Genomic DNA, 46,134 nt, shown 5'->3' on the forward strand with positions numbered 1-46,134 from the left:
CGTGGTGTGGAGCCTAGACACCTCCACCACACCGGAGGTCTTCGCCATGATCAAGACCCGGCACCGTTAACAACGCTCGTGATCAATACACCTAGGGGGCCAGAAGGAGCACCAGGGGGAAGAGCAGCCCGGTCGCGCCCAGGACGGCTCCCGTCACGGCGGTCCACATCCGGCCGATGCCCTGGCGGGCGTAATGGGCGCCCATCAGGCCGAACGTGACGGCGAGTCCTCCGGCGAGGAACATCACCGGAAGCAGCATGAGCGTCGGCCACAGGCAGGCGGCGGCCACGGCGCCCAGCACGAGCGCGGTCGGACCGAGGGCGCCGGCGGGTGTGTCGGCTCGGTCGGACGCGGTGTTCGCAGGCATGGGAATCCCCCTGGTTTGAACGTGTTCAAATCCTGGGCTTGATCGTAACAGCGCCGGGGTCCGGTCGGAGGTTCAGGCCGGCCTTGCCTCTGAGGCAAGAAAATTGCCCGAATGGCAAGGCTGGGGCTGAATGGAGGCATGAACGCCTCAGACGCCGGGGCGCCGGCGGCTCCGGGCCCGGACGACGGCCTGCCCGCCGTCGCGCCGCAGCTGCGCTCCCTGCGCCGGCGCGCCGGACTCACGCTGGAAGCCGCGGCCCGCGCCGCCGGGCTCTCCCCGGCCCACCTGTCCCGCCTGGAGACCGGGCACCGGCAGCCCTCGCTGCCGATGCTCCTGGCGCTCGCCCGCATCTACGGTACGACCGTCTCCGAACTGCTCGGCGAGACGGTCGCCGACCGGGACGCGATCGTGCGGGGCGCCGACATGGAGCCGACCCGGGCGGGCGGCTGGACGTACGTCCAGGCCGGGGCGCCCGGCCGCGGCATGCAGGCCCTCAGGGTGCGGGTGCCGTACGGCTCGCAGGGCGACATCGTGCGCGTCCACCCCGGCGAGGAGTGGCTCTACGTCCTCAAGGGGCGGCTGCGGCTGCGGCTCGGCGACACCGCGCACCTGCTCGGGCCCGGTGACAGCGCGCACTTCGACTCGCTCACCCCGCACCGCCTCGCCGCCGAGGACCACGACGGCGTGGAGCTGCTGTTCGTCCACACCCTGCTGCAGAGCCCCACGGCCACGCTGTGCCTGGGCCGCTGACCGGAGAGCTGCCATGAGCGACTACGAGACCAAGCTCCCGCGTGCCCTGTGGATCCGGCTGATCATCTACCTCGCCCTCGGGCACGTCCTGGCCGCCTTCCTCTACCTGCTGTTCGCGGTCGGCGGCAAGGGCTGACGCCGCGGGCCGCGTGGCAGGATGTGCGGATGCCCGAGACATCCGACCTGGTCACCGCCTGCTGGCCGCTCGCCTCGCCCCGCACGGCCGACTGGCTGCGCGAACTGGCCGGGGACGGCGTCACCGGGTTCATGCCGCCGCCGCTGCCGGACGCGGCCTGGGTGCTGGGCGCCATGTACGAGCACGAGCGGCTTCCGGCCGACGTGACGTACGACGCGTACCACCGGGCCCGCGCGGCGGAGGGCGGGGCCGAACGGGAGATCGCCGGCGGGGTCGACCTCACCGGCGTGGGGACGGTGACCGGGGGCGGTCTGGGCCGGGCCGGGCATCCCGGTCCCGGCTGGCGGCGGCTGCGCTGGGCGGAGCTGGCCGCGCGGACCGGCGACCCGATGGTGCCCGAGGGGCTGCTGCCCTCCTACCGGTGCTTCCCCTCGGTACGGCAGGGCGGCAGCCGGCCGCTGCGGATCGCGCCGCCCACCGAGGGCAGCCTGGACCGCGAGACCTGGAACCGGCTGACCGGGATCCTCACCGAACACGGCCCCGCGGGCCCGGACACCCGCTGCCTGGCCTACTACAGCCCGCTCACCCTGCGGACCCCCGACTTCGAGAACCCGCACGTCCGATCCGGCCGGCTCGGCGACGCGCGCCTGCTGTACGACAACCCCGAGGCCGGCTTCAGCCCGTCCAACCTCTGGGCCGAGGACCGCTCCTGGGTCCTGTGCACCGACTACGACCTGTGGGCCACCAAGGTGGCCGGCCCCGCCACGCTGATCGAGGCGCTCCTGACCGACCCGGAGATCGAGGCCGTGCGCCTGCCCTGGGCCCATTGACCCGCTCGGACGACCCGTTCCGGCGGGACCGGCTCGGCGAACTCGGCACCGGGGAACACCCCGGCGGCTGCCTCTCTCCCCATGGGCAGGAGCGCAGACCGGGCGCCGGCGGCCTCCGCGGTCAGTCCAGCAGGCGTTCGCGCAGACGCTCGCGGGTCTCGGGGGAGAGGGCCAGGCCCTGGGAGAGGTACGTGTCCGTGTCGCCCCAGGTCTCCTCGATGCTCGCGAAGGCCGCCTCCAGGTACTCGGCGCGGGCGTCGAAGAGCGGGTTAAGCAGCTCCATCACCTCGGGGGTGTACGCGGTGTCGGCGCTGCCGCTGCGCCGCACCTTGTAGCGGCGGTGCTTGGCGGCCGACTCCAGGTAGTCGGCGACGATCGCGTCCCGCTCCACCCCCAGGGCGAGGAGCGTCACCGCTATGGAGATGCCCGCGCGGTCCTTGCCGGCCGCACAGTGCATCAGGGCGGGCACGCTGTCGTCGGCGAGCGCGTGCAGCACCCGGGAGTGCTCTGCGGTGCGCTCGGTGACGATCTTCCGGTAGGAGGCGATCATCCGGGCCGCCCCCTTGCCGTCGTCCAGGATCGCGCGCAGTTGGTCGAGGTCGCCGTCGCGGACCATCTTCCAGAACTCGGCGCCGTCCGCCGGGTCGCTCAGCGGCAGGTTCACGTTCCGCACGCCGGGCAGCTCGACATCGGGCCCCTCCAGCTTCTGGTCGGCCGCGTTGCGGAAGTCGAAGATCGTGTGCAGGCTCAGGGAGGCGAGGAAGGCCGCGTCCTCCTCGGTCGCGTGCGCCAGGTGCCCGCTGCGGAACAGCACGCCGTACCGCACCCGCCGCCCGTCCGTGGTCGGCAGCCCGCCCACGTCACGGAAATTGCGCACTCCGGCCAGCTCCGGTTCGGTCGACGGGACCTGCTGCGTCACGGGGGCTCCTCCCGGTCGGTCGCCGCCGTCGCGGCTCGTCGGCGGGCGCTCAGACGACCATACGGCATCGATTTCCTCGGGCAATGAGTTGTCCACAGGCATGGACACAAGGAGTCACGCCCTTGATGATGTTTGCACTTGCGCGGATCTGTTGGCACCTGTGAGGTCTCGATGGTGGACATCGCCGAAGACGGTCGTACCTGGCTCCTGTCGGGCCCCGGCAGCAGCTACGCGCTGCGTCTCACCGAGGCGGACGAGCTGCTCCACCTGCACTGGGGCCCACGGATCGCTCTCGCCGACGCCGAGGCGCTCGCGGAGCGCCCGCTGCCCGGCTACTGGCCCTTCGAGTCCCCCCTCGACGGCCGCGAGGAGTACCCGGTCGAGGGCGGACCCCGCTTCGTCCGCCCCGCCCTGTCCGTCCGCACCGAGGAGCGGCGCGGCACCGCGTGGCGCTTCGTGTCGTGCGACACCGAGGGCGACGAACTGCGGCTGAGCTTCGACGACGACGGCGTGGGCATCACGCTGCACTACCGGATGCGCGGCGACGTGGTCGAGCGCTGGGTGACCGTCGAGAACAGCGGCCACGGGCGCGTCGAGCTGCTGCGGGCCGACGCGGCCACCTGGACCCTGCCCGACCGCGAGGGCTGGCGGCTCTCCCAGCTGCACGGCCGCTGGGCCGCCGAGTCACGGCTCACCGCAGCGCCCCTCACCTACGGCGAGAAGGTCATCGGCAGCCGCCGCGGCCACACCGGCCACCAGCACCTGCCCTGGGTCGCCCTGGACACCGACGCCACCGAGGAGCGCGGCGAGGTCTACGGCTGTGCCCTCGGCTGGTCCGGCTCCTGGCGCATCACCGTCGCCCAACTCCCGGACGCGCGCGTGCAGATCACCGGCGGCGCCGGCTACGACGACTCGGGCCTGCTGCTCCTCGCGCCCGGGGAGTCATACACCACCCCGGTCTTCGCGGGCCTGTGGAGCGACGGCGGTTTCGGCGGCGCGAGCCGCGCCTGGCACGCCTACCAGCGCGCGTACGTCATCCCGGAGGCCGAGCGGGACCGGCCCGTGCTGTTCAACTCCTGGGAGGCCACGTTCTTCGACATCTCCGAGGAGCAGCAGCTCGCCCTCGCCCGCCGGGCCGCCGGGATCGGGGTCGAGCTGTTCGTGGTGGACGACGGCTGGTTCGGGGCCCGCACCAGCGACCGCGCCGGCCTCGGCGACTGGACGCCCAACCCCGACCGCTTCCCGCACGGCCTGGGGCCCCTCGCCGACCAGGTGCACGGCCTGGGCATGCAGTTCGGCATCTGGGTGGAGCCCGAGATGGTCAACCCGGACAGCGACCTGTACCGCGCCCACCCCGACTGGGTGCAGTACCAACCGGGACGGAAGCGGACGGAACTGCGCAATCAGCTCGTGCTCAACCTCGCGCGCGAGGACGTCCAGGAGTACCTCTGGGAGCAGCTGGACGCCCTGCTCTCCAGCGCCCCGATCGACTATGTGAAGTGGGACTTCAACCGCTGCTTCACCGACGCCGGCTGGCCCGGGGAGCCGTACCCGCAGCGGCTGTGGGTGGACCACGTCCGCGCCCTCTACGCCCTGCTGGACCGGCTGCGCGCGGCTCACCCCCAGGTCGCCTTCGAGTCCTGCTCGGGCGGCGGCGGCCGGATCGACCTCGGGGTGCTCAGCCGCACCGACCAGGTGTGGACCTCCGACAACACCGACCCGCTGGACCGGCTCGCCATCCAGCACGGCTTCACCCAGATCCATCCCGCGCGCGTGATGGCGGCCTGGGTCACCGACAGCCCCAACGCCCAGCTCAACGGCCGGGTCAGCTCACTGCGCTTCCGGTTCGTCAGCGCCATGGCCGGCGTGCTCGGGGTCGGCGGCGACCTGACGGAGTGGAGCGCGGAGGAGCTGGCCGAGGCCCGGCGCTGGGTGGAGCTGTACAAGGAGATCCGCCCGGTCGTGCAGCACGGCGAGCTGTACCGGCTGCGGCCACCGGCGGGCGGTCTGAGCGCCGTCCAGTACCTCCGGGGCGAGGAGACCGTCGTCCTCGCCTGGCTGCAGGCGCAGCGCCATGGCGAGCCGGTGCCGGCGGTGCGGCTGCGCGGGCTCGACCCGACAGCATCGTACGAATGCCGCGAAACGGGTGAAGTTCATCGAGGCGCCGTCCTGCTGCACCACGGAATGCGCACAGGGCTGAAGGGCGACCTGGATGCGACGGTTCTCCGGCTGCGCCGCATCTGAGCTTTCTGTCCGAATTGACGCCTTCCTTCCAACTCGCTGCGGAATGAGGGCCCCTGGAGGAGTGCGGCGTGAGGAGCGTCATATCCGTGACCGTGCGTCGCGCGTCATGTCCACGTAATGCTGGGCTTGAAAAGGGGAATTGAAAGGAGCCGGGCGCGGGAATTCACGCTGAGTGACCACGAATTCCCGCATTCGATCAGCCGCGAGAGGAACAACGGGAAACGGCTGCTTGTTTCGCCGTGTCCTGCTCGCTTACGTTCCGAACCAATCCGGACGGAACGCCGAATCCTGCCGCCGCCCGGACTCCCCACACATGACCCGCGTCGGCAGGAGCGGGGGACCCACCAGGTAAGACTGCCTGTCCCGGTCTCCGCGACAGGCTAGGGGTGCAGCCGTGTCACGCACGGCCGGGCAGCTCCAGCCCGAACCCGACAGCTGACCTCGCAGGCGCCGGAGAGGAATTGCGCCATGCCTGCCAAGGGTAAGCACCGACGTCCCAAGACCCCGCGTTTTTCCCGCTCCCTCGCCGTCGCCGGAACCGGCGGAGCCGCCCTGGCCCTCCCGCTCATCGGGACCACCGGAGCGCACGCCGCGACCCTCGCGCAGCCCGTTTCCGGAACGGCCGTGCAGTCCCTTCCGAACACCGCGCAGCAGACCGCCGCCAAGCAGGACGCGGGCGTGCGCACCTACACCGTGCGCAGCGGCGACTGCCTCTCCGAGATCGCCGAGGAGCAGCGGGTCAGCGGCGGCTGGCAGCGGCTCTACGACGACAACCGGCAGGCCATCGGCGCCGACCCGGCGCTCATCCACCCGGGCCTGAAGCTCAGCCTCGGCGCGAAGGCCGCGCCGGCCCGCACCGGGTCCGCCGCCCCCGAGCCCGCCCGGACCTCGCCGACCTCGCAGACTTCGCAGACCTCCCAGTCTTCCGAGTCCTCCCAGTCCTCCGGGTCCGGCTCCGCGCAGACCGCCTCCGCCGGCTACACGCTGCCGGTGGCCGGCGCCACCATCGGCACCGGCTACCACGTCGCCGGCAGCATGTGGTCCAGCGGCTACCACACCGGTGTCGACTTCGTCGTCCCGACCGGCACCTCCCTCAAGGCCGTCGCCGCGGGCACGGTCGTCTCCGCCGGCTGGGGCGGCGCGTACGGCAACCAGGTCGTCCTCAAGCTCGAGGACGGCCACTACGCCCAGTACGCCCACCTCTCGCAGCTCTCCGTCTCGGCCGGCCAGAGCGTGACCGCGGGCCAGCAGGTCGGCCTGTCCGGCGCCACCGGCAACGTGACCGGACCGCACCTGCACTTCGAGATCCGCACCACGCCCGACTACGGCTCGGACGTGGACCCGGTCGCCTACCTCCGCGCACACGGAGTCGCCGTCGGCTGACGCCCGCCCTGCCTATTCCTGGCTTGGCAAATTATTTAAGGGTGTCTCATCTCACCGTTCGTCAACCCCTGCCTACGGTCGCGTAAGTCACATCGGAAGGTGAATCATGGTCCGACGTGGCAGACGATTCGAAGAATGACAACACATCAGTGATCGGGTCGTACGTGGCGGTGGGGGACAGCTTCACCGAGGGCGTCGGCGACCCCGGGCCCGACGGGGCGTTCGTAGGCTGGGCCGACCGCTTCGCGGTGCTGCTCGCCGACCGGCGCCCCGAGGGCGACTTCCAGTACACCAACCTCGCCGTGCGCGGGAAGCTGCTGGACCAGATCGTGGCCGACCAGCTCCCCAAGGCCGTCGAACTCGCTCCGGACCTGGTCTCCTTCTGCGCGGGCGGCAACGACATCATCCGTCCCGGCACCGACCCGGACGAGGTGGCCGAGCGCTTCGAACGGGCCGTGGCCCGGCTGACCGAGGCCGCCGGCACGGTGATGGTGACGACCGGCTTCGACACCCGGGGCGTCCCGGTGCTCAAGCATCTGCGCGGCAAGATCGCCACCTACAACGGACACGTCCGGGCCATCGCCGACCGGTACGGCTGCCCCGTCCTCGACCTGTGGTCCCTGAAGTCCGTGCAGGACCGCAGGGCCTGGGACAGCGACCGGCTGCACCTGTCGCCCGAGGGACACACGCGCGTGGCGCTGCGTGCCGGGCAGGTCCTCGGCCTGGAGGTACCGGCCGACCCGGAGCAGCCGTGGCCGCCGCTGCCGCCCCGGGGCACCCTGGAGGTCCGCCGCGACGACGTCCACTGGGCCCGCGAGTTCCTCGTCCCCTGGATCGGGCGGCGGCTGCGCGGCGAGTCCTCCGGGGACCATGTGACCGCGAAGGGCACGCTGTCGCCGGACGACATCAAGATGCGCATCGCCTCCGTGGCCTGAGGCCGCCGCCCGCGCCCCGCCCGCGCATCCCGCATGCGCGGTCCGGGGTCGGGCGGCGCTCCGGGGGGCGTCACGCCCCCCGTTCGGTCAACGCCTTCCGGTCCAGGCCGAGTTCGCGCGCCAGGGCGTCGTCCACCCACTCCTGCGCCCGCGACCGGGCCACTGCGCCCGGGTACGACGTCAGCTGCACCGCCAGCCCGTCCAGCAGCGCGGTCAGCCGCAACGCCGTACCGGCCGGGTCCGCGCAGGCGAACTCACCGGCCGCGACGCCCTCGGCGATGACCTCCGCGATCGCCGCCTTCCACTGCTTGTCCAGTTCCCGGGTGACCTCCCGCAGGGTGGGCTCGCGCAGGGCCACGGCCCAGCCCTCGATCCACAGCCGCCAGCCCTTGGCCTGCCCGGTCGGCGCGTACCAGCGCACCGCGGCCCGCAGCCGGCGCAGCGCGGTGGTCCGCCGGCCCACCACCTTGCGCAGATGGGCGAGGTCGTCCTCGGCCGCGTAGGCGAACGCGGCGGCGACCAGCCTCTCCTTGGTGGAGAAGTGGTACAGCACCAGCGCGTTGCTCACCCCGAGCGCCGCGGCCACGTCGGCGATCCGCACCGCCGCCACACCCCGCGCCTCGATCTGCTCGATCGCTGCCCGCAGCAGCTCCTCCCGCCGCTCCGCCACGCTCAACCGCACTCTTGCCACGCGCTCACCCTAGTCGTAGTCGATCGCATGCGAGCGGCATCGGTCGGAAGCGATCGGTCATCGATACCGACCGAAGCGTTCCGCGATCACCGGCAGTCGGTCGCCGACCAGAGCGTGCGCAGCCGCGCACGGGGCCACCACCACGCGCGCGTACCGGAGTTGACCACCCCGCCCGACGGGGCGGTCAGGGGATCTCCCGGGTGGGCGACCACTCGGTCGCGGGCCGGTCCGCGGGGCCGGCGGGGGCCGCGTCACCGGGCTGAACCACTGTTCAGCAGCGTGAGCCGGACGCCCGTCCGGGGTGCCCGGGGCGCCGGGCTGTCGGAGGGGCCGACCATAATGGAGGGCCTCACCCACTCCACCGGGAGGTACCGTGACCGGTCTGCGTTCTCCGAGCACCGGACTCCGCGCGCTGCGGCCTGAAGCCTTCGGCGCGGACCCGGGCGGTGAGCGCCTGGCACGCATCCGCCGCTCCCCGCACTTCAAGGACGGCGTCTTCCAGAACCCCGGTGGCCCCGCCCGCACCCGGCCGTCCGGCTCCACGCTGGACCTCGCCAAGGTCTTCCTGGACAAGGAAACCCGGCCGCTGCGCGCCCCCAGGGGAACCGTCCCGGTCCACCCCACGACCTTCGCCGACCTGGCCAAGCCGCCCGCGACGGGACTGCGGCTGACCTGGACGGGGCACTCCAGCGTGCTCGCCGAGATCGACGGTCACCGCGTCCTGTTCGACCCGGTCTGGGGCGAGCGCTGCTCCCCGTTCCCGTTCGCCGGGCCCAAGCGGCTGCACCCGGTGCCGCTGCCGCTGGCCGCGCTCGGTCCCGTCGACGTCGTCGTCATCTCGCACGACCACTACGACCACCTCGACCTGCCCACCATCAAGGCGCTGGCCGGCACGGACACCCTGTTCGCCGTGCCGCTCGGCGTCGGCGCCCATCTGGAGCACTGGGGCGTCTCCCCGGACCGGCTGCGCGAACTCGACTGGCACGAGTCCACCCGGGTCGGCGGGCTCACCCTCACCGCCACCCCGGCCCGCCATTTCTGCGGCCGCGGGCTGCGCAACACCCAGCACACGCTCTGGGCGTCCTGGGTCGTCGCCGGCGACGAACACCGCATCTTCCACAGCGGCGACACCGGTTACTTCGACGGCTTCACGGACATCGGTGCCGCGCACGGCCCGTTCGACGCGACGATGATCCAGATCGGCGCGTACAGCGAGTTCTGGCCCGACATCCACATGACCCCCGAGGAGGGCCTGCGCGCCCACCTCGACCTGCAGGGCGGAGCGCCGCACGGCGTGCTGCTGCCCATCCACTGGGGCACCTTCAACCTCGCCCCGCACCCGTGGGCCGAGCCGGGGGAGTGGAGCAAGGAGGCCGCCGAGGAGGCCGGTCAGGCGGTGGCCCTGCCCCGGCCGGGCGAGCCCTTCGAGCCCGCCGGCAAGCTGCCGGCCGAGGCCTGGTGGCGTGGCGTGTCCGGGGAGGTCCGCCGCACCTGGCGCTCGGTCGGGGCTTTCGTCGCGGAGCCGCCCGCGCGCGGCACCGGGGACCACGCGCACTGAGCCGGCGGTCCGTTTCCGCAGATAAAACGTACGATTGTTAATGAAATGTACGGTGTACGCGGAGTGCGGTCATGGCAGAGCGCAGCAAACCGGAGAGGCGACGGCGGCTGAGCCGCCCCGCGGTGCTCGCCGCGGCCGTCGCCCTCGTGGACCGAGAGGGCCTCGCGGCCCTGACCATGCGCCGCCTCGCGGCGGACCTGGGTGTGGAGCCGATGGCTCTCTACCGGTACACCGACGGCAAGGAAGGGCTGCTCGACGGCCTGGTGGAGGCCTTCTTCGCCGAGGTCAACGAACAGCTGCGGACCTCGGTCGAGCGGACCCGCACCGACACGCCCTCCGCCGCCGAACCGGCCTGGCGCACCGAACTGCGGCGCGTGGCGCGGGCGTTCGCCTGCGTCGTGCACGCCCACCCCGAGGTGCTCCCCGTGGTCGCCGCCCGCCCGCTCAACGTGCCCGTGGCCCGGCGGCCCGAGCCCTGGCTCCAGCTCACCGAGCACGTGTTCGCCGTGCTGGCCCGCGCCGGGTTCGACGACCGCACCGCGCTGACGATCTACCGCACCTTCGTCTCCTGGACCCTCGGCTGTCTGCTCGTGGACAAGCGCCAGGTCGTCGACAACCCCGAGGAGCCCGACCCCGTGCTGCGACTCGGCCTGCACCGGCTGTCCGCCGCCGACTATCCACGGCTGCGCGCCCTCGTCCCGCACTTCGCCGAGTACGACGACGAACGCGAGCTGACGGACGGTCTCGACAGCCTCCTCAGCCGCATGCCGGAGGCTCCCCTTGACGCCTTCTACGGCCGCGGAGCACCCTGAGAGTACGACGTACACATCGGGCATACAGTCGTAGAAAGCTGTAAATCTCCCACGGCCGTGTTTCTCTCCCTGGCACCTTGCGGAAGAAGCCGTCATGTCCAGCGCCCCTCAGCCCGCCCTGCGTGTGCGTGTCACCGCCCGGGACGTCGAAACCCTGCGCGCGCTCCTGCGGGACACCCGCCCCGACGTCGGCGGGCTCGCCCGCCGTGCCGACGACGGCAGCTGCACCATCGAGGCCTACGTCTCCCCCGAGCAGGCCGGAGCCCTCGAACGCGAGGGTGTGTCGGTCACCCCGGTCGAGGACGTCACGGCCGCGGGCCGGGAGCGCCAGGCCGAGGTCGGCCACGGGGACCGCTTCGCCCCCGCCGACGCAGTGCCCCACGGGCCGGCCGACAAGGTCTAGGGCGTCGGGAGGACACCATGCCGTACCTGAACATCACCGAGGTCGAGTCCGCCGTGACCAGCCTGGCCACCGCCTTCCCGGGCACCTGCGACCTGATCGACCTGCCCGAGCCCTCGGTCGAACGCCGCGCCTGCCACGCCCTGCGGATCGGCGGCGTCCCGGCCGGGACCAACGACTGCGCCGTGCTGATCGGCGGTGTGCACGCCCGGGAGTGGGGCAGCTGCGAGATCCTGGTCGGCCTCGCCGCCGACCTGCTGGAGGCGTACGACGCCGGTACCGGCCTCGCCTACGGCGGCACCCGCTTCACCGCCGACGAGGTGCGCAGGATCCTGCGCGAACTGGACCTCGTCGTCTTCCCGCTGGTCAACCCCGACGGCCGGCACTACAGCCAGACCGTCGAGCCGATGTGGCGCAAGAACCGCAACCCGGCACAGTCCGGCGGCGACCCGCACCGCATCGGCGTCGACATCAACCGCAACTACGACTTCCTGTTCGACTTCGAGACCGCCTTCGACCCGGCCGCCGCACCTCGCGTCTCGTCCGATCCGGGCGATCTGGTGTACCAGGGCCCCCGGCCCTTCTCCGAGCCCGAGACCCGCAACGTCCGCTGGCTGCTGGACACGTACCCGCGCACCCGCTGGTTCGTGGACGTGCACAGCTACTCCGAGGACATGCTGACCGTCTGGGGAGACGACGAGAACCAGTCCGGCGAGCCGTCCCAGAACTTCCTCAACCCCGCCTACGACCACCAGCGCGGCCGCGGCGCGGACGGCTACGCGGAGTACCTCCCGAAGGCCGACGCCGACGACTCGGCGGTGCTCGCCGAACAGTTCTGCGCCGCACTGCACGGTGTGCGCGGCCGCACCTACCGTCCGATGTCCGGCTACCACCTGTACCCCACCTGCGGCACCAGCGACGACTACGCGTACTCGCGGCACATCGCGGACGAGCGGAAGCGCAAGATCCTCGGCTTCACCGTCGAGTGGGGCGACGACGGGGGCGGATTCCACCCGCCGTGGGCCGAGATGGAGCGGATCGTCCTGGACGTCGACGCCGGGCTCCTCCGGCTCTGTCTCACGGCGCTCACCTGACTGCGGCACGGCACGGACTACGACACGGCACGCAAGAGGGAATGGAGCGAGGCGCCCGCCCCGGCGGGCGCCTCGCTCCGCGGAACGGACCGTGCGGCCCGGTGGTCTACGCGGCCCGGTGGAAGAAGAACGGATCGATGGACGTCGGCACCCGCGCCAGGCTGTCCAGGTCGAGCAACTGGTGGTGCACGAAGTCGGCGTGGCGCTGATAGGTCACACCCTCCGGGAAGTTGGCCAGGTCGGGGGTGTTGTTGCCGCAGAACACCCCGTAGAAGTCCCGGCCCACGGTGAGCAGCCGGATGTAGTCGCCCAGGTACGGCAGGAACTGTGCGGCGGGCACGCCGGCCGGCGCCTGATGGAGCACGTGCCGTTCCGGCGCGGACTGCCAGTCGTCGGCCGTCAGTTCCAGCGCGGTCACCCACTGCCGCTGCTTGAACTGCTGGCAGGCGAGCCCGAGCAGGGAGTCGGTGCTGACGGCCAGCGCCGGGTTCTTGGCGTCGGTGACGGTCCGGACGTCCGACGACCAGGTCTGCCCGCGGTCGGTCGAGTGGCGCACGTGCAGGGTGCAGCCCATCTGGCTGCCGACCCGGTCGCACCAGGCCACCCAGACACTGGCCGAGTCCGTGGGGTCCACCGCGATCGACAGATCGCCGCCGAGGCGCTCCTGACCCATGAACGCGTTGAACCGCTCGGACCGCCTCGTCACCACGCGCTGGCCGATGACCGAGTCGTCGGCGTCCTTGAGGTCCTGGAAGGCGTCGGCGCCGACGCCCGCGTCGTCGTCGCGGGTGACGACGACGTCGAACGTGACGTTCACGATGTCGCCCCCGCCGGGGGCCGCGTCCGTCCAGCTCTCGAAGGCCGCGTACACCGTGCCGTCCGGGTGCAGCGCGGTGCGCACCGGCGGCCCGTCCTGGCCGGCGGGGGTGCGCTGTTCGACGGTGTTGCGGCGGAAGCCGGCGGGTGCCGCGGACGTACCGGTGTCGCCGGAGACGTCCACGGCGGCGGACCTCGGGCGCACCCCCAGGTCGTTGCTGGAGACGTACACGCGGTCCTGCGCGCCGCCGTTCACCCGGACGGTGCCGGTCTCGACCCACGGCTGGTCGACCCGGTCCCGGCTGACCAGCAGCTCCATGGGCGCCGCCGAGGCGATGTCCGGCGAGCGCAGGATCTGCATGCGGAGGATGTCCTGCAGGGAGGCCTCGGCGTTGAGGATGCCCGCGTACAGGGCGCCTCCCTCGGACGCGAAGCCGACCGAGATGTCGCCGGTGCCCAGCTCCGCGGTCCCGCCCGGCACGATGCTGCGCATCACCCAGGTGATCCCGCCGTCGGTCGACACGTAGACCGGGGCGAGCGATCCTCCCATCGGGTCGGGGGTGAACGCGGTCGCCACGATCTCCTGCGGGTTCTGCGGGTTGACGGCGAGGCTGGGTTCGGCGTCCTGGGTGCGGTCCCCGCTCAGTGCGACGGGGGTGATGTTGACGACTGTGAGCATGGGCATGCCCGGTCACCTCCGTGCTGCCCGCAGTGTGTCGAGCCTCTGCGCCGGCTGGTAGTCGTCCGGGTGGAGGATCTGGAAGGGCGCCCATGCGGCCAGTGCGCCCTCGGTGGCGTGCAGGAGCCACATGCCCTGCTGCGAGGCCTGTGGCTTCGGGGCGTCGTACCAGCGGAAGTCCCGGCTGTTGGGATACAGCACCATGAGCCGGCCCGGAGGTATGTCTCCTTGCTCCACGTGTCCCACGTCGATTTCCGCCAGCCACCAGTCGGGGGCGTGCTCCGAGACCCGTTCGCCCGGCGCGGCCCCGCTGTCCGCCTGACGCAGACCTACGACGACGCCGACCACGACCGCGTCCGCCTCGTCGGCGTGCGCGACCATGGCCTCGTCCCGCAGGTCGCGTTCGACCGCCGTGAACGGCATGGCGTCGGCGGTCCTGGTCCAACGGGACACATGCGCCTGCACGGCGTCGGCGGGCAGCCGGCCCACCTCCCTGACGGCGAGGCCCTCGCCGTAGACCGCCCCGTCGGTGAAGAACGCCGCCGTGTCGCCGACGGCCGGCCGGTCGAACTCGTCCGACAGCTGCACGGTGACCTCGCTGCCCGCGAGCCGCTTCAGCGCGTCGGGTGCGTGCAGCACCTCGGAGACCCGGATCACGGCGGTGCGGTCGTCGGCCGGGACGCTCGCCACGCGTGAGTCGCAGAGCCGTACGACCGTGCCGAGGAAGGACAGGGGGGTCTTCCGGACGAGTTCGCTGAGGTCTTCAGGCATCGGGTCCTCCCTCTTCGACGGGGTCCTCCCTCTCGCCTCAGCCCGGTGCCGCTAACGCGGGGAGTGCGCGGCAGCCGGGTGGGCGCGGCGCCATTCGAGGCGCGCGCCGAGGACACACAGCGCGGTGAGCAGTGCGGTGACGACGACGATGAGCCATTCCACCGCCCCGCTCCCGGCGTCCGGATCGACGCCGAAGACGAGTTCGATCCAGTCGGGCCGGATCAGCGTCGCGAGGAAGAGCAGTCCGGACAAGCTGCCCAGTCCGGCTTCCACCCAGAAACGCATCCGCACCGGGCCCGGTTCGTGCAGCGCGCGGAAGGCCATGGGGCCTCCCCTCTGTGCCGGGCGGCGTCCGCAGTACACCTACGGAGCACGCGTACCTCGTACACCAGTGTCCGCTCGGCCCCCGCCCGGGTCAAGGCCAAAGCAAGCACGCTCCGTGACAATCGGGACTGCGGCGGGGCGGGGCGGAGGGGTGTGGAGCCGCTCCGGCGGCGCGGGGGGAAGGAGTCGCCGGCGGGGGAGTGGGGCGTCCGGGGATGCGGGGCGATCGGTTCGCCGTTCCGTTCGCGACTGCTTCTGAGCAGGTGAGATCGGTCCTACCTCGGATCTGATCGCACACTGAGCAGTGGTCATCGGACTTTCGTACGAGGCCTCATACCAGAGCGGGACGCTGCTCGGGAGACTTTGTCAACTGCCCACCGCACATGATGCTCAGGCAACTACTGTGAGTGTCCGTCGGGCGACGCGCGGCCGGACCCCGGTCCCGCCGGCCGACGCCGCGATGACGCGCGCCCGCAGCCACGCATGCCCGCAGCGCGCACCACAGACGACACAGGCCCGACGGACCAGTACGAGGACGCAGATGTCTCACCTCCGAGCACCGGCCGCCCGCGCCGACCGCCGCGAGGGCGGCCGGCACGGGCGGCCGGTCGCGCGACCCGCTCCCGCACTGCCCGAAACCCATATACGGCCCCAGCTCATGCGGCTCGCGGTGCTGCCGCCCCTCGCGGTCGCGCTCAGCGCAACCGCCGCGGTGATCTTCAGCATCCGCTCCAGCGGCGCACGCACCGGTCCCGTGCTGTGGGCCGTGCTCGCCGGAGCGGTCACCGTGACCGTCGCCGGCATCCTGATCGCCGCCGTGGCCGCCGACCGCGCCGCCCGCTCCGTCGCCGACCGCGTCGACGCGCTCCGCCGCACCGCCGCACGCGGCGAGGCCGACCTGCACGCCCTGGTCGACGCGCTGCGCCAGGGCGAGGCCCCGCCGCAGCGCGGCCCGCGCCGCCGGCCGCCCGCGGACGCCGACGACTTCGAGCTGCTCGCCGCCGACCTGGCCCGCGCGTACGACGGCGCCGTCACCGCCGTCGTACGGGCCGCCCAGCTCTCCAGCCAGACCGGCAGCGAACAGAAGCTGGAGGTGTTCGTCAACCTCGCGCGCCGGCTCCAGTCGCTCGTGCACCGGGAGATCTCGATCCTCGACGACCTGGAGAACGAGATCGAGGACCCCGACCTGCTCAAGGGCCTCTTCCACGTGGACCACCTGGCCACCCGCATCCGGCGGCACGCCGAGAACCTCGCCGTGCTCGGCGGCGCCGTCTCCCGCCGGCAGTGGAGCAACCCGGTCAGCATGACCGAGGTGCTGCGCTCCGCCATCGCCGAGGTCGAGCAGTACTCCCGGGTCAAGCTCGTCCCTCCCATCGACGGCGAACTGCGCGGCCACGCCGTCGCCGACGTCATTCACCTGCTCGCCGAACTCATCGAGAACGCCACCGTGTTCTCCGCCCCGCACACCCAGGTGCTGCTCCGCGCCAACCTCGTCACCTCCGGGCTCGCCGTGGAGGTCGAGGACCGCGGGCTGGGCATGCCCGTCGCCGAGCAGGACCGGATGAACGCCCTGCTCGCCGACCCCGACCAGGTCAATGTCGCCAGCCTGCTGGCCGACGGCCGCATCGGGCTCTACGTCGTGTCCCAGCTCGCCCGCCGGCACAGCATCCATGTGCGGCTGCAGACCAACATCTACGGCGGAGTGCAGGCCGTACTCGTCGTCCCCCAGGTGCTGTTGGGCAACGCGCCGGGCATGCCAGGTACGGCCGCGGGGACCGCCGGGACCGCTGTGCCACCGCCCGCGCAGGCGGTGCAGGCGGTGCAGGCGGTGCAGGCAGTGGAGGGCGGGGGTGCGCCCGGAGCCGGGGGTGCCGCCGGGACCGAGGGCGTCGGCGGAACCGGGGGTGCCGCCGGGGGCGAGGCCGAGACCGGGGACGGCTCCGAGGCCGGTCCGGGCGCCGGGCGACGGCGGCACGCCCAGCGCGGATCCGGGCGGCGTGGGACCGAGAGCGGTGCGCGCGGACGGCACGGAACCGCCCCCGCCCCGCTGCCCGTGCGCGGCGCCCAGGAGGCGCGGCCCACCCCCGCCGACGCCGTGCCCGGCATCAGCGCCGAGGACCGGGCGGTGGTGGAGGCGCACTCGGGTGTCCTGCCCACGCCGCGCGTCGGCACGGTCCGCGGCACCATGGACAAGCCCCAACTGCCCCGCCGGCGCGCCCAGGAGCACATCGTCCCCCAGTTGCGCGGCGGCCCCGCACCCCGCCAGGACGCCGGCACCGTCGCCGGCCACGACCCCGGTCTGATGGCCGCCTTCCAGCGCGGCATCGGCCTCGCCGAGGCCCAGCAGTCCCTGGAGTCCGAGCACCAGACCCCGGAGTACGGGACTTCGTCGGCGTACGACACCTCGGGGTACGGCGCCCACCTCCCGGCCGCCGCCCCCGACCCCACCGAGCCGACACGCGCACGCCCCGAACACGGCGGCGGCCCGGAACCTGTTGGCCCCCCACACCAGGGCGCGTACCACACGGGACCCGACCACATGGACCCGGCCCACATGGCCTCGGCCCACATGTCCCGTACAGACATGTCCCGCGAAGACATGTCCCAGGCAGACATGTCCCGCCCAGACACGTCTCACGAAGACATGTCCCCCGCCCCCATACCCCAGACGCACGCCTCCGCGCCCGCGCCCGACGGCGTCCACGGCACCGGCCGGTCCGAGGGGAGCGCCCCGGCCGGATGACCGCCCCCGCACCCGTACGCCGTAGCTACACCCCCACCCCCACCCCCAGCGCTCCCGCGCAGATCTTCGTACCCCCAAGGAGTCGATCCACCATGGCGAGCGATGCGCCGACCGTCCACGCGACCGACCTCGACTGGCTGCTGAGCGGCCTCGTGCAGCGCGTACCGCACACCACCAGCGCGGTGCTCCTGTCGTGCGACGGACTGGTGAAGTCCGTCCACGGCCTGGACACCGACAGCGCCGACCACATGGCGGCCCTGGCCTCCGGCCTGTACTCCCTCGGCCGCAGCGCGGGCGCCCGGTTCGGTGACGGCGGCGACGTCCGCCAGCTGGTCGTCGAACTCGACGCGACCCTGCTCTTCGTCACCACCGCCGGCTCCGGCACCTGCCTCGCCGTGCTGGCCGGCCGCGAGGCCGACGCGGCCGTGCTCGGCTACGAGATGGCGATGCTGGTCAAGAGCGTCCGCCCCTACCTGGTGACCGCGCCCCGGCAGCACGCCGTCGAATCCACGGCGACGAGGCCTTGAGCGTGGCCGCAGCCGGCGACGGGCCCTGGCTGGACGACGCGGCCGGGCGGCTGGTGCGGCCGTTCGCGGTCAGCAACGGCCGGACCAAGCCCAGCATCGCCCTCGACCTGATGTCGCAGGTGATGGCCACCGGCGTCACCCCGCTCGGCTACCTCGGCCCCGAGCACGCCCAGGCACTGGACCTGTGCCGCGCGCCCGTCTCGGTCGCCGAGGTCGCCGCCCAGCTGAAACTGCCCGCCGTGGTCACCAAGGTGCTGCTCTCGGACCTGGTCGACTGCGGTGCGCTGACCACCAAGCCGCCCGTGTACCACCACACTCCCACTGACCGGTCTCTGCTGGAGGCAGTGCTCGATGGACTACGACGACAGCTCTGACCCGTTCCCGACCGCGCTCAAGATCCTGGTCGCGGGCGGGTTCGGGGTCGGCAAGACCACCTTCGTGGGCGCGGTCAGCGAGATCGCGCCGCTCAGCACGGAGGAGCTGCTCACCACGGTCAGTGTCGGCACGGACAGTCTCGACGGCGTCGAGAACAAGATGGAGACCACGGTCGCCATGGACTTCGGCCGGATCACCCTCGACCGGGAGCATGTGCTGTACCTGTTCGGCACACCCGGGCAGGAGCGGTTCTGGTTCATGTGGGACGAGCTGTCCGAGGGCGCGCTCGGGGCGGTGATCCTCGCCGACACCCGGCGCCTTCAGGACTGCTTCGCCGCCGTGGACTTCTTCGAGGAGCGCGGACTCGCCTTCATCGTCGCCATCAACGAGTTCGACAGCGCCCACCGCTACGACCCCGACGAGGTGCGGGCCGCCATCGACCTCGACCCGGAGATCCCGGTGGTGCGCTGCGACGCCCGGATCTCCAGCTCCGGCGTCCAGACCCTGCTCGTCCTCGTGCGCCACCTCCTCGCCCACGTCCCGGCGACCGCGCCCAGCCACGGCGCCCACATGTGATCCCGTACTACCGCCCACGGAGCCGCTATATGAGGAACGCCCACAGCGACGGAGCCCGGCCATGAGCTACGAGCCGCCCCGGCCGGTCCGGGGTCTGCTCCTCACCCCCGAGGACAAGGAGGCCCCCGCCCGCGTCCACCGGCTGCGCCGACTCGGCCTCGCCGACCGGCCCGACCCCGTGCTCGACGCCTTCGCCGCCCACCTCGCCCAGCTCACCGGCGCGCTCTACGCCATGGTCAACTTCATCGGCGAGGAGCACCAGTTCTTCGCGGGCCTGAGCGCTCCCGCCATCGCCCCGGTCGTACGGGACGACGGCAGCAGGGCCGAGATCGGCCGGGTGCTGCCGCGCGACCATGGCTTCTGCCCCCATGTGGTGGTCCGCCATAAGGCGCTCGTCCTGGAGGACGTCCGCGACTATCCCCGGTTCGCGGGCAACCCGGTCGTGGACGAGTACGGCATCCGCTCCTACCTCGGCGCCCCGCTCATCGACAGCTCCGGCATGGCGCTGGGCACCGTGTGTGCCGCCGACACAGCGCCCCGCGCCTGGGGCAGGCCGGGCCTGGAGACCATCAAGGCGCTCGCCGCCGATCTCGTCGTACGCCTGGAACGCAGCGCGGCGGACGGCCTGCCACTCTGACACGCGAGGAGGGTGTGTAGGAAAGCTGAGGCGCCGGTTAAGAAAAGCTCGATGGACCCCGGCCCGCGCATACGGCAGATTGCAGGGTGATTCCACCCCTCTGACCCGGTGCGGGCTTCTCACGTCTGCCCGCGGGCCGGGCCTCACCCACAGGAGCCGTAGCGTTGAAGGCGCTGGTCAAGCAGAAGGCGGAGCCGGGACTCTGGCTGACGGACGTCCCGGAGCCCGCCATCGGCCCCGGTGACGTCCTGATCAAGGTCATGCGGACCGGTATCTGCGGCACCGATCTGCACATCCGGGCCTGGGACGGCTGGGCCCGGCAGACCATCCGCACGCCTCTCGTGGTGGGCCACGAGTTCGTCGGACAGGTGGTCGAGACCGGGCGGGACGTGACCGACATCCGCATCGGCGACCGGGTCAGCGGCGAGGGCCACCTGGTGTGCGGCAAGTGCCGCAACTGCCTGGCCGGCCGCCGCCACCTGTGCCGGGCCACCGTCGGCCTCGGTGTCGGCCGCGACGGCGCGTTCGCCGAGTACGTCGCCCTGCCCGCGTCCAACGTCTGGGTGCACCGCGTCCCCGTCGACCTCGACGTCGCCGCGATCTTCGACCCGTTCGGCAACGCCGTGCACACCGCGCTCTCCTTCCCGCTGGTCGGCGAGGACGTGCTGATCACCGGTGCGGGCCCGATCGGCCTGATGGCCGCCGCCGTGGCCCGGCACGCCGGCGCCCGCAACGTCGTCGTCACCGACGTCAGCGAGGAGCGCCTGGAGATCGCCCGCAAGATAGGGGTGAGCCTCGCCCTGAACGTCGCCGAGTCCACCATCGCCGACGGACAGCGCGAACTGGGCCTGCGCGAGGGCTTCGACATCGGCCTGGAGATGTCCGGCCGCCCCGAGGCCATGCGGGACATGATCGCCAACATGACGCACGGCGGCCGGATCGCCATGCTCGGCCTGCCCGCCGAGGAGTTCCCGGTCGACTGGGCCCGGATCGTCACCTCGATGATCACCATCAAGGGCATCTACGGCCGCGAGATGTTCGAGACCTGGTACGCGATGTCGGTGCTGCTGGAGGGCGGCCTGGACCTCGCCCCCGTGATCACCGGCCGCTACGGCTACCGCGACTTCGAGGCGGCGTTCGCCGACGCGGCGAGCGGCAAGGGCGGCAAGGTCATCCTCGACTGGACCGCGTAAGAGACGTACCTCCCGCCTAAGAGACGTACCTCCCCTTCCGCGCAAGCACTCTAGGAGCTTCTTCGATGTTCGACACCGTCCGTGACGACCTGCGCGCCACCCTGGACGAGATCCGCGCCGCCGGCCTGCACAAGCCCGAGCGGGTCATCGACACCCCGCAGTCCGCGACCGTGAACGTCACCGCCGGCGGCCGTCCCGGCGAGGTCCTCAACTTCTGCGCCAACAACTACCTGGGCCTCGCCGACCACCCCGAGGTGATCGCCGCCGCCCACCAGGCCCTGGACCGCTGGGGCTACGGCATGGCCTCCGTCCGCTTCATCTGCGGCACCCAGGAGGTGCACAAGGAGCTGGAGCAGCGCCTGTCCGCCTTCCTCGGCCAGGAGGACACCATCCTGTACTCCTCCTGCTTCGACGCCAACGGCGGTGTCTTCGAGACCCTGCTCGGCGAGGAGGACGCGGTGATCTCCGACGCCCTCAACCACGCCTCCATCATCGACGGCATCCGGCTGTCCAAGGCCCGCCGCTTCCGCTACGCCAACCGCGACCTCGCGGACCTGGAGGCGAAGCTGAAGGAGGCGTCCGACGCGCGGCGCCGGCTGATCGTCACCGACGGCGTCTTCTCCATGGACGGCTATGTCGCGCCGCTCGCCGAGATCTGCGACCTCGCCGACCGCTACGACGCGATGGTCATGGTCGACGACTCGCACGCCGTCGGCTTCGTCGGCCCGACCGGCCGGGGCACGCCCGAGCTGCACGGCGTCATGGACCGGGTCGACATCATCACCGGCACCCTCGGCAAGGCCCTCGGCGGCGCCTCCGGCGGTTACGTCGCCGCCCGCGCCGAGATCGTCGCCCTGCTGCGCCAGCGCTCCCGCCCCTACCTGTTCTCCAACACCCTCGCCCCGGTGATCGCCGCCGCCTCCCTGAAGGTCCTCGACCTGCTGGAGTCCGCCGACGACCTGCGGGTCCGGCTCGCCGAGAACACCAAGCTGTTCCGCAGCCGGATGACCGAGGCGGGCTTCGACGTCCTCCCCGGCGACCACGCCATCGCCCCCGTCATGATCGGCGACGCGGCCGAGGCGGCCCGCATGGCCGAACTGCTGCTGGAGCGCGGGGTCTACGTGATCGGCTTCTCCTACCCGGTCGTCCCGCAGGGCCAGGCCCGCATCCGCGTGCAGCTGTCCGCCGCGCACTCCACGGACGACGTCAACCGCGCCGTCGACGCGTTCATCGCGGCGCGCGCCGAGCTGGCGGCCTGACCAGGGCGGACGCCCTGGGATAATGGGGGCATGATCGAGGCGCGGCGGCTCCACATCCTCCGTGCGGTGGCCGACCACCGCACGGTCACCGCGGCGGCCGCCGCGCTCTACCTCACCCCCTCCGCCGTCTCCCAGCAGCTGACCGCGCTGGAGCAGGAGACCGGCCACCGCCTGGTCGAGCGCGGCGCCAAAGGGGTACGGCTCACCCCGGCCGGCGAGATCCTGCTCAGCCACACCAACGCGGTCCTCGCCCAGCTGGAGCGCGCCGAGGCCGAACTGGCCGCCTACGGCTCGGGCGAGGCGGGCACGGTCACCGTGGCCGCCTTCGCGACCGGCATCGCCCAGGTCGTCGCCCCCGCCGTGGCCCGGCTCGCCGGCTCCGCGCCCGGCATAAGGATCCGGGTCCAGGACGCGGAGGGCGACGCGAGCCTGCCCATGGTGCTGGACCGGCAGGTCGATGTCGCCGTCGCCGTCGAGTACCGTGGCGCCCCGCCGGCCGACGACCCCCGCCTGACCCACGTACCGCTCTACGCGGAGCCGTTCGACGCCGTCGTCCCGCTGGGCCACCGCCTGGCGGACGCCCCCGAGGTGCCCCTCGCCGAACTGGCCAAGGACCCCTGGATCGGCCCTTATCCCGGAAACCCCTGCCACGACGTGGTGGTGCTCGCCTGCGAGAGCGCCGGCTTCCAGCCCCGCCTCGAACACTCCTCCGACGACTTCCGCGCCGTCGTCGCCCTCGCCTCGGCCGACGCCGGGGTGGCGCTCGTCCCGCGCTCCGCGCTGCGCGGCATGGACCTGACCGGTGTGGTCGTCCGGCCCGTCGACGGCGTCGCGCCGACCCGCCGGGTCTTCGCCGCCGTCCGCCGCGGCGCCGAGGGCCACCCGCTGATCCGGCCGGTGCTTCAGGCGCTCGGCGAGGCGGCGCAGGCGTGAGGCTTCCGTAACAGTGCCGTCTCATATGCGGGATAGCGTCCCGGATATGAGAAGCGAGGACTCCGTCGATCTCCTGATCGGCGCCCGGCTGGCCGAACTGCGTGCCCAGCACGGCTGGTCCCTGGGCGAGTTGGCGGAGCGCAGCGGGGTCAGCCGGTCCACCCTGTCCCGCGCCGAACGCGCGGAGACCAGCCCCACCGCCGCCCTGCTGAACCGGCTCTGCCACGTGTACGGCCGCACCATGTCCCAGCTGCTGAGCGAGGTGGAGGCGGCGCCGGCCCCCCTGGTCCGGGCCGCCGAGCAGCAGGTGTGGGAGGACCGCGCCTCCGGCTTCGTCCGCCGCTCCGTGTCCCCGCCGCACACCGCACTGCGCGGCGAACTGGTCGAGGGCCGGCTCACCCCGGGCGCGGACATCGCCTACGACCGCCCGCCCGTGCCCGGCCTGGAACAGCACCTGTGGCTGCTGGCGGGAGCCCTGGAGGTGACCGTCGGCGAACAGACCCACCGGCTCGACGCGGGCGACTGCCTGCGGATGCGGGTCACCGGCGCGACCCGCTTCCGCTGCCCCGGCCCGGACGAGGCGCGCTACGTGCTGGCGGTGGTACGGCCATGAGGGTGGAGCGCTGGACCGGCACCCACGTGCGCGAGCGGGCCGACGACCTGGCGGAGCTGCTCACCGACACCGTGGCCGCGGGGGCCTCCGTCGGCTTCCTCGCACCGCTCGGGCACACGGAGGCGGTCGCCTGGTGGCGTGAGCGGGCAGAGGCCGCGGCCGCCGGTGAACTCGCCGTCTGGGCGGCCCTGGACCTGACGGACCGGGTCACCGGCACCGTCGGCCTGGCCTTCCCCGACAAGCCGAACAGCGGACACCGCGCCGAGCTGGTCAAGCTGATGGTGCACCGCTCGGCGCGCGGACAGGGCCTCGGCCGCCGCCTCCTCACCACCGCCGAACAGGCCGCCGCTGCCGCCGGCCGCACCCTGCTGCACCTGGACACCGAGACCGGCAGCCCCGCCGAGCACCTGTACCGCTCGGCCGGCTGGACCGTCGCCGGCACCATCCCCGACTACGCGGCCGCTCCCACGGGCGAGCTGCGGCCGACGACGCTGTACTACAAGCGGCTCCGAGGGTGACTGTCAGTGGCAGGAGCTACCTTGCGTGGCATGCCGGATGCAGAAGACGTACGCCGAATCGCCCTGTCCCTGCCGGACACCACGGAGAAGATCGCCTGGAGCATGCCCACGTTCCGGGTCGCCGGGAAGATGTTCGCCACGCTGCCCGAGGACGAGACGTCCATCGCCGTGCGCTGTCCCAAGGAGGAGCGCGACGAACTGGTGCTGGCCGAGCCGGAGAAGTTCTGGATCGCCGACCACGAGGCGCAGTTCGCCTGGGTGAGAGCGAGACTCGCCGCACTGGACGACGAGGAGGAGCTGCGGGACATCCTGGCCGACTCCTGGCGCCAGGCCGCCCCGCCCCGACTCCTGGACGCCCACCCCGAGTTGGGGCTGCCGTCCGGGGCCTGACCGCTGCTCACCGAGTCCGGGGGCTCACCGGGGCCTTGCCGTCACCCGCCCCGCGCTGAGGAAGTGGCCGATCCGTTCCCGCAGGGTGGCCGCGTCCAGGCCGTGGGCGGCGACGTGCTCCTCGATCGTGCCGTAGCGGCGCAGCTCGCGGCGGGCGACGCCGAGGCCGAGCACCCGGTGCGGCGTGTCGGCCAGCGCCTCGTTCACCGCGGCCGTGGACGTCCCCGCCAGATACGGCTCGACCAGGACGACGTCCGTGCCCGCCGCCTCCGTCGCCCGGCGCAGCCCGGCCGCGTCGAAGGGGCGTACGGTCGTCGCGTACAGCACGGTCACGTCCAGGCCCTCCGTGGCGGCGAGGACCGCGTCCAGCGTCGGGCCGACGGCGACGACCACACCGGCGCGGCCCTCGCGGACGGTCCTGAAGTGCCGCCCGTCGATCACCCGGCCCCGCCGGTTCGACTGCACGGAGAGCCGTACGTACACCTTGTCGTCACCCGCGGCGACCGCGTGGTGCAGCAGCGTCTCGGCCTCGTCCGGGTGCCCGGGCACGTGCACGGTCCAGCCGTCCAGCGTGTCGAGGAGGGCCACGTCCCCCGGAGCCATGTGGGTGAAGCCGCCGGCCGGCCAGTCGAAGGAGGCGGCGGCGCTCACCAGCACCGCCCCCGTGTCCTGGTGCCCCAGATCCAGCTTGAGCTGCTCGAAAGGCCGCTCCACGAGGAAGCTGGCGAAGGTGTGCACGACCGGCCGCAGCCCGGTGAGCGCAAGCCCCGCCGCCGCCCCGACCAGCAACTGCTCACGGATGCCGACGTTGATCACCCGGTCGGGATGCCGGCTCATGGCGTTCCGGAAGCCGTCGACACCGATCTCGGCGAGGACGACCGCGACCCGCGGGTCCTCGTCCAGCAGCCGGGAGACGACGGGGGCGAAACGGTCACGCATGGTGTCCATCGGTCAGAACCTTTCCGGGAAGTCAGGCGTTCTTCGGCTCGACGCGGGCCACGACCACATGCGGCCGGCCCGGATGCGGCGCGGTGAACGCGGCGTACAGCGCCTCGTGGTCGCGCCCGTCGACGGTCACCGCGGACCAGCCCGCGGCCTCGAACCGGGCGGCGATCCCGCCGGGCAGCGCATGGCTGGCGGAGGCGTTGTCGATCACGACGGTGTGCAGCCGGTCCAGTCCGGCGGGCCCGGCGAAGGCGATCGCCTCGTGGTTGCTGCCCTCGTCCAGCTCGGCGTCCCCGATCAGCACCCACACCGCGGGATCGGGCCGGCCCTGCGCCCGCAGGCCCAGCGCGGTGCCCACGGCGATCGGCAGCCCGTGTCCGAGGGACCCGCTGCCGATCTCGGCCCCCGGCACCAGCACCCGGTCCGGGTGGTGCCCGAGCGGGGAGTCGTACGACCCGAACCCGGGCAGCCAGTCCACCGGCACGAACCCCTTCGCGGCGAGCACGGCGTAGTACGCCATGGGCCCGTGCCCCTTGCTCAGCAGGAACCGGTCCCGGTCCGGGTCGTCCCGCCGCTCCGGAGCGACCCGGAGCACCCGGTCGTACAGCACCCACAGCACATCGAGCGTGGAGGTGGCCGCCGGGCCGTGCTTCTCGTCGCCGGTCATCAGCCCCATCAGGCGGGGCAGGTCGTCATAGCCGTACGTGCGGCTCTGTGCCGCTGCGATCGTCATACCGGCGATCTTGCAACCTCAACCAAACTTGAGGTCAACAGGGAAAGGAGCGCGCGACCACCGAGCCGAGTGCGGTATTGTTTCTCTGCGCGTTCGGCCGGGGAAACCCCAGGTCAAACGGCACCGGGACGTGGCGCAGCTTGGTAGCGCACTTGACTGGGGGTCAAGGGGTCGCAGGTTCAAATCCTGTCGTCCCGACGGGAGCATCGCTCCGACGTCGCAGGTCAAAGGGCCCTGTCTCACATCAGTGAGGCAGGGCCCTTGATCATGTTCCGGACACGCGCCTTCCCTGCCACCCGGGTCCCGGTGCACGGACCCGACATGGCCGGATCCAGCCACTCGTCGGTGGGATCGCCTGCGCGCCGGTCCCGGTGATCCCTACGGTGGGCGAGAACCGTACGGAACGTGGGGGAGAGCTGTGGAAGCGGAGTTCTTGGCCCTGGCGGGCATGGGTGCCAGCAGTCTCGTGACCCTGGCTCTGCAGGACCTGTGGGGATGGGGCAGGAGACGCTTCGCGGTGCTGCTGGGGCGGGGTGCGCCCGCGGCGGAGGCGGCGGCCGAGGAGGAACTGGAGCGGTCCCGGCGGGAGTTGCTCGACGCCCGGCGCACCGGGGACGAGGACGCGGCCGACGCCGTCGAGGAGCAGTGGGCCCAGCGGCTCCTGGATCTTCTGGCCGCCCATCCCGAGGACGGGCAGCGGTTGCGCGACGTGGTCGCGGGGACGATCGAGCGCAGCCCCGCGCCCGTCGCGCTCACCGGCATCCTGCACTACGTCAACAACGTCCCCGTCCTCCAGGCGATGAACGCCCACTGGGCGCGCTGCACCGAGGCGCGGGCGACGACCGCGATGTTCCTGTGCGGCCTGCCCGGCGTGGGCAAGCGGACCACGCTGCGCCGCTGGCTCCAGTCCCACCGGGACGACCTGCCCGGCGACCTCCTCCAGGCCGATCTCGCCCCGGACGACCGCGGACGCCCCGCCGACCCGGCGGCGATCCTGGAACGCTGGCTCGCCCAGCTCCGCGTGGCACGCGAGGACCGCCCCGCGGACCTCGACGCGAAGGCGGCCCTGGTACGGCAGCAGCTGCGGGCCCGGCCGGCCGTCGTCGTGCTGGAGAACGTGAGCAGGCTCGCCCAGATCAGGCCCCTGCTCCCGGACTCCGCCGAGCACGTCGTCCTGATGACCGGCCAGCAGGCGCCGGCCGGCCTGGACACCCTGCTGGACTACGAACCGATCGAGATCAGCCCCCTGAAGGACGAACACGCCCTCGAACTCCTGCTCAGGGTCAGCCGCAGCACCGAGCCCCCCGACCGGCTGCGGCCCATCGTCCGGCAGGTGGGCGGTCTGCCGCTGGCCCTGCGCCTGGTCGCCGGCCATCTGAAGACACCGGTGCCCGGCATCCTGGAGGACATCACCGCCCGGCTCGCCGACCGGCCACCCGACAGGAACTGCTCACCGTGGACGACACCCACGACCTGCCCGCCGCCCTCGACCTCGCCCACGACCGCCTCGGCGCGGACGCGGCCCGCCTGTACCGGCGCCTGGGCACCCTGCCCCGCATCGACGTCCACCTGGACACCGTGCACGCGCTGACCCCGGACCGGGACCCGGCCGTCGCCCGGCGCAGCCTGCACGAACTGCTCACGGCGCGGCTCGTGGAGCGGGACGGCGTGGACACCTACCGCCTGCACCCCCTCGTCCACGACCACGCGGCGGCCCGCGCCGAACGGGACGACACCGACGCCGAACGCGAGGCCGTGACGGGCTGGTTCGTCCGCTACCTCCGGCAGACGGCCGAGGCCGCCGAGGCGGTGCTGTCCTCCCGCTGGCGCTACGACCCGACGCACGCCTACCCGGCCGGCGTACGGCCCACCCCCGAGCAGGGCACCCGCGCGGAACGCGAACTCGACCGGCGGCGGGAGGCGTTGCTCACCGCCGTCCACCTCGCCCACGCCACCGGACGGCATGCCGACGCCTGGCGACTGTGCCAGGCGCTGTGGACCTTCTACCTCCGCACCGGCAGCCATGCCGAGTGGATCGAGTCCCACGAGACCGGCCTCGCCGCGGCCCGCGCCTGCGGCGACCGGATGGCGGTGGCACGCATGCACTACCAGCTGGGCTTCGCCCGCCTGGACCGGTGGAGCGTCGCCGAGGACGACCCGCGCCGGGCACGCGAACACCTCGACGCCGCCCGGGAGTCGGTGCGCGACGAGGGAAGCGGCCGGGGCGAGGGCGAGGCCCGTACGGAGTCGAGCGCGCTGGAGGCCCTCGGGCTGCTGGAGCTGAAACTGAGGCGCCCGCGGCAGGCCCTGGATCACCTCGACGCCGCCGAGACGGCGCTCGGCACCCTCGCCCACCCGCGCGGGCGCGCCCTGCTCGCCTACCACAAGGGCGCCGCGTACACCGCGCTGCGCCGGCACCAGGACGCCGAACGGACGCTGCGGGACGCGCGCGAGAGGTTCCAGCGGCTCGGGGACGGACCGGACATCGCCCTCAACATCGGGAAGACCTGGCTGCGGTACGGGGAGGACCGGCGGGCCTGCGACCGGCCGGAGGAGGCGCTCCGGGCCCTCGACGCGGCGGCCGCCGGCATCGGGAAGGGCGGCTCCCGGTACTTCCTCGCCGTGACGCACCTGCTCCGGGGCGACACGTACCGGGAGCTGGGGGACGACCGCCGGGCCGTCGCCGACTGGACCGCCGCCGGCAGACTCTTCGAGGAGGTGCGCAGTCCGCGCGCGGAGGAGGCCCGAGGGCGCCTGCGGGACAGCTCCGTCCGCTCAGCGGACGGTGAACTCGACTAGCCCGGGCTCGGGATGGTCCCCCGCCCGTACGACGAGGCGCGCGCGGGCGCCGGGGCGCGGCGGTACCTGGCCGGATTGCGCCCAGGCGTACGCGGCCGAGGCCGCGACCGCGAACGACGCCCAGGACGGGCGCGCGGCCCAGCGGGCCCGCACCCGGGTGCCGTCGCCGGACAGTGCCGTACAGCCGTGACCGGCCTCCTCGACGGCCACGAGTGCGCACCCCGGGTAACGCCGTGCGAGAGCGGACCGGTCCACCTCGTCCGGCAGGAGTCCCCGCTCGGCGGGCAGCAGGAGCACGTCGGCGGAGCGGGGCCAGCGGGGGTCGGGATCGTCGGGGTCGGCGGCGAGGTGGGCGGCGGCGAGGTGGCGGCCCTGGGTGCGTTGGAGGGCGGCCGGGAAACGCCGGACGTGGACGGTGGCGCTCTCGCCCGGCTCGGCGACGGTGGCGGTGGCGGTGACGAGCGTGGCCGGCACATGGGGGAGCCGGGGCAGGGCGGGGCCGGGTGAGGGGACCGGTATCGCGCGGGTGGCCGCCGGGTGCGGGGGCTCCGGCAGGTCCAGCCATGTGTAGAAGAGCCGGCGCAGCAGCCGGGCCGACTCGCCGGGCGCCGAGGACACGCTGTCCCGCAGCACGGCCAGCTCGGGGTCGTCCGACTGGGTGCGGGCCGCGTGCAGCAGCTGGGGGAGCAGGGGCTGGGTGGCAAAGAGGCGGGGCAGGAGCTGTCCGAGCCGGTGCAGGGGTGCGCCCGGGGCGACCACGGAATCGTCGAAGGCGCCGAGAACGCAGGGAATTCCCAGAGCCGTACCGTACATCGTCAGTGATCCGTGATCGCCGATCAGGAAATCGGCCGCGCACAGGGCGGCTTTCCAGGTCTCGGTTTCCGGGGCCGGGAGCAGAAGTCCGGATTCGAGGAGCGGGGCGAGCCAGTGGTGGATCTGCCAGGCGCCGTGTCCGTACCATGCATTGGGGTGTACGGCGGCGAGGACCCGGAATTCGTCGGCCGGGAGTTCGGCGAGCGCGCGGCGCAGCACGTCGGCCCCGGGTGCGCCGAGGACGGAGCCGCGGCCCCAGGTGGAGGAGACGACCACCAGGCGCTGCCCGGGCAGCAGTCCGAGGGCCCGCCGGTAGGCCGCCCGGAAGGACAGCCCGGCGTGGAGCTGGTCGAGGCAGGGGTCACCGGCGACGACGGCGCGGGGAACCGCCTCGGGGCAGCCGTCCGCGAGCCGTTTCAGCTGCTCGGCGTGGGACAGCACGATGGCCGCCGGAACGACTCGCCCGTCATGGACCAGCCACTCACCGGTCAGCCCGAAAGCTCCCGGCTCCCGGCTCCCGGCTCCCGGCTCCCGGCTCCCGGCTCCCGGCTCCCGGCTCAAACGCTTATTGTAGCCAGCCCCGTGCGGCGCGCCGATGAGCGGAAAGGGAATTCTGTGCAAATCCCCGCCGCGGCTCGTGGCGACGGCGAGGTCGAACGGCTGGGAAATCGCCTCCTGCCACGGAATTCCCAGCATTCCACGCGCGGTGAGGAATTCCGCCGTACCCCCGTCGAGTTCCGACGAACCGGTACAGGTGAAGAACACCTGAACCCGTTCGTCGCCCTCGAAGACGGCCAGCAGATCCAGCAGGCGCGTGGCGGACGTGATGTTGTGCACGACGCCGAGCACACTGCGCTCGGCGACCACCGTGCTCCACCGCCGCCCGTCGCTCCGCAAGGGCAGCGGCAGCCGGCTCGTCTCCCGCACCCGCAACCCCCGGCCCCGATCGGATCACTCACCCTGCCGGAGGACACGATAGCCAGGACGGTCAGAACGCCAGGCCCACATGGGCCAGCGCCTGCTTCAGCAGCACCCCGTGCCCGCCCGGCATCTCGCTCTGCACCGCCGGCGAGGCGGCTTCCTGGGGGCTGAACCAGACGAGGTCCAGCGCGTCCTGGCGGGGCCGGCAGTCACCGGTCACCGGCACGATGTAGGCCAGGGAGACCGCGTGCTGGCGCGGGTCGTGGTACGGCGTGATGCCCGCCGTCGGGAAGTACTCCGCGACCGTGAACGGCTGGAGCGAGGCGGGGACGCGGGGCAGGGCGACCGGGCCGAGGTCCTTCTCCAGATGGCGCAGCAGCGCGTCCCGGACCCGCTCGTGGTGCAGGACCCGGCCGGAGACCAGGGTCCGGCTGACCGTGCCGTCCGGGCCGATGCGCAGCAGCAGGCCGATGCTGGTGACTTCACCGCTGTCGTCCACGCGCACGGGCACGGCCTCGACGTACAGGATCGGCATCCGGGCCCTGGCCATCTCCAGCTCGTCCGTGGTCAGCCAGCCGGGCGTGGTTTCGGTCATGTCAGACATTGCTTGATCATACTTTCCGGGTGGGGCGCCCGCTGGGATCGCGGGCCGGTTCGGATACGGGCGGTCCGTACAGTCGGCGGGCGTTGTCGCGGCCCGTCCAGGCCGCGATCCGCAGGGCGTCGGCCAGACTCAACTCGTCGGCGTCCACGCGGTCGTGCAGCAGAGCGGCGAGGCCCTGCCGGAAGCACAGGGCCCAGGTGGTGGAACTCGGCCACACCATAGGCGTCGGAGCTGTACAGCAGTTTGCGGAACGGGGTGATCTCCAGCGCCTCCTCCAGCACCGCTCGGCAGCGCGCCGGGCCGGTGTGGTGCAGGGCGAGACCGACGTCCAGGTAGACCTGCTCGAACACCGCGGCCAGATAGGCGGCCTGGCGGTGGTACGGCCAGCAGTGCAGCAGCAGCACCGGGACCGTGCCGGCGGTGCGGTGCAGCCAGTCGGTGAGCAGCGCGGGGTCGGCGCGGTGCAGGCGCAGGTCCGCGTCGCCGAAGCCGGTGTGCAGTTGCAGCGGCAGCCCCAGCTCCACGGCGGTCCACAGCAGGTGCCGCAGAAGAACCGGGTCGGCGAGGCGTCCGCCCCGGGCCAGCCAGCGCCCGGCCGCCGCCGTCACCTCGGCCGCGGCCGGGCGCTCGGGGTCCAGCGCGAAACCCGTGCGGTACGCGGCGACCGACTTCACCGCCACCACGTCCGGCCGGCGTACGGCCTCCTCGGCGGCGGCCCGGAACGCGGCCGCGTAGGCGCCCGCCGCCACGCCCCGCGCCGCCACCGACTCGGCGATCTGCTTCAGCCGTACGACCTCGCAGGCGGTGGCGCCGGCCGCGGCGGCCAGTTCGGCGGGGGTGGTGAGCGGGTGCGGGGTGTAGCCGGTGTCCACGCAGAACACCTCGGCTCCGGACGCCGTGAGGAAGCGGCGGTTGACCTCTTGCCAGCCCAGCTCCGCGCGCCGGGCCACGTAGTCGGCGGCCGGCGCGTGCCGGGGGAGGTCCAGTAGAGGTGCGCAGTGGCGGCGCACGGCCACGCCGGCCGGACTGTCGAAGGGGGAGACGCCCGGCCAGGCCGCGCCCTCGGTGAGCAGGGACGCGAACTGGCCGGCACTCAGGTCGGCCGTGACCGCGCCGTGGCAGTGGTGGTCCACCAGCGGCAGCGCGGCGAGCGCCTCGTGGACCGGTCCCAGGGCGGCCATGTCAGTACACCCAGCGGTAGGCCGCGGCCACCCGGTCGGGGCCGAGTCCGTCGACGGCCGCCGCCTCGCCGAGCCGTACGGCGGTCACCGCGTCGGCGAGGACGGGGCCCAGCGCGTCCCGCAGCACCTGGTCCGCCCGGTACGCTTCGACGGCCTCCGGCAGGGACCGCGGCAGCCGCCGTACGCCCCGGGCCGCCGCCTCGTCGGGGCCGTAGCGGGCCGGGTCGCCGGTGATCTCGTCGGGCAGGGTCCGGGCCGCCGTGATGCCGTCGAGGCCGGCGGCGATCACACAGCCGAGGGCCAGATACGGGTTGGCGGCCAGGTCGACCGGTTTGACCTCCATGTTGGCGTCCTGGTCGTGGCGGCCGGCCGTGCCGGTGATCATCCGCAGCGCGGCCTCGCGGGTCTCGCGGCCCCAGGCGGTGTAGACCCCGGCCCACTGGGAGGGCTTCAGCCGCAGATAGCTGGCCGGGCTCGGCGCGGTGACCGCCGTCAGCGCCGGGAGGTGGGCGAGGACCCCGGCCGCGAAGGACTCCGCCTCGGCCGTCATGCCGTACCGGCGCTCGCCGCCCGCGTGCAGGTTGACCCCGTCGCGCCAGCAGGACAGATGCAGATGGCCGCCGTTGCCGACGCCCTCGGCGGACACCGCGGGCGCGAACGACACCCTGAGGCCGTGCCGCCGGGCCACCGCCCGGATGGTCTGGCGGACCAGCACACTGCGGTCGGCCGCGGCCACCGGGTCCTGTGCGCCCACCGAGATCTCGAACTGCCCGGGCGCGTACTCGGGGTGCAGCTGGTCGACGTCCACGCCCTGCGCGGCGCACGCGGCGAGCAGATCGGCGCTGTAGTCGCTCAGCTCGACCTGCCGGACCGCGCCGTACGCCGGCCCGGACACCGCCGGTACGAACTGACCGGCGGGCGCCGAGCCGAGCCCGACGGCCCACTCGATCTCGATCGCCGCCTTGAAGGCGAGGCCGTGCCGTTCGGCGGCGCCGGTGGCGATCCGGCGCAGAAAGGTCCGGGCGCAGCCGGGGTGCCGGGCGCCCTCCTGGGTGATCCGGTCCACCGGCGCCCAGGCCCAGCCGGGCTGCCCGGCCAGCGCCACCAGCCGGTCCAGGTCCGGGTAGAGCCTCAGGTCGCCGTCGGGGGAGCCGAGGACGTCGGTGCGGACGATGGAGTCGTCGGCGAGGAAGGTGTCGAACACCGGGGACATCCCGACACCCCAGGACACGGCCGCCTCCAGCCGGGCCGTGGGGATCGTCTTCACCCGGCCGACGCCCGCCGTGTCGACGTACGCCAGCACGATGCCGCGGACGTCCCGCGCGGCCAGGTCGGCGGTGAGGGCGGCGACCCGGCGCAGATCCCCGGGCCGGCCGCCGGGCACGGGGTCGGCGAGCGTCGTCATACGTCCTCCTCGGCGGGCTCGGCGGCGCGCGCGGCCGGGGTCAGCGTTTCACGGCGACCGCGCCGAACTGCGGCACCGGCGCGGCGGCCGCCGGCTCCGCGCGCCACTGCGGGCGGGGCACCAGGCCCGGCTCGACCGGCTCCGGACCGTCCAGGAACCCGGCGGTCTCGGCCCGGCCGCGCGCGGTGACCGGCGGGGTGGCGTGGGCGTTCCAGAACTCCATGGCGGCCGGGTTCCCGTCGCCGCCCACGTCGGGGTCGTACGTCGGACGGGTGAGGGCGAGAGGGCTGCCGGCGGGCACCGCCGCCGTCAGCCGCCGTACGATCTCCCGGGCCTCGCCGGTGTCCGGCACGAAGTCGGGAACGCCGCCGAGCCAGTGGTTCCGGACCCGTGCGTGGTGCGCCACGGTGGTGTCCGGACGGGCCGGACCGGCCGCCGGGGAGTGGCCCTCGCTCACCTGTCCGCCCTTCTCACGTGCGGTGCTCCGCCGTCATTGTGCCCTCCGGTGACGGCGCTGTCCCGGGATACGGGCAGGTGGGCGGTTCCGGGCGCGCGGGGCGGATGAGGAACACTGGACCGGTATCCCGCCCCCGACCGGAAGCAGGACATGCCCGCCACGCCCACGCCCCTCCTCGACTCCTCCCACCTGCCCGGCGGCCCCGCCGACATCCGGCTGATCGTCACCGACATGGACGGCACGCTGCTGGACGACGCCAAGCGGATTCCCGGCGGGCTGTGGCCGATGCTCGCCGAACTGCGCCGCCGTGGGGTGCTGTTCAGCCCGGCCAGCGGCCGTCAGTACGCGACGCTGCACCGGCAGTTCGCGGAGGTCGCCGAGGGCATGGTGTTCATCGCGGAGAACGGCACGTACGTGGTCCGCGACGGCGTGGAACTCGGCTCCGACCCGCTCGACCGGTCCGTCGCCGCCGGGGTCGCCCGGACGGTACGGCGGCTGGTCGCGGGCGGCGCCGACGTCGGCGCCGTGGTGTGCGGCAAGCGGGCGGCGTACGTCGAGCGGACCGACGAGCCGTTCCTCGCGGAGGTGCGCAAGTACTACGTCGAGCACCGGATCGTGGAGGACGTCACCGCCGTCGAGGACGACGTGATCAAGGTGGCGCTCTTCGACTTCGGCCCGGCGGAGCACACCACGGCCCCGGCCCTCGCGGAGTTCGCCGGCACCCACCAGGTCGTCGTCTCCGGCGAGCACTGGGTGGACGTGATGAACCGCACCGCGAACAAGGGCACCGCCCTGCGCGGTCTCCAGCGGGCCCTCGGCATCACGCCCGCGCAGACCATGGTGTTCGGCGACTACCTGAACGACCTGGAGATGCTCGACGCCGCCGAGTGGTCCTTCGCGATGGAGGGCGCCCACCCCGAGGTGATCCGCAGGGCCCGCCACCTGGCCCCGTCCAACAACGACGACGGCGTGCTGCGGACCATCGCCCGTGTGCTCGACCTGCCGTACGACGAGGTCAGGGCTTGAGGGTCAGGGCTTGACCGCGACCCCGCCGTACAGCGAGATCGGTCCGTCGGGCGCCTCCTCGGGCCGCCACTCGGCCACCGACACGATCCCGGGTTCCAGCAGCCGGAGCCCCGTGAAGAAGGTGCCCACTTCGGCGTGCGAACGCGCCACCAGCGTCACCCCGCCCGCCGCGTAGGCCGCGATGCCCTTCCGCACGTTCTCCGGCTCGAAGTCCGCGGTCATCGTGGACAGGACCAGGGCGCTGCCCGGTGCCAGCGCGCCGACCAGGGTGTCCACCAGGCCGTGGGCGCCGTCCTCGTCGGCGACGAAGTGGAGCAGGGCGATGAGGGAGAGGGCCACCGGGCGGTCGAAGTCCAGGACGCGGGCGGCCTGTTCCAGGATGGCGTGCGGATCGCGGGCGTCGGCCTGCACGTACTCCGTCACGCCCTCCGGGGTGCCGCGCAGCAGCGCGTTCGCGTGGGCCAGCACGATGGGGTCGTTGTCGACGTAGACGACGCGGGCGTCCGGGGTCACGGACTGGGCGATCTGGTGCAGGTTCGGCTCGGTCGGTATGCCGGTGCCGATGTCCAGGAACTGACGGATGCCCGATTCCGCGGCGAGCGCCCGGGTGGTCCGGCGCATGAACGCCCGGTTGGCGCGGGCGGCCTTGGGGGCGCCCCCGTCGATCGCCGCGATCCGGCGGCCCAGTTCCTCGTCCACCGGGTAGTTGTCCTTGCCGCCGAGGAACCAGTCGTACACCCGGGCCGGATGCGGCCGGGTCGTGTCGATCGTGTCCTGGATCTCCGGGCCGGTCCCCGTCACGCGCCGCTCCTCACCGCCGGTGGTCCCGGTGGTCGGTCCGGGACGTGCGGGAGCAGTCTGACACGATCATGCGGCGCGGCGCAGACAGTCTTCGGCCACCTCCTTGTCGAGCGCCGCCCGCACCAACGCGGCCGCCAGCACGGCCGGCTGGGTGTTCCCGGCCAGCTCGGCGAGCTTCTCCGGGTCCTTCGGCAGGCCCAGCCGCTCCGCGCCGGACAGGGCCTTGGCGTCCAGGTAGGGTGCGACATCCGGCCACACCCGCTGCGCCTCCCGCAGGAAGATGTCGGCGCCGGCCGGCCCGATGCCCGGCTCCTCCTGGAGCAGCTCCTTCAGCGTGCCGACGTCGCCGCCCGCCTCCCGGTGCAGCCGGCGCAGGTCCCCGCCCCAGCGCTCGGCCAACAGCTCGGCGCCGTCGCCGAGTTGGGTGGCCGTACGCTCGTCGTAACGGCGGTAGCCGCCCCGGCCCAGCGCGTCCACCCGCTGCTGCCAGTCGGCCTCGGCCATCCGGCGGGGGCTGTCCAGGTGGTCCTCGTGCAGGGCCCGGGCGGCGGCCACCGCGACGGAGGCCCGGATCCGCGCGCTGAGCAGCAGGGACAGCACCAGCAGCCGGTACAGCGGCTGCGGGGTGTCCTTCAGGCGGATGCCCGCCTCATCGGCGTACGTCCGCCCGTACGCGGACACCAGCTCGTGCACGACCCGTTCGTCCCGGTTCATGGTCGGGCTCCGGCTAGGGCTTGAGCGGGTCGTGGCCCAGCGTCATCAGCCGGTGCCGACGGCGGGTGTCCTCCGGCGTCGTCTCCGGCTCGGGTTCGTTCTCCAGGTCGACCAGTTCGCCGACGGTGTCCACGACCTTGTGCATGATCCGGACGTCGTCGTCGGTGAGGTCGGTACGGCGCTTCTGCAGGATGGCGAGGACGTGCTGCCCGGTGGGTGTCCCCGCCTGTTCCGGCAGCGGTTCCGTCTCCTCGTCGGCGTCCCGGACCTTCAGCCAGGCCGAGAGTTCCGCCGAGGTCATGTTCACCACGCGGTGGAAGTCGTCCCAGAGCGCCTCGATCTCGCGGGCGTCGGCCATGGGTCTCCCCTTCCGGTGTGCTAGCTGGCGGCGTCGTCGCGCGGGTGGTTCTCCGCCTCGAACATCCAGCGCTGCTTCTCCAGGTCGGCCGTGACCGAGATCAGCAGGTCCTGGGTGACCGGGTCGGCCTTCTCGGTCGCCTCGATCCGCTCACGCAGCCGTGTGACGGCCGCTTCCAGCGCCGAGACCATCAGCTCCACGACCTCGGTGTCGCGCAGCCAGCCGTCCTTGGTGCCGGGCAGCGCGAACGTCGCCGCGATGGTCTCCGGCCTGCCGTCCGGCGGCACGCCCAGGGCGGCGGCCCGCTCGGCCACCGTGTCCGAGTGGCTCCGGGCCGCGGCGACCACCTCGTCCAGCTGGAGGTGGATGGACCGGAACCGCGGGCCCACGACGTTCCAGTGCGCCTGCTTGCCGATCAGCGACAGCCCGAGCAGATCGACCAGGGTCTCCTGCAGGGCGGTCCCGGTGACACCGAGCGCGTCCTCGGACAGCGTGCTCTTGACCACGGTCATGGTGTGCGTGTCCCCTTTCGTCATGTGTCCACGGTCATGTCCGAAGGGGCGGGTGCCCGCTGGGCGGGGCAGCAAACAGGCTGATCAGCGGGGCAGTACCCGGTCCAGGAAGTCCCGTACCTCTGCGAAGGCCTCCGCCCTGCACGTCTCGTGGAACACCTCGTGACGGGCCCCCGCGAAGATCCGTTCGGTCAGCGCACCGCCGCTCAGCCGCTCCACCCCGGTCCGGCTGCCGGGGAGCGGCACCAGCCGGTCGTCGTCGCCGTGCAGCCAGAGCAGCGGCAGCCGGCCGACGTCACCGCCCCGGGCGACGGTCTCCAGGGTCCGGGCGAACGCCTCCACCGTCGGCCGCTTCATCGGCCCGTGCCAGACCAGCGGATCCGCCGCGTACGCGGCGCGCACGGCCGGGTCCCGGGAGAGCGCGGACGGGCTGACGGGGGTGTCCGGGATCTCCTCCAGGGCCAGCAGCCGGCCCGGCAGCTCCCAGTCGCCGATCACCGGGCCGGACAGGATCAGCGCGCTGGGCTCGCCGCCGTACCGCTGGGCGTAGCGGGCCGTGATCAGTCCGCCCATCGAGTGGCCGACGAGGACCAGCGGCAGTCCGGGGCGGGCGGTCCGGGCCAGCTGCGCCACCGTGTGCACGTCCGTGACCACGTCCTCGAAGTCCTCGATCAGCACCCGCTCCCCGGCCGAGCGGCCGTGGCCGGCGTGGTCGGGTGCGTACACGGCGGCGCCGTGCCCGGTGAGCACGCCGGCCAGCTCCTCGTACCGGCCGGCGTGCTCGCCGTACCCGTGCACCACGAGGGCCAGGCAGCGGGGTGCCGGGTGCGGCCACTCGTGCACGGCGAGGGCGCCGTGGGTGCCGTCGAGGACGTGCTCGCGGACGTGGGGCATTCTTTCCTCCAGCTGCCTCGGTGAAGGTCCTGGGGGATCTTCCCAGCGGGGCGGTCGGGGGTCTATAGTCCAAAACTAGCAGTGCTAATTAATTGGTGCTGTGCAGGCCAGTCCGATCCACAGCGTCGTAGGTCAGGAGTCCCAGCCGTGCGTCCCGTCCATTTCGCGGCCGCCCGCCGCACCCCCATCGGCAAGCTGCGCGGAGCCCTCTCCTGCGTCCGCCCCGACGATCTGGCCGCGACCGTGATCCGCCATCTGGTGGCCGACGTGCCCGCGCTCGACCCGGCCCGGATCGACGACGTCTACTGGGGCGTCGCGAACCAGGCCGGCGAGGACAACCGCAACGTCGCCCGCATGGCCGCCCTGCTCGCCGGACTGCCCGACTCCGTGCCCGGCGCCACCGTCAACCGGCTGTGCGCCTCCGGACTCGAAGCGGTCACCGCCGCCGCCCGCACCATCGCCGCGGGCGAGGCCGACATCGTGATCGCCGGCGGCTCCGAGTCGATGAGCCGCGCCCCCTTCGTGCTGCCCCGCCCCGACGAGGCGCTGCCACAGCGCATCGAGACCTACGACACCCGGCTCGGCTGGCGGCTGGTCAACCCCGCCATGAAGGACCTGCACGGCCTGCTCTCCATGGGGGAGACCGCCGAGGAGGTCGCCGCCCGGCACGGCATCTCCCGCGCCCGCCAGGACGAGTTCGCCCTGCGCAGCCACCAACGCGCCGCCGCCGCGCGCAAGAACGGCCACTTCGACGACGAGCTCCTGCCCGTCGAGCGCCCCGACGGCGTCGTGGTCGAACACGACGAGTGCGTCCGCGAGGACACCTCCCTGGAGAAGCTGTCCCGGCTGAAGCCGGTCTTCCGCGCGGAGGGCACCGTGACCGCCGGGAACGCCTCGCCGATGAACGACGGCGCGGCCGGCCTCCTCCTGGTCAGCGAGGAGGCCCTGAACGAGCTGGGCCTGGAGTCCCTCGGACGCTACGTCGCGGGCGCCTCCGCCGGCGTCCACCCCGACGTGATGGGCCTCGGCCCGGTCCCCGCCACCCGCAAGGTGCTGGCCCGGGCCGGCTGGGAGACCGGCGACCTCCAGGAGGCCGAGTTCAACGAGGCGTTCGCCGCACAGGCACTCGCCTGCGTCGACCAGCTGGGCATCGACCCCGACCTGGTCAACCCCACCGGCGGCGCCATCGCCCTCGGCCACCCCCTCGGCTGCTCCGGCGCCCGCATCCTCACCACCCTGCTGCACCGGATGCGGCGCACGGGCGCGGAGCGGGGCCTCGCGACCATGTGCGTGGGCGTGGGGCAGGGGACCGCGGTGCTGGTCGAGAGGCACTAGAGCGTCCCCGACGGGGGCCTCCCACCAGGGAATTCGCTACACGAGCCGCAGCAGCAAGGAAACGGAGCAGCACTCCATGGCCACCCTGTCCGTCGCCACCATCCTCGCCGAGAACGCCCGGCGCCGCCCCGGCAAGGCCGCCCTCGTCGAAGGCGACCTGCGGCTCACCTTCGCCGAGGTCTGGCAGCGCGCGCTGGCCCAGGCGGGCGCGCTCACCGGCCTCGGCGTACGGCCCGGCGACCGGGTCGCCCTCATGGCGCCCAACACCACCGAGTTCCCGGTGGCCTACTACGCGATCGCGGCGGCGGGCGGGGTCGTCGTCCCCGTGCACCTGCTGCTGTCGCCCGGCGAGGTCGAGCACGTCCTGCGGGACAGCGGGGCCACCCTGCTGCTGGTGCACCCGGCGCAGGCGGAGACCGCTCGCGCCGCGGCCGAGGCAGCCGGCGTCCGGGCCGTCACCCTGGGCGGCGAGTTCGAGAAGCTCGCGGCCGACGCCGAGCCCCTCCCGTCGTACGTCACCCGGGCCGCCGACGACCCGGCGGTCATCTTCTACACCAGCGGTACGACCGGTGTCCCCAAGGGGGCCGTCCTCAGCCACTTCAACCTGGTGATGAACGCGACCGTCAACGCCTTCGACGCCAACGACATCCGCGCCGACGACATCGCCCTCGGCGCGCTGCCGCTGTTCCACGCCTTCGGTCAGACGGTCTCGCTCAACTCCACCTGGCGGGCCGGCGCCACGCTCGTGCTGCTGCCCCGCTTCGACGCGGCCCGGGCCATCGAGCTGATGGTGAAGGAGGGCGTGAACACCTTCCACGGCGTGCCGACCATGTTCGTCGCGCTCGCGGCGGCCGCCGCCGACGCCGCCCGGCTCCCCGCGCTGCGGGTGTGCATCTCCGGCGGGGCCTCCCTCCCGGTCGCCGTACTGGAGCGGTTCGAGGCCGCGTTCGGAGCGACGGTCTACGAGGGGTACGGGCTGTCGGAGACCTCCCCGACCGCCACCGTCAACCAGCCGGTGTTCGGCACCAGGGCCGGCACCATCGGCCACCCGCTGTGGGGCATCGACGTGGAGATCGCCTGCGCCGAGGTGGAGGGCCGGATCGAGCTGCTGCCGCCCGGCGAGCTGGGCGAGGTCGTCATCCGCGGCCACAACGTCTTCTCCGGCTACCTCGGCCGTCCCGAGGCCACCGCCGAGGCCCTGGTGGACGGCTGGTTCCGCACCGGCGACCTCGGCACCAAGGACGACGAGGGCTTCCTGCGGATCGTCGACCGCAAGAAGGACGTCATCATCCGCGGCGGCTACAACGTCTACCCGCGGGAGGTCGAGGAGGTGCTGATGCGCCACCCGGAGATCGCCCAGGTCGCCGTCATCGGCCTGCCCGACGACCTGCACGGCGAGGAGGTGTGCGCCGTCGTGGTCCCGGCACAGGGCAGCGCCCCGGACGCCGCCGCGCTCACCGAGTGGTCCAAGGAGCACCTCGGCAAGCACAAGTACCCGCGGCGCGTGGAGTTCACGGACGCGCTGCCGCTCGGGCCCAGCATGAAGGTGCTGAAGCGGGAGCTGCGGGCGCGGTACACGGGCCGTTAGGCGGTACACACCGGCCGTCGGGCGGAACACCGGCCGTCGCATCCGGACCGGCCGGTGAGACGCTGCTTACGCCGTGCGGATGCGTGCCCATAGCATCGGTTCCTCCATGAACACGATGACGCTCTGGCACCTGTCCGGCTGGGAGTTCGCGGCGCTCGCCTGCGCGGCCCTGCTCGTCGGCTTCTCCAAGACCGCGGTCAGCGGGGCCAACACGGTCAGTCTCGCGATCTTCGCGGCGGTGCTGCCCGCCCGCGCCTCCACCGGCGTGCTGCTGCCCGTACTGATCGCCGGTGACGTGCTCGCCGTCCTCACCTACCGGCGGCACGCGCACTGGCCCACGCTGTGGCGGCTGTTCCCTGCCGTGGCGGCGGGCGTGGTGGCCGGCACGCTGTTCCTGGTGTGGGCCGACGACGGGATCGTACGGACCTCGATCGGCGCGATCCTGCTGTTGATGGCCGGGGTGACGGTGTGGCGCCGGCGGACGGCCGAGAGCCCGGAGGAGCCGGACGCGGTCGGCACCCGGGCGGGCCGGGTGAAGGCACGCTCGTACGGCGTGCTCGGCGGGTTCACGACGATGGTCGCCAACGCGGGCGGGCCGGTGATGTCGATGTACCTGCTGTCCGCGGGCTTCCGGAAGCTCGGTTTCCTAGGGACTTCCGCCTTCTTCTTCCTCATCGTGAACGTCTCGAAGGTGCCGTTCAGCGCGGGCCTGGGCCTGATCGACGGGCGCTCCCTGCTCCTTGACGCCGCGCTCGTGGTGTTCGTCGTGCCCGGTGCGTTGTTCGGCAAGTGGGCTGTGAACCGGATCAACCAGCGACTCTTCGAACAACTCGTGATCGCGGCGACGGTCGTGGGCGGAGTGCAACTGCTACTGCGCTAGCCCCAGCAGCTCCGGCACGTCCGCGAAGGAGTCCACCACGTGGTCCGGGGCGCCGCTCGCCTGCTCGTGCGTCTCCGGCTGGTACTTGCCCGTCCTCACCAGCACCCCCGTGAGCCCGGCCCGCTGTGCCGCGAGCACGTCCGACTCGATGTCGTCGCCGACCATCAGCGCCTGCTCCGCGGCCACCCCCAGCCGGGCCAGCGCCGCCTCGAAGAACGCCCGGGACGGCTTGCCCGTGACCTCCGCCTCCACCCGCGCCGCCCGCTCCAGCCCCAGCAGGAAGGCCCCCGAGTCCAGTTGCAGCCCGGCATCGGTCCGCCAGTACAGGTTGCGGTGCATGGCGACCAGCCGCGCACCCCGCTGCAACTCGGCGAAGACCCGGTTCAGCACCGCGTAGTCGAACCCGGGCCCGGCCCCGCCGACCACGACCACGTCGGCACCCTCCTCGACCAGGGTGACGCCCCCCAGGTCCGCCCCGATGTCCCCGCTGTTGAGCAGCAGACAGCGGGCGCCCGGATGATGCTCGGCGAGATGGGCGGCGGTGACGGCGGGCGCGGTCAGCACGTCCTCCGCGCCCACCTCGAAACCGGCCTCCGACAGCGTCTCGGCGATCGACGCCCGGGTCCGGGAAGTCGTGTTGGTCACCAGGGCCACGCCGAGCCCGGCCGCGCGGAGGGCGCGCAGCGCCGCCACCGCACCGGGCAGCGGCTTCCAGGACACGGTGAGGACCCCGTCGATGTCGATCAGAACGGCCCGCACGGACTCCATGGACTCCATGGTCCCGACCGTAGCGACCCGGCCGCCGGACCGCCCCGTACGACCTCGTACGCTCACCCCTATGCCCGCCACCCCCCTGCCCGCGCACGTTCTGATCCTCGGCGGCACCACCGAGGCCCGCCGCCTCGCCGCCGACCTCGCCGCCCGGCCGGGCGTCCGCGTCACCACCTCGCTCGCCGGCCGGGTCACCCGGCCCGGGGCGCTGCCCGGCGAGGTGCGGACCGGCGGCTTCGGCGGGCCGGAGGGGCTCGCCGACTGGCTGCGCACACATCGGGTGGATGCCCTGGTGGACGCCACCCACCCCTTCGCCGCGTCGATCACGGCCCACGCGGCCCTGGCGGCGCGGGCCACCGGCATCCCCGCCGTCGTCCTGCGCCGCCCCGGCTGGCGGCCGGGCCCCGGCGACCGCTGGTACGACGTCCCGTCCCTGGCCGGGGCCGCCGATGCCCTGCCCGGACTCGGCCGCCGGGTGTTCCTCAGCACCGGGCGCCTCGGTCTCGCCGCCTTCGCCGGGCTGACCGGCCTGCACTTCCTCGTCCGCTCGGTGGAACCGCCCGAGCCGCCCCTGCCGCCGGACACCGACGTGATCCTGGCCCGCGGCCCGTTCACGGTCACCGACGAGACGGAACTCCTGCGCGCCCACCGCATCGACGTCCTGGTCACCAAGGACAGCGGCGGCGAGGCCACGGCCGCGAAACTGACCGCCGCACGCCACCTCGGCCTGCCGGTGGTCGTCGTCCGCCGCCCCCCGCTCCCGCGGGGCGTACGGGCAGAGCCGGACGTGCCGAGCGTGCTGACCCGACTGGGCTTCCCGGGAACCACGGCACCGGTCACCTGAGGATCGACCCGGGCAGCGGTCAGGGCGATCCCGGGCGGGCCGCCCTCTCGCTCCGCCGGGCACCGGGCGGGTCAACGTTGCCGCGCTGGCCGGCCTGGGTCCGGTCGGCTTTGCCGCACTGGTCCGCTCTGGGCCGGTCGGTCCTCCCCGGCTGGTCGGCACCGGGCCGGTCGGTCCTCCCCGCGCTGGTCGGCACCGGGCCGGTGGGCCTGCCGCTGCGGTCGGTCCCGGGCGGGGCAGCTTTCGCGTGCTGGTCGGTACCCGGCCGTGTCAGCCCTCTCGCTGCGGTCGGCACCCGGGTGGCGGCCTTGCCGCTCCGGTCGGCACCGGCGGGTCAGCCCTCTGGTTCCGCTGGAGACCCGGCCGGTCGGCCTTGCCACGTTGGCCGGCCTGGGTCCGGTCGACCCCCGCGCTGGTCGGCACCGGGCCGGTAGCCCTGCCGCTTCGGTCGGTACCGGGCCGGCCTTCCCGCGCTGGTCGGTTACCCGGCCGGTGGCCCTGCGGCTGCGGTTGGTACCCGGCCGGTCAGCTCTCCTGCGTCGGGCGGTCCCGGGCGGGGTGTCGGCGCAGCAGATACGTGTCCATGATCCAGCCCTTGCGCTCCCGCGCCTCCGCCCGCAGCCGGTCGATGCGCGGAGCGGCCTCGGCGATCGGCCCGGAGACGAGGATCTCGTCCGGCGTGCCGATGTAGGCGCCCCAGTAGATGTCCATGTCCTCCTCGGCGTACCGCCGGAAGGCCTGGTGCGCGTCCAGCATCACGACCACGTCGTCCACCCCTTCCGGGAAGCCCTCGGCCAGCCGCCGCCCGGTGGTGATCTGCACCGGCCGGGCGACCCGGTTCAGCCCCGTGCGATGCCGGGCGACCAGCGCGGAGACGCTGCTGATGCCAGGCACCACGTCGTACTCGAACCGCACCGCCCCGCGCTCCAGCACCTCCTCCAGGATCGCCAGCGTGCTGTCGTACAGCGCCGGATCCCCCCACACCAGGAAGGCGCCGGTGCCGTCCTCGCCCAGCTCGTCCGCGATCAGCCGCTCGTAGATCCCGGCGCGGGCGCTGCGCCAGTCCCCGACGGCCGGCGAGTAGGCCGCCCCGCCCGCCGCCCGGTCCCGCTCCGGGTCCCGGGCCTCCACCACCCGGTACGACCCCTCGGGCAGATGCGCGTCCAGCATGTCCCGGCGGAGCTGGGTGAGATCGCTCTTCACCTCGCCCTTGTCGAGCAGGAAGAACACGTCCGTGCTCCGCAGCGCCTTGACCGCCTGCAGGGTCAGCTGGTCGGGGTCGCCCGCGCCGATACCGATGACATGAATCTTTCGCACGCCCCGAGTCTGCCGCATGCCACTGACAGCCCGTCCACCGCCTCCACACACGCTGCGACGGTCAGGGGCCCAGCCGGGGCGCCTCGGCTCGCGGGTCCACCGGGGCGGAGCCCTGCTCCACCCGCCCGGCCAGCTCCCGCGCCCACCGGGCGAGCCCCGGCAGGTCCAGCCCGTACGGCCGGTCCTCGCCCCGTTCGGCCGCCCACTCCTCGACCGCGCCCGCACCCCGCCGCAGCAGCCGCGCACCGCCGACGGTGTTGCCGCGGGCCGCGTGGGTGAGCCCCACCGCCAGCTGGGCCAGCCCCCGCCACAGCGCGCGCTCCTCCTCCGGGCCCGACTTCCAGGCGTCCTCGAACACCTCGTGTGCGTGGAACGGCTGCCCCGAGGCCAGCAGCTCCTGCGCCTCGGCGACCGTCTCCTCCGGTGCCCGCAGGACCCCCTCCGGCTGTCGGGGAACCCCCTCGGCGCCGTACGGCAGGGGGCGCCCCAGCCCGTCCCGGGGCCGCGCGTTCCGGGCCCGCCCGGTCAGGTCACGGTCCCTGGCATCCGATGCGCCCGCGTTCGTCATACCGCCGATTGTCCCTCGCCCCGCCCGGGCCTTCTTCGGCGCACCCCCGGGCGTGCGGTAAAGTTCTGTTCGCACGATCACGCGGGGCACCGCGGGTGAGGGCACCGGGACGTGGCGCAGCTTGGTAGCGCACTTGACTGGGGGTCAAGGGGTCGCAGGTTCAAATCCTGTCGTCCCGACGGGAGCATCGCTCCG

The 46,134-nt window shown here is 73.2% G+C and carries 47 protein-coding genes, 2 tRNA genes, 1 pseudogene and 1 riboswitch; of the genes and pseudogenes, 29 read left to right on the plus strand and 21 right to left on the minus strand.

Annotated elements, in window-relative coordinates; genetic code table 11:
• Positions 1 to 91 precede the first annotated feature (91 nt).
• Positions 92 to 367: a hypothetical protein gene (locus tag ACZ4U1_RS39685; protein ID WP_467909047.1), complete on the minus strand. Its 276-nt coding sequence runs from the start codon at positions 365 to 367 to the stop codon at positions 92 to 94.
• A 138-nt stretch (positions 368 to 505) separates the two neighbouring features.
• Here ACZ4U1_RS39685 and ACZ4U1_RS39690 point away from each other — a divergent pair, with 138 nt between their 5' ends.
• Genes ACZ4U1_RS39690 through ACZ4U1_RS39700 form a run of 3 tightly spaced genes read left to right on the plus strand, consistent with a single transcriptional unit; the run spans position 506 to position 2,083 of the window.
• Positions 506 to 1,117, plus strand: coding sequence for a helix-turn-helix domain-containing protein (locus ACZ4U1_RS39690; RefSeq protein ID WP_467909048.1), 612 nt, complete (start codon positions 506 to 508; stop codon positions 1,115 to 1,117).
• A 13-nt stretch (positions 1,118 to 1,130) separates the two neighbouring features.
• A complete protein-coding gene (locus tag ACZ4U1_RS39695; protein ID WP_467909049.1) occupies positions 1,131 to 1,253 on the plus strand; it encodes a DUF6126 family protein in 123 nt (40 codons plus the stop codon).
• 29 nt (positions 1,254 to 1,282) lie between these two features.
• On the plus strand, positions 1,283 to 2,083 hold the full coding sequence (locus ACZ4U1_RS39700) for a hypothetical protein (RefSeq protein ID WP_467909050.1): 801 nt from the start codon (positions 1,283 to 1,285) through the stop codon (positions 2,081 to 2,083).
• A 121-nt stretch (positions 2,084 to 2,204) separates the two neighbouring features.
• Here the strand turns inward: ACZ4U1_RS39700 and ACZ4U1_RS39705 are convergent, their stop codons facing one another.
• Entirely contained in the window at positions 2,205 to 3,002 is a 798-nt protein-coding gene (locus tag ACZ4U1_RS39705; RefSeq protein ID WP_467909051.1) for a tyrosine-protein phosphatase, read from the minus strand.
• A gap of 171 nt (positions 3,003 to 3,173) precedes the next feature.
• Here ACZ4U1_RS39705 and ACZ4U1_RS39710 point away from each other — a divergent pair, with 171 nt between their 5' ends.
• The 3 genes from ACZ4U1_RS39710 to ACZ4U1_RS39720 all read left to right on the plus strand — a co-directional run bounded on the left by ACZ4U1_RS39710 (position 3,174) and on the right by ACZ4U1_RS39720 (position 7,564).
• Positions 3,174 to 5,246, plus strand: a complete 2,073-nt coding sequence (locus ACZ4U1_RS39710) for an alpha-galactosidase (protein WP_467909089.1) — start codon at positions 3,174 to 3,176, stop codon at positions 5,244 to 5,246.
• A gap of 269 nt (positions 5,247 to 5,515) precedes the next feature.
• A riboswitch (cyclic di-AMP (ydaO/yuaA leader) is annotated at positions 5,516 to 5,709 on the plus strand.
• Between the two features lie 5 nt (positions 5,710 to 5,714).
• Positions 5,715 to 6,629: a M23 family metallopeptidase gene (locus ACZ4U1_RS39715; RefSeq protein WP_467909052.1), complete on the plus strand. Its 915-nt coding sequence runs from the start codon at positions 5,715 to 5,717 to the stop codon at positions 6,627 to 6,629.
• Between the two features lie 149 nt (positions 6,630 to 6,778).
• Positions 6,779 to 7,564, plus strand: a complete 786-nt coding sequence (locus ACZ4U1_RS39720) for an SGNH/GDSL hydrolase family protein (protein ID WP_467909090.1) — start codon at positions 6,779 to 6,781, stop codon at positions 7,562 to 7,564.
• A gap of 70 nt (positions 7,565 to 7,634) precedes the next feature.
• Here ACZ4U1_RS39720 and ACZ4U1_RS39725 read toward each other — a convergent pair whose 3' ends face one another.
• Complete coding sequence (locus ACZ4U1_RS39725; RefSeq protein ID WP_467909053.1) at positions 7,635 to 8,255, minus strand: TetR/AcrR family transcriptional regulator; 621 nt, start codon at positions 8,253 to 8,255, stop codon at positions 7,635 to 7,637.
• Between the two features lie 373 nt (positions 8,256 to 8,628).
• On the opposite strand from ACZ4U1_RS39725, the gene ACZ4U1_RS39730 reads away from it, so the two are divergent.
• The 4 genes from ACZ4U1_RS39730 to ACZ4U1_RS39745 all read left to right on the plus strand — a co-directional run bounded on the left by ACZ4U1_RS39730 (position 8,629) and on the right by ACZ4U1_RS39745 (position 12,119).
• Positions 8,629 to 9,813, plus strand: a complete 1,185-nt coding sequence (locus ACZ4U1_RS39730; RefSeq protein ID WP_467909054.1) for an MBL fold metallo-hydrolase — start codon at positions 8,629 to 8,631, stop codon at positions 9,811 to 9,813.
• Positions 9,814 to 9,884: 71 nt separating this feature from the next.
• Positions 9,885 to 10,625 carry a TetR/AcrR family transcriptional regulator gene (locus ACZ4U1_RS39735; protein WP_467909055.1) on the plus strand — a complete coding sequence of 247 codons (741 nt, stop codon included), beginning with the start codon at positions 9,885 to 9,887 and terminating at the stop codon, positions 10,623 to 10,625.
• A gap of 94 nt (positions 10,626 to 10,719) precedes the next feature.
• Positions 10,720 to 11,028 (plus strand): hypothetical protein, encoded by a 309-nt coding sequence (locus tag ACZ4U1_RS39740; RefSeq protein ID WP_467909056.1) that lies wholly within the window; start codon positions 10,720 to 10,722, stop codon positions 11,026 to 11,028.
• Positions 11,029 to 11,045: 17 nt separating this feature from the next.
• A complete protein-coding gene (locus tag ACZ4U1_RS39745) occupies positions 11,046 to 12,119 on the plus strand; it encodes a M14 family metallopeptidase (RefSeq protein ID WP_467909057.1) in 1,074 nt (357 codons plus the stop codon).
• 106 nt (positions 12,120 to 12,225) lie between these two features.
• Here the strand turns inward: ACZ4U1_RS39745 and ACZ4U1_RS39750 are convergent, their stop codons facing one another.
• The 3 genes from ACZ4U1_RS39750 to ACZ4U1_RS39760 are packed head-to-tail and all read right to left on the minus strand — an operon-like array spanning position 12,226 to position 14,709.
• On the minus strand, positions 12,226 to 13,620 hold the full coding sequence (locus ACZ4U1_RS39750) for a hypothetical protein (protein WP_467909058.1): 1,395 nt from the start codon (positions 13,618 to 13,620) through the stop codon (positions 12,226 to 12,228).
• Between the two features lie 6 nt (positions 13,621 to 13,626).
• Positions 13,627 to 14,385: a hypothetical protein gene (locus ACZ4U1_RS39755; protein ID WP_467909059.1), complete on the minus strand. Its 759-nt coding sequence runs from the start codon at positions 14,383 to 14,385 to the stop codon at positions 13,627 to 13,629.
• 51 nt (positions 14,386 to 14,436) lie between these two features.
• Positions 14,437 to 14,709: an ABC transporter permease gene (locus ACZ4U1_RS39760; RefSeq protein ID WP_467909060.1), complete on the minus strand. Its 273-nt coding sequence runs from the start codon at positions 14,707 to 14,709 to the stop codon at positions 14,437 to 14,439.
• Positions 14,710 to 15,250: 541 nt separating this feature from the next.
• On the opposite strand from ACZ4U1_RS39760, the gene ACZ4U1_RS39765 reads away from it, so the two are divergent.
• From ACZ4U1_RS39765 to ACZ4U1_RS39815, 11 genes are all read left to right on the plus strand, one after another.
• Entirely contained in the window at positions 15,251 to 17,452 is a 2,202-nt protein-coding gene (locus ACZ4U1_RS39765) for a sensor histidine kinase (RefSeq protein ID WP_467909061.1), read from the plus strand.
• Between the two features lie 92 nt (positions 17,453 to 17,544).
• Positions 17,545 to 17,979: a roadblock/LC7 domain-containing protein gene (locus ACZ4U1_RS39770; RefSeq protein WP_467909062.1), complete on the plus strand. Its 435-nt coding sequence runs from the start codon at positions 17,545 to 17,547 to the stop codon at positions 17,977 to 17,979.
• 2 nt (positions 17,980 to 17,981) lie between these two features.
• On the plus strand, positions 17,982 to 18,353 hold the full coding sequence (locus tag ACZ4U1_RS39775; protein WP_356160802.1) for a DUF742 domain-containing protein: 372 nt from the start codon (positions 17,982 to 17,984) through the stop codon (positions 18,351 to 18,353).
• On the plus strand, positions 18,331 to 18,930 hold the full coding sequence (locus ACZ4U1_RS39780) for a GTP-binding protein (protein WP_467909063.1): 600 nt from the start codon (positions 18,331 to 18,333) through the stop codon (positions 18,928 to 18,930). The genes ACZ4U1_RS39775 and ACZ4U1_RS39780 overlap by 23 nt, the downstream gene beginning before the upstream one ends.
• 61 nt (positions 18,931 to 18,991) lie before the next feature.
• Positions 18,992 to 19,567, plus strand: coding sequence for a GAF domain-containing protein (locus ACZ4U1_RS39785; protein WP_467909064.1), 576 nt, complete (start codon positions 18,992 to 18,994; stop codon positions 19,565 to 19,567).
• Between the two features lie 164 nt (positions 19,568 to 19,731).
• Positions 19,732 to 20,760 (plus strand): L-threonine 3-dehydrogenase, encoded by a 1,029-nt coding sequence (gene tdh, locus ACZ4U1_RS39790; protein ID WP_467909065.1) that lies wholly within the window; start codon positions 19,732 to 19,734, stop codon positions 20,758 to 20,760.
• Between the two features lie 65 nt (positions 20,761 to 20,825).
• Complete coding sequence (locus ACZ4U1_RS39795; RefSeq protein WP_467909066.1) at positions 20,826 to 22,019, plus strand: glycine C-acetyltransferase; 1,194 nt, start codon at positions 20,826 to 20,828, stop codon at positions 22,017 to 22,019.
• Between the two features lie 30 nt (positions 22,020 to 22,049).
• Positions 22,050 to 22,952 carry a LysR family transcriptional regulator gene (locus tag ACZ4U1_RS39800; RefSeq protein ID WP_467909067.1) on the plus strand — a complete coding sequence of 301 codons (903 nt, stop codon included), beginning with the start codon at positions 22,050 to 22,052 and terminating at the stop codon, positions 22,950 to 22,952.
• Between the two features lie 46 nt (positions 22,953 to 22,998).
• On the plus strand, positions 22,999 to 23,565 hold the full coding sequence (locus ACZ4U1_RS39805) for a helix-turn-helix domain-containing protein (protein WP_467909068.1): 567 nt from the start codon (positions 22,999 to 23,001) through the stop codon (positions 23,563 to 23,565).
• Positions 23,562 to 24,083, plus strand: a complete 522-nt coding sequence (locus ACZ4U1_RS39810) for a GNAT family N-acetyltransferase (RefSeq protein ID WP_467909069.1) — start codon at positions 23,562 to 23,564, stop codon at positions 24,081 to 24,083. The genes ACZ4U1_RS39805 and ACZ4U1_RS39810 overlap by 4 nt, the downstream gene beginning before the upstream one ends.
• Positions 24,084 to 24,113: 30 nt before the next feature.
• Positions 24,114 to 24,473: an MmcQ/YjbR family DNA-binding protein gene (locus ACZ4U1_RS39815; RefSeq protein ID WP_467909070.1), complete on the plus strand. Its 360-nt coding sequence runs from the start codon at positions 24,114 to 24,116 to the stop codon at positions 24,471 to 24,473.
• 24 nt (positions 24,474 to 24,497) lie between these two features.
• On the opposite strand, the gene ACZ4U1_RS39820 is transcribed toward ACZ4U1_RS39815, so the two are convergent.
• Positions 24,498 to 25,421, minus strand: coding sequence for a transketolase family protein (locus ACZ4U1_RS39820; RefSeq protein ID WP_467909071.1), 924 nt, complete (start codon positions 25,419 to 25,421; stop codon positions 24,498 to 24,500).
• A 22-nt stretch (positions 25,422 to 25,443) separates the two neighbouring features.
• The gene (locus tag ACZ4U1_RS39825) at positions 25,444 to 26,151 is read right to left on the minus strand and encodes a transketolase (protein WP_467909072.1); all 708 of its coding nucleotides are present in this window, start codon (positions 26,149 to 26,151) and stop codon (positions 25,444 to 25,446) included.
• Between the two features lie 124 nt (positions 26,152 to 26,275).
• Here ACZ4U1_RS39825 and ACZ4U1_RS39830 point away from each other — a divergent pair.
• Positions 26,276 to 26,349, plus strand: a tRNA-Pro gene (locus tag ACZ4U1_RS39830).
• A 1,257-nt stretch (positions 26,350 to 27,606) separates the two neighbouring features.
• Positions 27,607 to 28,950, plus strand: a complete 1,344-nt coding sequence (locus ACZ4U1_RS39835; protein ID WP_467909073.1) for a hypothetical protein — start codon at positions 27,607 to 27,609, stop codon at positions 28,948 to 28,950.
• Here ACZ4U1_RS39835 and ACZ4U1_RS39840 read toward each other — a convergent pair.
• The 5 genes and pseudogenes from ACZ4U1_RS39840 to ACZ4U1_RS39860 form a co-directional block, all read right to left on the minus strand.
• Positions 28,927 to 30,690 carry a hypothetical protein gene (locus ACZ4U1_RS39840; protein ID WP_467909074.1) on the minus strand — a complete coding sequence of 588 codons (1,764 nt, stop codon included), beginning with the start codon at positions 30,688 to 30,690 and terminating at the stop codon, positions 28,927 to 28,929. The two genes, ACZ4U1_RS39835 and ACZ4U1_RS39840, sit on opposite strands and share 24 nt — an antisense overlap.
• A 61-nt stretch (positions 30,691 to 30,751) precedes the next feature.
• The gene (locus ACZ4U1_RS39845; protein WP_208887170.1) at positions 30,752 to 31,279 is read right to left on the minus strand and encodes an NUDIX hydrolase family protein; all 528 of its coding nucleotides are present in this window, start codon (positions 31,277 to 31,279) and stop codon (positions 30,752 to 30,754) included.
• Between the two features lie 16 nt (positions 31,280 to 31,295).
• Positions 31,296 to 32,469 (minus strand): annotated as a pseudogene (locus ACZ4U1_RS39850) (amidohydrolase family protein).
• A gap of 1 nt (position 32,470) precedes the next feature.
• Positions 32,471 to 33,874 carry a glutamine synthetase family protein gene (locus ACZ4U1_RS39855; protein ID WP_467909075.1) on the minus strand — a complete coding sequence of 468 codons (1,404 nt, stop codon included), beginning with the start codon at positions 33,872 to 33,874 and terminating at the stop codon, positions 32,471 to 32,473.
• A gap of 40 nt (positions 33,875 to 33,914) precedes the next feature.
• The gene (locus ACZ4U1_RS39860; RefSeq protein WP_467909076.1) at positions 33,915 to 34,331 is read right to left on the minus strand and encodes an SAM-dependent methyltransferase; all 417 of its coding nucleotides are present in this window, start codon (positions 34,329 to 34,331) and stop codon (positions 33,915 to 33,917) included.
• 150 nt (positions 34,332 to 34,481) lie between these two features.
• Here ACZ4U1_RS39860 and ACZ4U1_RS39865 point away from each other — a divergent pair, with 150 nt between their 5' ends.
• Entirely contained in the window at positions 34,482 to 35,357 is an 876-nt protein-coding gene (locus ACZ4U1_RS39865) for a Cof-type HAD-IIB family hydrolase (RefSeq protein WP_467909077.1), read from the plus strand.
• A 3-nt stretch (positions 35,358 to 35,360) separates the two neighbouring features.
• On the opposite strand, the gene ACZ4U1_RS39870 is transcribed toward ACZ4U1_RS39865, so the two are convergent.
• The 5 genes from ACZ4U1_RS39870 to ACZ4U1_RS39890 all read right to left on the minus strand — a co-directional run bounded on the left by ACZ4U1_RS39870 (position 35,361) and on the right by ACZ4U1_RS39890 (position 38,636).
• The gene (locus tag ACZ4U1_RS39870) at positions 35,361 to 36,158 is read right to left on the minus strand and encodes an SAM-dependent methyltransferase (protein WP_467909078.1); all 798 of its coding nucleotides are present in this window, start codon (positions 36,156 to 36,158) and stop codon (positions 35,361 to 35,363) included.
• A gap of 66 nt (positions 36,159 to 36,224) precedes the next feature.
• Positions 36,225 to 36,872 (minus strand): HhH-GDP family DNA glycosylase, encoded by a 648-nt coding sequence (locus ACZ4U1_RS39875; protein WP_467909079.1) that lies wholly within the window; start codon positions 36,870 to 36,872, stop codon positions 36,225 to 36,227.
• A 13-nt stretch (positions 36,873 to 36,885) separates the two neighbouring features.
• On the minus strand, positions 36,886 to 37,230 hold the full coding sequence (locus ACZ4U1_RS39880; protein ID WP_467909080.1) for a DUF3140 domain-containing protein: 345 nt from the start codon (positions 37,228 to 37,230) through the stop codon (positions 36,886 to 36,888).
• 20 nt (positions 37,231 to 37,250) lie between these two features.
• Positions 37,251 to 37,742: a Dps family protein gene (locus tag ACZ4U1_RS39885; protein WP_467909091.1), complete on the minus strand. Its 492-nt coding sequence runs from the start codon at positions 37,740 to 37,742 to the stop codon at positions 37,251 to 37,253.
• Positions 37,743 to 37,826: 84 nt separating this feature from the next.
• Positions 37,827 to 38,636: an alpha/beta hydrolase gene (locus tag ACZ4U1_RS39890; protein ID WP_467909081.1), complete on the minus strand. Its 810-nt coding sequence runs from the start codon at positions 38,634 to 38,636 to the stop codon at positions 37,827 to 37,829.
• A 147-nt stretch (positions 38,637 to 38,783) separates the two neighbouring features.
• On the opposite strand from ACZ4U1_RS39890, the gene ACZ4U1_RS39895 reads away from it, so the two are divergent.
• The 3 genes from ACZ4U1_RS39895 (at position 38,784) to ACZ4U1_RS39905 (ending at position 42,439) form a co-directional block, all read left to right on the plus strand.
• Positions 38,784 to 39,971 carry a thiolase family protein gene (locus tag ACZ4U1_RS39895; RefSeq protein ID WP_467909082.1) on the plus strand — a complete coding sequence of 396 codons (1,188 nt, stop codon included), beginning with the start codon at positions 38,784 to 38,786 and terminating at the stop codon, positions 39,969 to 39,971.
• 76 nt (positions 39,972 to 40,047) lie between these two features.
• Positions 40,048 to 41,559: a long-chain-fatty-acid--CoA ligase gene (locus ACZ4U1_RS39900; RefSeq protein WP_467909084.1), complete on the plus strand. Its 1,512-nt coding sequence runs from the start codon at positions 40,048 to 40,050 to the stop codon at positions 41,557 to 41,559.
• A 106-nt stretch (positions 41,560 to 41,665) separates the two neighbouring features.
• Positions 41,666 to 42,439 (plus strand): sulfite exporter TauE/SafE family protein, encoded by a 774-nt coding sequence (locus ACZ4U1_RS39905; RefSeq protein ID WP_467909085.1) that lies wholly within the window; start codon positions 41,666 to 41,668, stop codon positions 42,437 to 42,439.
• Here the strand turns inward: ACZ4U1_RS39905 and ACZ4U1_RS39910 are convergent.
• Positions 42,428 to 43,207, minus strand: a complete 780-nt coding sequence (locus tag ACZ4U1_RS39910; RefSeq protein ID WP_467909092.1) for a TIGR01458 family HAD-type hydrolase — start codon at positions 43,205 to 43,207, stop codon at positions 42,428 to 42,430. The two genes, ACZ4U1_RS39905 and ACZ4U1_RS39910, sit on opposite strands and share 12 nt — an antisense overlap.
• Positions 43,208 to 43,277: 70 nt before the next feature.
• Between ACZ4U1_RS39910 and ACZ4U1_RS39915 the strand changes: the two genes are divergently transcribed.
• A complete protein-coding gene (locus ACZ4U1_RS39915; RefSeq protein ID WP_467909086.1) occupies positions 43,278 to 44,054 on the plus strand; it encodes a cobalt-precorrin-6A reductase in 777 nt (258 codons plus the stop codon).
• A gap of 525 nt (positions 44,055 to 44,579) precedes the next feature.
• On the opposite strand, the gene cobF is transcribed toward ACZ4U1_RS39915, so the two are convergent.
• Entirely contained in the window at positions 44,580 to 45,371 is a 792-nt protein-coding gene (gene cobF, locus ACZ4U1_RS39920; RefSeq protein ID WP_467909087.1) for a precorrin-6A synthase (deacetylating), read from the minus strand.
• A gap of 61 nt (positions 45,372 to 45,432) precedes the next feature.
• On the minus strand, positions 45,433 to 45,939 hold the full coding sequence (locus ACZ4U1_RS39925; RefSeq protein WP_467909088.1) for a DUF309 domain-containing protein: 507 nt from the start codon (positions 45,937 to 45,939) through the stop codon (positions 45,433 to 45,435).
• A 105-nt stretch (positions 45,940 to 46,044) separates the two neighbouring features.
• On the opposite strand from ACZ4U1_RS39925, the gene ACZ4U1_RS39930 reads away from it, so the two are divergent.
• Positions 46,045 to 46,118, plus strand: a tRNA-Pro gene (locus ACZ4U1_RS39930).
• The last annotated feature ends 16 nt before the right edge of the window (positions 46,119 to 46,134 follow it).

The sequence above is a fragment of the Streptomyces sp. NPDC028928 genome (assembly GCF_055564915.1).

Excerpts from the sequence above, each read along its gene's own strand:
- ACZ4U1_RS39685 (WP_467909047.1), bottom strand. The coding sequence starts at position 367 with ATGCCTGCGAACACCGCGTCCGACCGAGCCGACACACCCGCCGGCGCC.
- ACZ4U1_RS39690 (WP_467909048.1), top strand. The coding sequence starts at position 506 with ATGAACGCCTCAGACGCCGGGGCGCCGGCGGCTCCGGGCCCGGACGAC.
- ACZ4U1_RS39695 (WP_467909049.1), top strand. The coding sequence starts at position 1,131 with ATGAGCGACTACGAGACCAAGCTCCCGCGTGCCCTGTGGATCCGGCTG.
- ACZ4U1_RS39700 (WP_467909050.1), top strand. The coding sequence starts at position 1,283 with ATGCCCGAGACATCCGACCTGGTCACCGCCTGCTGGCCGCTCGCCTCG.
- ACZ4U1_RS39710 (WP_467909089.1), top strand. The coding sequence starts at position 3,174 with ATGGTGGACATCGCCGAAGACGGTCGTACCTGGCTCCTGTCGGGCCCC.
- ACZ4U1_RS39715 (WP_467909052.1), top strand. The coding sequence starts at position 5,715 with ATGCCTGCCAAGGGTAAGCACCGACGTCCCAAGACCCCGCGTTTTTCC.
- ACZ4U1_RS39735 (WP_467909055.1), top strand. The coding sequence starts at position 9,885 with ATGGCAGAGCGCAGCAAACCGGAGAGGCGACGGCGGCTGAGCCGCCCC.
- ACZ4U1_RS39740 (WP_467909056.1), top strand. The coding sequence starts at position 10,720 with ATGTCCAGCGCCCCTCAGCCCGCCCTGCGTGTGCGTGTCACCGCCCGG.
- ACZ4U1_RS39745 (WP_467909057.1), top strand. The coding sequence starts at position 11,046 with ATGCCGTACCTGAACATCACCGAGGTCGAGTCCGCCGTGACCAGCCTG.
- ACZ4U1_RS39750 (WP_467909058.1), bottom strand. The coding sequence starts at position 13,620 with ATGCCCATGCTCACAGTCGTCAACATCACCCCCGTCGCACTGAGCGGG.
- ACZ4U1_RS39755 (WP_467909059.1), bottom strand. The coding sequence starts at position 14,385 with ATGCCTGAAGACCTCAGCGAACTCGTCCGGAAGACCCCCCTGTCCTTC.
- ACZ4U1_RS39760 (WP_467909060.1), bottom strand. The coding sequence starts at position 14,709 with ATGGCCTTCCGCGCGCTGCACGAACCGGGCCCGGTGCGGATGCGTTTC.
- ACZ4U1_RS39765 (WP_467909061.1), top strand. The coding sequence starts at position 15,251 with ATGTCTCACCTCCGAGCACCGGCCGCCCGCGCCGACCGCCGCGAGGGC.
- ACZ4U1_RS39770 (WP_467909062.1), top strand. The coding sequence starts at position 17,545 with ATGGCGAGCGATGCGCCGACCGTCCACGCGACCGACCTCGACTGGCTG.
- ACZ4U1_RS39780 (WP_467909063.1), top strand. The coding sequence starts at position 18,331 with ATGGACTACGACGACAGCTCTGACCCGTTCCCGACCGCGCTCAAGATC.
- ACZ4U1_RS39785 (WP_467909064.1), top strand. The coding sequence starts at position 18,992 with ATGAGCTACGAGCCGCCCCGGCCGGTCCGGGGTCTGCTCCTCACCCCC.
- ACZ4U1_RS39795 (WP_467909066.1), top strand. The coding sequence starts at position 20,826 with ATGTTCGACACCGTCCGTGACGACCTGCGCGCCACCCTGGACGAGATC.
- ACZ4U1_RS39800 (WP_467909067.1), top strand. The coding sequence starts at position 22,050 with ATGATCGAGGCGCGGCGGCTCCACATCCTCCGTGCGGTGGCCGACCAC.
- ACZ4U1_RS39805 (WP_467909068.1), top strand. The coding sequence starts at position 22,999 with ATGAGAAGCGAGGACTCCGTCGATCTCCTGATCGGCGCCCGGCTGGCC.
- ACZ4U1_RS39810 (WP_467909069.1), top strand. The coding sequence starts at position 23,562 with ATGAGGGTGGAGCGCTGGACCGGCACCCACGTGCGCGAGCGGGCCGAC.
- ACZ4U1_RS39815 (WP_467909070.1), top strand. The coding sequence starts at position 24,114 with ATGCCGGATGCAGAAGACGTACGCCGAATCGCCCTGTCCCTGCCGGAC.
- ACZ4U1_RS39820 (WP_467909071.1), bottom strand. The coding sequence starts at position 25,421 with ATGGACACCATGCGTGACCGTTTCGCCCCCGTCGTCTCCCGGCTGCTG.
- ACZ4U1_RS39825 (WP_467909072.1), bottom strand. The coding sequence starts at position 26,151 with ATGACGATCGCAGCGGCACAGAGCCGCACGTACGGCTATGACGACCTG.
- ACZ4U1_RS39845 (WP_208887170.1), bottom strand. The coding sequence starts at position 31,279 with ATGACCGAAACCACGCCCGGCTGGCTGACCACGGACGAGCTGGAGATG.
- ACZ4U1_RS39855 (WP_467909075.1), bottom strand. The coding sequence starts at position 33,874 with ATGACGACGCTCGCCGACCCCGTGCCCGGCGGCCGGCCCGGGGATCTG.
- ACZ4U1_RS39865 (WP_467909077.1), top strand. The coding sequence starts at position 34,482 with ATGCCCGCCACGCCCACGCCCCTCCTCGACTCCTCCCACCTGCCCGGC.
- ACZ4U1_RS39875 (WP_467909079.1), bottom strand. The coding sequence starts at position 36,872 with ATGAACCGGGACGAACGGGTCGTGCACGAGCTGGTGTCCGCGTACGGG.
- ACZ4U1_RS39880 (WP_467909080.1), bottom strand. The coding sequence starts at position 37,230 with ATGGCCGACGCCCGCGAGATCGAGGCGCTCTGGGACGACTTCCACCGC.
- ACZ4U1_RS39885 (WP_467909091.1), bottom strand. The coding sequence starts at position 37,742 with ATGACCGTGGTCAAGAGCACGCTGTCCGAGGACGCGCTCGGTGTCACC.
- ACZ4U1_RS39890 (WP_467909081.1), bottom strand. The coding sequence starts at position 38,636 with ATGCCCCACGTCCGCGAGCACGTCCTCGACGGCACCCACGGCGCCCTC.
- ACZ4U1_RS39900 (WP_467909084.1), top strand. The coding sequence starts at position 40,048 with ATGGCCACCCTGTCCGTCGCCACCATCCTCGCCGAGAACGCCCGGCGC.
- ACZ4U1_RS39905 (WP_467909085.1), top strand. The coding sequence starts at position 41,666 with ATGAACACGATGACGCTCTGGCACCTGTCCGGCTGGGAGTTCGCGGCG.
- ACZ4U1_RS39910 (WP_467909092.1), bottom strand. The coding sequence starts at position 43,207 with ATGGAGTCCGTGCGGGCCGTTCTGATCGACATCGACGGGGTCCTCACC.
- ACZ4U1_RS39915 (WP_467909086.1), top strand. The coding sequence starts at position 43,278 with ATGCCCGCCACCCCCCTGCCCGCGCACGTTCTGATCCTCGGCGGCACC.
- ACZ4U1_RS39925 (WP_467909088.1), bottom strand. The coding sequence starts at position 45,939 with ATGACGAACGCGGGCGCATCGGATGCCAGGGACCGTGACCTGACCGGG.